The organism is Paenibacillus sp. 2RAB27 (assembly GCF_052115445.1).
Classification (GTDB): Bacteria; Bacillota; Bacilli; order Paenibacillales; family NBRC-103111; genus Paenibacillus_E.
The window spans coordinates 1-57,671 of sequence record NZ_JBFRGR010000028.1; the positions used below are offsets into that span (position 1 = coordinate 1).

The following is a 57,671-nucleotide window of genomic DNA, read 5'->3' on the forward strand; positions in this document are numbered from 1 at the left end:
ATTGAGGGTCATTCGGTTTAGAGCGAAGCATGAGGTTCACCACTTTCAAGAGTATACTTATATTATACCAAATTAACGCGGTAATGTGATGAACTAAAAAGAAAATAATAAAGACTGTCGAGACTTTCTCGACAGTCTGAGGTTTTCCAGTTAGTTAGGGGGTCGTTATCGTCAGCATTACACTTACGTCTTCAATGGCACGGCATCTGTGATTGTTGAGCGGTTGTGAGTTAGGGTTTGACCGCCGACATGCGTCAGCGCCTCAATGCGCATCAAGAATCCGTACAGGTGGTGGAGGTAAGGGGATGGCTACTTTACAATATAAAAAGCGGGAATATCCAAAAGGTTATAGCAAAAAGCAATGAATAAAGGCTTCTCCATATACAGTTGACGGCGTGTGGGTTTATATGCCATTCTTAAAGCGCTGAACAAGGCGTAGACGATTGACGGTCCTAAAGATACGTGTTAAAATAGCCGTACATTCTTTATTTTGGTAGTATGGTAGCACGTTAACGCAATAAAGTAACTGATCAACAATAGAATGAGAATAACTGATTATACTCCTACTTATAGAGGTGAGACGGTGTCGAAGCCAAAAGTATTTGAAAAACCGTTAGGCGCGAAAGATTATTTGCCTGATGCGGTTACGAAACTCAGAAATATAGAATTCCGTGTATTGGCCTGTATGGAACGCTGGGGCTACAACCAGATTATTACACCTACACTTGAATATTACGATACAGTTGGTGTAGCAAGCTCGACAGAGGATAAGAAGCTGTTCAAGCTGCTTGACCGCAAAGGGAAAACGCTCGTGCTGCGTTCGGAGTTAACAGCTCCAATCGCTCGTGTAGCTTCCTCGCTTTTAAAGGAACAGGAGTTTCCACTCCGTCTTTCTTATCATTCGAATGTTTTTCGTTCCATTGAAGAAGAGGCGGGTAGAGATTCAGAGTTCTATCAAACTGGTGTTGAGTTGATCGGTGATGCTACATCGGAAGCGGATGCCGAAGTTGTGGCGCTAGCGATTGCTTCTCTACAGGCGGCTGGTGTTGAGAAGTTTAAGATTGCGCTTGGTCACGTTGGTTTTCTTAATGGATTATTCCAAGAAACATTGGACGGACGCACCGATGCGCAGCTTTCTTTGAAAGAGCATTTACTCGGCCGTGATTACGTCGGATACCGGGAAGCGATTAAGACGCTTTCTCTGGCACCTGATGTAGAGAGAGAGCTGAACGGAGTATTGAGGCTTCGTGGCGGCGATGAAATCTGCGAACAAGCTCGTATGGTTTCCCAGCATCCAATCGCACAGGACGCGATCCGACATCTATGCGAAGTATGGGATGTGCTGAAAGCTTACGGTGTTAGCGAGCACGTGGTAATTGATTTAACGATGATTGGGGATTTCTCCTACTATACAGGTATGACGTTTGAAGGCTACGCTGCTGAACTAGGTTTCCCTGTCTGCAGTGGAGGCCGCTACGACAATTTATTGAGTCAGTTTGGACGGCCAGCTCCAGCTACAGGGTTTGCATTGAAAACGAATCGCATCCTTGAAGTAACGGGTAAAGAGCAGGTGGAACAACCGGTTCGTGTGCTTATCGCCTACGATGCGGAGCATCGTGAGGAAGCGTTGAAACAAGCGAAGCAAATGCGGAGCGATGAAATTAATAATGTGAGCATCGTTATCACACAGCTAGTGACGAAGGAACAAAGCGAAGATTTGGACAGAGCGGGATACCAAGTAGTGAAGTTGATAACGGAATAACCTCTCAGTAAAGATGAGGGAAGTTTGGAGGAGGTTGGAACGGTGGATGACATTCTTAAAGTAGCGATGCCGAAAGGCCGTATCTATAAACAAGCAGCGAAGCTGTTTACGAAAGCAGGATTGCCTATTCCTGAGGATCTGGAAGAAGGGCGCCGTTTGATCATTCCTGTACCAGGGGCGAAGATGGAATTTATTTTGGCAAAACCGGTCGATGTTCCTACTTATGTTGAGTATGGCGTTGCGGATATCGGGGTTGTGGGCAAGGATGTTCTAATGGAAGAAAATCGGAATGTTTACGAATTGCTTGATCTAGGGATCGCAAGGTGCCGCATGTCGGTGATTGGACTGCCGGATTGGAAACAGGTAATCAACCCACGCGTTGCGACTAAATATCCAAATGTGGCGTCCCAGTATTTCCGGGAAAAGGGACAACAAGTCGAAGTCATTAAGTTGAATGGTTCGATCGAGCTGGCGCCTTTAATTGGACTAGCTGACCGCATCGTAGATATGGTGGAGACAGGTCAAACTTTGAAGGAAAATGGCCTTGTCGAGCAAGAGGAAATCTTTCAAATCACGAGCCGCTTAATTGCGAATCGTGTGAGTTATCGGATGAAGAACGAATCCATCCAACGGTTATGTGATATGCTGCAGGACGTATTGCCGATAGTGAAGCTATAGCATTAGCTAGTAAAGATGAGAGGAAGATGAAGATGCGGATTATGCCCGCCTCCGAATTTCAATTAAACCGCGAGGTCGAATACGGCTCACCCGAGCAAAATGAGTCCGTCCGCCGCATCATCGATGAGGTGCGGCAGGACGGAGATACTGCGCTGCGCCGCCTAGCGCAGCAGTTCGACGGCGTACAAGTCGCTGAGCTTCGCGTCAGCGACGAAGAGATCCAAGCGGCGTACGCACAAGTCGACGCCGCGTTCCTAGCGGCGCTGCGTCAAGCCGCCGCTAACATTCGTGCGTTTCATGAGAAGCAGAAACGCAATTCGTGGATGGACCTGCAGCCGGACGGCAGTCTGCTGGGCCAAATCATCCGACCGCTGAAGCGGGTCGGATTGTACGTGCCTGGCGGGAAGGCGGCGTACCCGTCTTCCGTGCTCATGAACGCCATCCCTGCGATCGTCGCAGGGGTGCCAGAGATCGCGATGGTGACGCCACCGTCCACCGCGGGCGAAGAAGGCATTAACCCGCATATCCTTGTGGCTGCAGCCGAAGCGGGTGTGAAAGAGATCTACCGCGTAGGCGGGGCGCAGGCGATTGCCGCGCTGGCCTACGGGACAGAATCGATCGCGCCGGTCGACAAAATCGTCGGCCCGGGCAACATCTACGTCGCGCTGGCGAAGCGCTTCGTGTTCGGCGTCGTCGATATCGACATGATCGCCGGACCAACGGACATTGTCGTGCTCGCCGACGAGCACGCCGATCCTGAGTACGTCGCGGCCGATTTGCTGGCGCAGGCCGAGCATGATGAGATGTCACCGTCGATACTGGTGACACCTTCCCGCGAGCTAGCCGAAGAGGTTCGGCTAGAGCTATGGCGGCAGCTGGATGTGCTGCCGAAGAAAGCCATTGCTGCCGTTTCGACGGCGACGAAAGGCGCGATCCTGCTTGTCGACTCACTCGACGAAGGCGTCGACGTCATCAACCGCTTGGCGCCGGAGCACTGTGAGCTGCTGGTGCAGGATCCTTTCACATGGCTGCCGCGCATTGAAAATGCAGGTGCCATTTTCCTAGGCGCTTACAGCACAGAGCCTGTCGGCGATTATTTCGCCGGTCCGAACCACGTGCTGCCGACGAATGGCACAGCCAGATTCTCATCGCCACTGAATGTGGACGATTTCCTCAAAAAATCAAGCGTCATTCACTATAGCAAGGAAGCGTTACTCGCGAACGGCGACATGATCATGACTTTGGCCCGGAATGAAGGCTTGGAAGGCCATGCGCGTGCGGTAGAGATCAGACTTAAAAAGGAAGGGAAGTTGACCTAGATGGCGGAACAGGATCAAGTAAGAGCACGTTCAGCGAGTGTAGCCCGTAGGACGAATGAAACGGACATTAAACTTTCTTTTGAAGTAGACGGTACAGGAATTTCGGAGCTCCAAACAGATGTTCCATTTCTAAATCATATGCTTGATTTGTTCACGAAACACGGTATCTTCAATTTGAAAGTAGATGCCAAAGGCGATATCGAAATCGATGATCATCACACCGTAGAAGACATCGGGATTTGTCTAGGCCAGACCCTGCGCGAAGCGCTAGGCGACAAAAGAGGCATCAAACGCTATGCAAGTGTATTCGTCCCCATGGATGAAGCATTGGCACAAGTTGTGATTGATATCAGCAACCGTCCGCATTTTGAGTACCGCGCAGAATACCCTACAGCGAATGTTGGCAGCTTTGAAACACAACTGGTAAAAGAGTTCCTTTGGAAATTTGCGCTAGAAGCTCGTATTACTTTGCATGTTATTGTGCATTACGGTGAAAACACGCATCACATGATCGAAGGTGTGTTTAAAGCGTTGGGACGTGCGCTGGATGAAGCAACATCGATTGATCCTCGTGTGCAGGGGGTTCCTTCGACGAAGGGAGTGCTGTAGGCATGATCGCCATTATTGATTATGGAATGGGTAATTTACATAGCGTGAGCAAAGCTGTTGAGCGGCTCGGCTATGAAGCGGTTGTGACGGGAGATCCGGAACAAATTCTAGCTGCAGAAGGCGCGATCCTTCCCGGTGTCGGCGCATTCGGCGATGCGATGGAGCATCTGCGCGAATCGGGCTTGGACGAGGTTGTGAAGCAATATGCAGCGTCTGGCAAGCCATTGATAGGCATCTGCTTAGGCATGCAGTTGTTGTTCACTAGCAGTGAAGAACATGGTCAGCATGAGGGGCTAGGGCTTCTGCCTGGGTCGGTCGTACGTTTCCGCGGAGACTACAAGGTACCGCATATGGGCTGGAATCTTCTCAGTTACAAGCAGAGTGAGAGTCCTATTTTCAAAGGCATAGAGGAAGGGCACGTGTATTTCGTACACTCCTACCATGTGAAGCCTGAACGGGAGAGCGATCTGTTGGCAGTGACCGACTACTATCAACCTGTAACGGCGATTGTAGGCCGTGATAATGTCTACGGCATGCAGTTCCACCCCGAGAAAAGCGGTGATAACGGTATGCAGCTGTTGGGCAATTTTTTGACCCTGTGTAAATAAGGTGAGAATAGTCTCAAGGAGGTGCTGAGCATGTTAGCCAAAAGAATTATCCCTTGCCTCGACGTCAAGGATGGCCGAGTGGTGAAAGGCGTAAATTTCGTAAATTTACGTGATGCCGGTGATCCCGTAGAGCTTGCGGCGATTTATGATAAAGAAGGTGCGGATGAGCTCGTGTTTCTCGACATTTCCGCTTCCGTTGAAGGGCGCGCGACGATGGTCGAGGTAGTCCGTCAAACGGCTGGCGAGATTACGATTCCGTTCACAGTTGGCGGCGGGATCTCAAGTGTCGATGATATGAAACGTCTTCTTCGTGCGGGTGCGGACAAAATCGGAATCAACACGGCAGCGGTGCTTAATCCTCAGCTCGTATCCGATGGTGCACGGAAGTTCGGTTCCCAGTGTATTGTGGTAGCCATTGACGCGAAGTTCAATCCCGAGTGGGGCGAGTGGGAAGTGTATACCCATGGTGGACGCAAACCGACAGGCATCAAGACACTGGAATGGGCGAAGCGGGTAGAAGAGCTAGGTGCTGGCGAAATTTTGCTGACGAGCATGGATGCAGACGGGACGAAGGACGGCTTCGATCTGAAGCTGACACGCGCAGTATCCGAACTGCTGACAATCCCTGTGATTGCTTCTGGCGGAGCGGGAAAAGCTGAGCATTTCTACGATGTGTTTACCGAAGGCAAGGCTGATGCAGGGTTGGCGGCAACGATTTTTCACTATAAAGAATTAACGATAGACGGGGTCAAGGCAGACCTAAAAGGTAAAGGGGTTGAAATTCGATGACATTTTCAGTGGATCAAATTAAATATGACGCGCAGGGGCTTGTACCTGCCATCGTGCAAGATGCGGTAAGTAAAGAAGTTCTTATGCTGGCTTACATGAACAGTGAGTCCTTGCAGCGCACGATTCAAACGGGTGACACGTGGTTCTGGAGCCGTTCACGGAATGAGCTTTGGAATAAAGGGGCAACTTCCGGTCATACGCAAAAGGTCAAAGCACTTCGCTACGACTGTGATGCGGATACGTTATTGGTACTAGTTGAACAAGTAGGACCTGCTTGTCACAATGGTTCGTACACGTGTTTCACTTCAAACATCGCAGTGGAAGGTTCTATTGAGGAAGCTGCACCTGCTACTGGCGGCGACCGTTTCGCTATTTTAGCTGAACTAGAAGCGGTTATTGCTTCCCGTGATGCGGAGCGTCCAGAGGGTGCGTATACGACCTACCTTTTCGAAAAAGGGGTCGATAAAATCCTCAAAAAAGTGGGCGAAGAAACAGCAGAAGTCATTATTGCAGCTAAAAATAAAGACAATGAAGAGCTTCGCTATGAAGCGAGCGATCTTATTTTTCACTTAATGGTCCTTTTACGTAATAATAAATTGCCATTGGATGATATTATGAAAGAGCTGGCTAACAGACACGTCAAAAAATAAAGTAAACGACCTGGAGTGAATTCACGATGTTGATTGATTATCATACACATCATGTGCGCTGCGGTCATGCCTCTGGGGAACTGGAGGAATACGTCAAACGCGGCATCGAGATCGGGCTTACCCAATTGGGGCTTTCTGATCATATGCCGCTTTTGCATGTCGACCCGCAAACGTATTGGCCGGAAATGGCGATGCCGATGGAGGAGCTTCCTCGTTATGTGGAAGAATGCCTTCATCTCAAGGAGAAGTACAAGGACCAGATTGATATTCGCGTGGGCTTAGAAGGCGATTATGTGGAAGGTTTCGAAAACGAAATTGCGGCCATCATTAACGCCTACCCATGGGATTATGTGATCGGTTCGGTTCATTTTCTAGGCGAGTGGGATATTTCTGATTTTAGGCAGCTGGCAGGTTGGGAAGGTAAGGATATTTTTGCAGTTTATACCCAATACTACGAGGCAGTGAAGAAAGCAGTCCGAACCGGACTGTATGACTATATCGGTCACATCGATATGATCAAACGGTTTGGTTATGTGCCAGATCGTGATACGTGGGAATTGGAAAAAGCGGCGTTAGATACCGTTAAAGAGTATGGACTTGCGATTGAGTTGAATGCTTCAGGCCTGCGGCACCCTTGTAAAGAGATGTTCCCAAGCCATCGTATGCTGGAATATTGCCATAAGGTGGGAATTCCAGTGACGCTCGGATCTGATGCGCATCAGCCGGAACGGTTGTCTCAGTATTTGGATGAGGCTAGAGAGCTGTTAAAAGCGATTGGATTTAACGAAATAGCCACATTTTCTGCTCGAAAACGACAACTTGTGACTTTTTAATTCCGACACGTATCATGTATAATGAGTAGGACTCTATAATCTATTTAATGAACCTTCGGAGGTAACCATTAACCATGCATAGCGACAATGTTAAAATTTTTTCCGGATCTTCGAATCCGAAGCTTGCGGAAAGTATTTGTAAAGAGCTCGGCCAGCCGCTAGGACAAATTAAATTATCACGTTTCAAAAGCGGAGAAATTTATTGCCTTTACGAAGAAACGATTCGTAACTGCGACGTGTTTCTGGTACAAACCTTCTCCCATCCGATTAATGAGCATATGATGGAGCTTTTGGTCATGATGGATGCGGCGAAAAGAGCATCTGCAAAAACGATCAACCTTGTCATCCCTTACTATGGTTACTCTCGTCAAGAACGTAAAGCAGCTCCGCGTGAGCCGATTTCAGCTAAATTAGTCGCTGACTTGTTTGCTTCAGCAGGCGCAACTCGTGTTGTTACGATTGATCTCCATGCGCCAGCGATCCAAGGTTTCTTCAATATCCCTGTGGATCACCTGACAGCGCTTGATCTGATTAGTGATTGTATTAAAAGAAAAAATTTGCCGAACCCCATTATCGTTTCTCCAGATGCGGGTCGTGCGACAACAGCTGAGAAAATGGCTAACATTCTCGATGCGCCTTTCGCTATGATGATTAAGAAGCGCCCTGAGCACAATGAATCTGTGATTACACACGTCATTGGGGATGTTGCGGGACGCACGCCAATCATTATCGAGGATCTTATTGATACAGGTACAACGATCGTTAATGTTGTGGAAAGCCTGAAAGAACGCGGTGCGCTTGATGTCTACATCTGTGCGACACACCCTGTGTTCTCTGGCCCAGCACTGCAACGGTTGGATCACCCAAGCATTAAAGAAGTTATTATTACGGATTCGATCGCGATTCCAGAGGGCCATTCATCTAAGTTTAATGTCCTTTCTGTTGCGCCTTTGTTATCTGATGCGGTTCGCATCATTACAGAAGGCGGATCCCTATCCTCCCTATTTAAATACGGCGGCGTATAGGTCCAAATCTTACCTTCGGATAATGTTTTTGGCTTCTAGGAGATCTATGGTATAATTTGATGGTAATCAAATTGCCGGAGGTGTCTTGCTATGGAAAAGAAAAAGCGCAAATCCGAAGCGCCAAAACCAAAAGTTATCTCAATAAACATGGATGCCGCATTCTTTTTCGAGAGAGCGGTTCAATCTTTGGATCGGTTTCATTATGATAAGGCATTGAAATATTTCCGGCGGGCTGCAGAGTATGAGCAGGATAATCCTGTGAATCACTGCAATCTCGCAGGAGTTCTCTCCGAAGTGGGCAATTATGACGAGTCGAACCAAATTTTGCAGCATATCCTTGAAACCATTGATCCCGAGATGACAGAATGTCACTTTTATATGGCGAACAACTATGCCAACATGGAAAACTTCGAGCAGGCGGAACAGGCATTGGTTCGGTATTTGGAGAATGACCCAACAGGGCAATTCATGGACGAATCCGAAGAAATGATGGAAATGCTGAGCTACGAGCTTGATCGTCCCGCCCCTCTCACTAGCATCAAGAGTCGAGAAGGGCTGTTCGAGCATGATAAAGCCCGTGCGTTGCTCGAGGAAGGTAAGTTCGCAGAAGCCGTAAGGCAGTTGGAGAAGTTGGTGAAGAAGCAGCCTGACTTCACAGCGGCTCGCAACAATCTGGCACTGGCTTATTATTACATGGGCCAATTCGAGAAGGCGATGGAAACCATCCGCGAAGTGCTGGTTATTGATCCTGGTAATCTGCATGCACTTTGCAATATGGCGATTTTCCATCAGCATTTTGGCAACAAGAAGGAACTGGCTGAGCTGACTGCACTGCTAGGCAAGACCTTTCCGTTCCAGCAAGAACATGTGTTCAAGCTGGCTACGACGATGGGGATTCTTGCTCAGCATGAGAAAGCCTACCATCTGTTTAAACGTCTATTGAAGGCGGGGGACGGGGGAACAGATCCTTGTTTGTACCATTATGCGGCTGTTGCTGCCTGCCATATCGGTCGTTTCGCAGAAGCGTACCGCTTGTGGAAGCAGGTTCAGAAGCTAGATCCGGGTGCTGAAATTTCGAAGTTCTACTTAGAGCAATTGCGGGTCAGAGAGAAGTCGGCGCTTCCGCTTACTTGGAGCTACCACTATCATCTTCCGTTCGAGGAACAGTTCCGTGCGCTTGAGAAGTCGACGCAAGGAATTCCTGATCAGTTGAAGAAAGACCCGCTTGTGCGGTCATCCTTCTTCTGGGCTTTGCGACATGGCGACGTAGAAACGAAGCTTCAAGTCATTCAAGCCTTTGGCTTGATTGCGGACAACGAAGTGAGAGACGCGCTTCAGGATTTCATTCTGGATCACAAAGAGGATGACTATTTGAAGAAGGTTGCCATATTCGTTCTGCGAAGTATGGGCATCCGAGAGTCGCTTCCAGCTTATCTTGAAAATAAAGACATCATGGTAGAGGCTTCTCCGTACTCGCCTCATCTTCCCGTGTGGGATGTAACATGGCAGCGAGTGATGGAAACAGCGTTATCGCATATGCATAAGCGTTACGATATGGTTCAACAGTATGACTTAGAAATTCTGTGGGTTGAGTTTCTGACGAAGGTGTACCCGAACGTGCCGAAGATTCACAAATCAGCAGGCTGGGCAGCGGCGTTAGAATATTTGATTGCCAAAATGCATCGCCGTACGATTTCCTATCAGGAAGTAGCTACACGCTATGGCGTCACGGTTTCCACGGTCAGTCGGCATGTGAAGCATATCGATGATACCTGTGGCTTGCGTGAGAAAATGGATGCGATTTTCAATAAGTTTACGAGTCTTTGATAGCCGAGCTTGATGCATCATGAAAGCCTCGGCTTTCATACATATAGATGAACTGATTGTTCTTGCCCTAAACGGCGGTGAGCAATCGCTGATCAACCATGCTAATTAAAGAGAGCTTTCCTTAGGAAAGCACCTAGGAGGGAAATCATATGTATAAATCAGTCGTAGTAGGAACAGGACCATCCGGTCTAACAGCAGCCATTTACTTGGCGCGTGCGAACCTAAGCCCGCTTGTTATTGAAGGACCAGAGCCAGGCGGTCAGTTGACGACAACTACCGAAGTAGAGAACTTCCCAGGATTTCCCGAAGGGATTATGGGACCAGAATTAATGGAAAACATGCGCAAGCAGGCTGAACGCTTTGGCGCTGAATTCAAAACAGGTTGGGTTAATTCCGTTGAATTGACGAACCGTCCGTTTAAGCTTCAAGTAGAGGGGCTTGGAGAGATCGAAACAGAAACACTGATCATCTCAACAGGTGCGTCTGCAAGATTGCTTGGCATCACGAACGAGAAAGAAAACATCGGGCGCGGCGTAAGTACATGTGCAACATGTGATGGATTCTTCTTCCGCGGCAAAAAGATTATCGTCGTTGGTGGCGGTGACTCTGCTATGGAAGAGGCAAACTTCTTGACTCGTTTTGCTTCCGAAGTGCGTTTGGTTCATCGCCGCGATGAGCTTCGTGCATCCAAAATTATGCAAGACCGCGCTCGTGGAAACGAGAAGGTGAAGTGGTCACTGAATAACACGCCGTTAGAAGTTGTAGCGGGTGATAAAGGTGTTACTGGCCTTAAAGTAAAAAACAACCAAACAGGTGAAGATGAAGTCCTTGAAACAGACGGTATCTTCGTAGCGATCGGTCATACGCCGAATACGAAGTTCCTCGGTGGACAAATCGACACAGATGAGCATGGCTACATCGTCGTGAAGCCAGGAACAACAGAAACGAACATCCCAGGCGTATTCGCTTGTGGTGACGTGCAAGATACGAAGTATCGTCAGGCTATCACAGCAGCTGGAAGTGGATGTGCTGCAGCGTTGGAAGCTGAGAAGTTCCTTGAAGGCAACAGCGTACACGACTGGAGTATTTCTTTGTAAGTCATTTTGGCAATTCAGTTAACGTGGAGGGCTACGCTTTCCACGTTTTCTCATTTAGACAGGGTGTGGATGAATCTTGACCTCCCGGCAGTGTTGTCTTATAGTGGGAACAGGAGCACATGCCCGAAAATTTTATGATTATTCATGAGGTGACCTTGTAATGTCCAATCAAATTTATATCGGTGTAGATCTAGGCGGCACGAATATTAAAGTGGGTATTTGTGATGAGCAAGGCAAGCTTCTTAAAACGTTAGAAGGTCCTACTTCCCCTGAACTAGGTGCAGATTCGGTTCTTGAGCGTATTGCGCAATATGTACGTCAGGTTGTCGAAGAATCCGACTATTCGTGGGAGCAAGTAGCTGGAATTGGCGCGGGGTTGGCTGGATTTATGGATATTCCAGAAGGCTTCGTGAAATTCTCACCGAACTTGCAATGGCATAACGTACCAGCGAAGAAGACGCTTGAAGCACTTCTGGGTAAACAAGTTAAGATTGATAACGATGCGAACGTAGCTGCGCTTGGCGAAGCTTGGGCTGGAGCTGGAGCGGGTATCCCGAACGTTGTATGCTACACACTTGGAACAGGTGTTGGCGGCGGTATCATTATTAACAGTAAAATTTATCAAGGTTCTGCTGGTATGGCTGGCGAACTTGGACATATGTCCATCGTGCCTGACATTGAAGCGATTCAGTGCGGCTGTGGTCAAATGGGATGTCTTGAAACCGTTTCTTCCGCAACAGGTATTGTTCGCATGGCGAAGGAAGCGGTGGAACGCGGCGAGCGTACATCACTGGCTCTTCACGAGAAGATTGAAGCTAAGCATGTGTTTGATGATGCAAAAAGCGGAGATGAAGTAGCTTTGCGCATCGTGAATCGCGCTGCTTATTATATCGGACGTTCGATGGCAGCCCTGGCTGTTGTCATTAATCCTAAGCGCTTTATTATCGGCGGTGGTGTTTCGAAGGCAGGGGAAATTCTATTCCAACCAATTCGTGAAACGTTCATCAAATTTACACCAGAAGTTGCGGCTGAGGGTGTTGAGATTGTTGCTGCTACTCTTGGTAATGATGCTGGTGTTGTTGGAGCTGCAGGATTGAATTTACGATAGAAGGCTAGACCGGGTTCGCAGATGTAGTTAAGAAAAGCTGATCTGTGAAAGCACCCCAAAGGAAGGTGTCATGCATGGAAGAAAACCACCCTTTAGCGAAACTGGTCATTATTACAGGGATGTCGGGTGCAGGCAAGACAATAGCTGTTCAAAGCATGGAGGATCTTGGATTCTTCTGCGTTGATAACTTGCCTCCCGTCTTGATTCCGAAGTTTGCTGAATTGATTGTGCAATCGATGGGTAAAATCGGCAAAGTCGCCTTGGTTATTGATTTGCGCGGACGTGAATTTTTCACTGCGCTCCAAGAGTCTTTACGCTATATCCAAGAAAATTACACACTTAGCTATGAAATTTTATTCCTAGACGCAACGGATGGGACGCTCGTTCAGCGTTACAAAGAGAGCCGTCGCCGCCATCCATTGGCACCAGACGGGGCGCCGCTTGAGGGAATAGGTCTTGAGCGTAAGTTGCTTGAAGAGCTCAAGGGTCTGGCGACGCAGGTGATTGATACTAGCAGCCTGAAACCGGTGCAGTTGAAAGAAAGAATCATTTCCCGGTTCACCAATCTAGAAGCTAATCGCATATCTATAAATGTAATCTCTTTCGGGTTCAAGTATGGTGTCCCTATTGACGCTGATCTAATCTTTGATGTACGCTTCTTGCCTAATCCTCACTATGTGGAACAATTGCGTCCGCAGACGGGTCAGGATCCAGATGTTTATGACTATGTGATGAAGTGGTCAGAGACGCAAGAATTCCTGACGAAGCTGCTCGATATGCTGAACTTCTTAATGCCTCAGTATAAGAAGGAAGGCAAGAGCCAGGTTGTTGTTGGTATTGGCTGCACAGGAGGTAAACATAGATCGGTTGCCATTACGGAGTATCTAGGTAAAGTTATGGGGAACAGTGAGACTGAGACCGTGCGTCTAAGTCATCGAGATTCCGAGCGGGACCGTTTATAGACGGCTATGTGAGTAAGAGGGTGAAAGAAGTATGGAGCTTGGTCAATTACAACGTAAGCCCAGAATAGTCGTTATTGGCGGTGGAACAGGGCTCTCGGTTATGCTGAGAGGGTTGAAAGAAAAGCCGGTTGATATCACAGCTATCGTGACCGTTGCAGACGATGGAGGAAGCTCTGGTATCTTGCGAAGTGAATTGCAGATGCCGCCTCCAGGGGATATTCGAAATGTGTTAACATCGTTAGCTGACGTGGAGCCATTGTTGTCATTAATGCTTCAATATCGATTTCAGAACGGTACAGGTTTAGCCGGACATAGTCTGGGAAATCTAATACTAGCGGCATTGACAGATATTACAGGTGATTTTGTTACTGCCGTGCAAGAAATGAATCGCGTATTTGCTGTTCGTGGGAGAGTTCTCCCGGCTTCGAATCAAGCCATCGTGTTGAAAGCCATTATGGAGGACGGGACTTTAGTTGTTGGGGAGTCCAAAATTCCGAAGGCCGATGGACGGATCAAGAGAGTATTCATTGAACCGGCGGGGGTAACACCCCTCACAGAAGCCGTTCAAGCGATACGCGAAGCAGATGCCATCTTGTGCGGTCCTGGCAGTTTATATACAAGTTTGCTGCCGAATTTACTTGTTCCAGGGATTGCTAAGGAGATCGTGGCATCGAACGCAGTGAAATTGTTCATTTGTAATGTCATGACACAGCCAGGCGAAACCGATGATTATTCTGTGAGCGATCATCTGGATGCGATTTATGATCACTTAGGTCAGCATTTGTTTGATTATGTGATCGTGAATAATGGTGAAATTCCACCGCAGGTGCAAGCCAAGTATGCGGAAAAAGGTTCAAAAGCGGTTCATTTAGATTTGGATGAAGTGACAAAAAGAGGATATCGGGTAATTGCAGATCGACTTGTGCTATTCCGTACTTATCTTCGTCATGATGCAGAGAAATTGAGTGACCATATCTATCAGCTCGTCGAAAGCTGGCTGTTAAGGAAGAAGTGAGTCCCTTGTCCTTTGCGGCAACAACCAAAAAAGAATTAACATTAATTAATGATTCGGAGTCATGCTGTGAAAAAGCGGAGCTGTCCGCGCTCATTCGAATGAATGGCGCTGTTCAGTTAACAAGCCAGCGTGTCGTGTTGGATGTATCCACGGAGAACGCAGCGATTGCGCGGCGAATTTACTCGCTGATCAAGAAGACGTATAATACACACACGGAGTTGCTCGTGCGTAAGAAGATGCGTCTAAAGAAGAATAATGTGTACATTGTTAGGGTGCCTGGCCAAGTACAGGAACTGCTCAGTGATTTGAAGATCGTCTCGGAAGGTTTTATTTTTACGACGGGGATTAACAAGGACATTATTCGCGGCAATTGCTGCAAGCGTGCTTATCTTCGAGGAGCCTTCATGGCTGGCGGTTCTGTCAATAACCCGGAGGGATCTTCCTATCACTTGGAAATTGCTTCGATTTATGAAGAGCACTGCAAAGCTTTAACACAGCTTGCGAATAAGTTTGACTTAAACGCCCGATTCATTGAACGTAAGAAAGGGTTCGTGCTGTACATCAAGGAAGGCGAGAAAATTATCGAGTTTCTCAATATCATTGGGGCCCATCAGGCGCTGCTGCGCTTCGAGGATGTCCGGATTATGAAGGATATGAGGAATTCCGTTAATCGCATCGTAAACTGTGAAACGGCGAACTTGAACAAAACGATCGGGGCAGCCGTCAGACAAATCGAGAATATTCGATTGTTGCAGCGGGAGATCGGTCTAGACAGCTTACCTGAGAAGTTAAGAGAGGTTGCGGAGATTAGACTTGCGCATCCTGACTTGAATTTGAAGGAAGTTGGCGACATGCTTTCGGGCAGTGTCAGCAAGTCAGGTGTGAATCATCGCCTGCGGAAAATAGACGAATTAGCCGAAAAACACCGGAATTCGTAGGAAAGTCGGGGCTGTACAACGCTTGTATAAGTTTTTCGCATTTTTTCTAGTGTACTTGAAGGAAAAATGCTATAATATTAAAACATAAGGTAAACGCTGTTATTAATAGTAATCCATATAAGCTCCACACTAGGGGGAATTAGTTCCATGTCCAGACGTCCAGTCGTTGTGAAGTTGAGAACAGGACTTCATGCCAGACCTGCGGCATTGTTTGTTCAAGAGGCGAATAAGTTTTCATCGGAGATCTTTGTTGAGAAAGATGAGAAGAAAGTGAATGCGAAGAGCATCATGGGAATTATGAGTCTTGCGATCAGCACAGGGACCGAAGTCTTCATAAGTGCAGAAGGTTCGGATGCAGAGCAGGCTGTAAACGCTTTAGTCACATTAGTCAGTAAGGAAGAGTTGGAAAACCAATAATCCTTTAAAAGCCTACCTTTCGAGGGGGCTTTTTTGCATTGTAGAAGTAAAACGCTAACTTTCTAAAAGTGTCAAAATTGTTAACAAATAGTGGCATGGGGCAACCTTTTTCATTTGGCTACGTCTAATAAACGTGGTCGTGATGGATAAGGCTATTTGTATTTCCAAATAGCGCCCCTATCCCAAGCTTGAAGAAGGAGCCGAAGTGAAATGAATGTAGTAAAGAAAGAAATGATTGCCTTACTGGCTGTACTCGTATTTCTAGTTAGTACGATTACTGCACCAGCCGCGCATGCGGTATCAACAAGTTCGTCCTTTATTTTACTTTATATCGACAAGTCAGAAGCTTTCGTAAATCAAGAGCAAATCCATCTAGAATCCCCCTCTACCATCATTGATGGAAGCACCTTTGTTCCAGCCAAGTTCCTGGGTGATACATTAGGATTTCAAGTAGAATGGAATGATTTATCCCGTACCATTCAAATGGCGCCTCCAGGTTACAACATCGTGCTTGATCCCGATCATAAGACGGTGACAACGAATGGGGTGGATGTACCCTTTAAATCCGTAGCCGCTATCGTGAATGGCAAGTTGCTTGTGAAGCTGACATGGTTGGCTGATTACATGGGTGCAAAGTATACCTACAATAGCGAGCTAAGACGTGTAGAGATCGTGCATTTTAAAGCGCCAGAGGGCATCTACATCGATCAAGATAGTAATTCTCGCCCAGTTGCCAAATTCGCCACTGCGAAGCCTACCTACAGGCTTGGAGAGCCTGTTAAGTATTTGGATTTGAGTTATGATCCAGATGCAGAGGGTATCGTGTCTTTCGATTGGACAGGGAAACAAGAAGCATTCTTCAAAGCAGGCCAATATCCAGTAACTTTAACGGTTAAGGATGGCCATGGTCATGTGAGTAAGTTGTTCAAAAGCTTTGTTACTGTTGTAAATGAACCGTATTTGTCAGAAGTTGAATACCCGATATATATGAAACCAGTTGGCGGGTTCATCAAAACGAACTGGACGACGATTTGGTCCCATTTTAACGAGTTAGCGATGCTTCCGAAAGACGTGAAAGAAGTACAAGGACGTACGCTGCTTGTTAGCGACAGTCCAGAAGAATTCACGAGCAGCGGTATTTTGTATCAAGACAATATTAATGGTAAAGGGCGCTTATACGCGGATCATATCAATGGCACGCAACAGAAGATGACATTTGCCATCTTTGCAACAAATAACACAGATAAGCCGGTTACGATTAAAACAACAAATAAAGGCGAAGTCTACCCTTCCGTTTATGCGAATTTGATCGGCAGCGAAGCTTCGGTTGATTTCCTTCTAAACAACGTTTACACGGATACAATGACGGTTCCGCCTCATGCAAGTTATGTCTATGCGAAGCTACCTGATTTCTATCCAGGGCAAGGCGTGAATTTGTTCTATGATGTCGAAACAGACGGCGAGCTTCAAATGTCCTTTATCGCAACGGATAAAATGCTGACGCCAACGATAGTGAAGGAGTTGCCTTTACTCGCCTTTAACGGTCATGTTCGTGGTACTTTCCCTGTTTCCGAAATTGAATGGAAAATTGATGCCACGAGCTTTACGAAAGCCTCTAGATTAACGATCGGAGATAATAAGACGGATCCATTCGTCAAAGGCTACGACGTAATGCGTAAGCAAGTCGTAGAGAATGGTGGTAATTACGGCGTCGTCTACAAAATTCATGCGGATAAGCCTCGCAAAATGGCTGTGATGATCATGGCTAGAGGCGGCGTGTTTAAAGGGCCGTTTAAAATCAACGGTGAAATCATTCCTGTACCGTATTCCGGTGTCATTACGGCCTTCGATGGCTTGGTAGTACTGGCACGTACGACAGGTACGGAAGATGCGTTAGATATTGAGTTTACGCCTCCCGCGGGCTCAGCGTTCCCGATTGATTTGATTTTCTACCCATTGGATGAGAAGAAATGATGAATTAAAAAAACCAGCCGAACATCAAAGCTCATGTGAGCAATGAAGTTCAGGCTGGTTTTTTCATGTATGAAATGATTAGACGCGCTCGATGACTTTATCGATGAGTCCGTATTCGGCTGCTTCTTTAGCACTCATGAAGTTATCACGGTCCGTATCCTTCTCGATGCGCTCGAACGTTTGTCCCGTGCGCTCTGCTAGGATGGTGTTCAGGTTATCTCTCATTTTCAAAATACGCTTAGCCCGAATCTCGATATCAGAGGCTTGACCTTCTGCGCCGCCAAGTGGTTGGTGAATCATGACTTCGCTGTTCGGAAGCGCGTAACGCTTGCCTTTGGCACCAGCAGTGAGCAAGAATGCACCCATGGAAGCGGCCATACCTACACAGATCGTGGATACGTCTGGTTTGATGAACTGCATCGTGTCGAAGATCGCCATACCGGCTGTGATGGAGCCGCCTGGGCTGTTAATGTAAAGCGAGATATCTTTATCAGGATCTTGAGCGGCCAAGAAGAGCAACTGAGCAATGATGGAATTCGCCACAACATCGTTGACACCCGTGCCTAAGAATATAATGCGGTCTTTCAGCAAGCGAGAGTAGATGTCATATCCTCTTTCACCGCGCGCGTCCTGTTCGACGACCATAGGAATAAAACTCATGAGAATGACCTCCTTGGGGTTGGATTACCTACTATTGGGTACATACTATTTACAGTATCTACAAGTATGATAACGAAAAAACGTCTGAAGGTCAAGAAAGGTCAAACTAAACGCAAAAAAAATCAGCTTCAGAGCTGATTTGGCGATTAAACCGTAACTCTTGTAGCTGATTTGTTGGACGCGCCCGAAAGGAATCGAACCTTTATCTCAGGCTTCGGAGGCCTACGTCATATCCATTGGACCACGGGCGCATAGTAGTAGAAAAAGTGAAGCAAGGGTTATTATAAGTCAGCTTTCCATAAAAAGCAAGATGGTAAGCCCTTACAGGCCTATTTGGAGAAAAATGTTTGAACAAATGTTGAATGTTGCGAAGGAAATGGTTATAATAAGAACTGTAAACGAGAAACGAAATACGGAATTGTGCAAGGAACTTTTTTTTCACCCGGGTGGGACATAAAATGTATACCTGGGACAAAAAACGTCCTACATTGGATCGGGAGCGTTGGAAGTCGTCCTATGAGAGAGATTCTAGACATTCAGAAACAGCTCATGCCTGATCTTATGGACATCATGAAGAAACGCTACTCGATTCTGCAACACATCTTGGTCTCCGGTGTTGTCGGACGAAGGACGTTAGCGTCCTCACTCGACATGACGGAGCGCGTACTGCGCGGTGAAGTCGATTTCCTGAAGGAGCTAGGGCTTCTGGAGTCGGACGCAAGCGGCATGAAGATCAGCGAGTCTGGTCGTCAACTGCTGGAAGACATGCAGCCGATCATTAAGATGGCGTTTGGCTTAACAGATCTGGAAGATAGCATTGCCAAAGCTTTTCACATCTCCAATGTGATTATCGTACCTGGGGATTCCGACACTTCCGTATTTACGAAGAAAGAGCTTGGACGCGCTGGCGCGGCCGCCTTGCGTAAATATGTCGCCAAAGATGATATCATCGCGGTAACAGGTGGGTCGACCATGGCTCAGATCGCTAATAACCTAGCTATCTCGTCTTCGATGAAAGGTAGTTGGTTCGTTCCTGCACGTGGAGGACTTGGTGAAAGTGTGGATATGCAAGCGAACACGATTGCTTCCATCATGGCCAAGAAAACTGGCGGGAAATACAGGTTGCTGCATGTGCCAGATCATCTTGGGGAAGAAGCGTATCAATCGCTGATTCAAGATCCACAGATTCAGGAAGTTGTAAACGCGGTGCGCAGTTGTCGCATTGTTGTACATGGTATCGGAGATGCTATGGTCATGGCACGCAGACGTAAAGTAGATAATGATACTACGAGCAGTCTGAGAGCTGATGGTGCACTTGCTGAGGCGCTTGGTTATTATTTTGACCGCCAAGGAAATGTGGTTCATAAGATGCCGACAGTCGGACTTCGACTGGAAGATCTGCAGCGTGTTGAGGTTGTGATTGGTGTTGCTGGCGGGAAGAGCAAGGGGGAAGCGATCGCTTCTGTACTACGACATGGGCAAGAAGATGTACTTGTTACAGATGAAGCAGCTGCCTTAGAAATCATGAAGCATGTATAGCTGAAAGTTGCCATCATAACGTAAGCCATTCATGGCTGCGTTTTGAAATATAATATTTATGTAATCTTAGGAGGAAATGACGATGACAACAAAAGTAGGTATTAACGGTTTCGGACGTATTGGTCGTAACGTATTCCGCGCAGCATTGAACAACCCAGATGTACAAATCGTAGCAGTTAACGATTTGACAGACGTTAAAACATTGGCTCACTTGCTTAAATATGACACTACTCACGGTAAACTAGACGCTACAGTTGAAGCTGGCGAAGGCGAATTGATCGTTAACGGTCGTTCCATCAAAGTTTTTGCTGAGCGTAACCCTGGGGATCTGCCATGGGCTTCTGTAGGCGCTGAAATCGTAATCGAATCCACTGGTATTTTCACAGCGAAAGAAAAAGCAGAACTTCACTTGAAAGGTGGAGCTAAGAAAGTTATCATTTCCGCTCCAGCTTCTGACGAAGATATCACAATCGTACTTGGTGTTAACGAAGACAAATACGATCCAGCTGCACACACAATCATCTCCAACGCTTCTTGTACAACAAACTGTCTAGCTCCTTTCGCGAAAGTTATCAACGATAGCTTCGGAATCGTAAAAGGTATGATGACAACTGTTCACTCGTACACAAATGACCAATCCGTTCTAGACGTTCCACATAAAGACCTTCGTCGTGCTCGTGCAGCAGCTGAGAACATCATTCCTTCCAGCACTGGCGCAGCAAAAGCAATCGGTCTAGTACTTCCTGAGCTTAAAGGCAAATTGAACGGTATGGCAATGCGTGTTCCTACACCTAACGTATCCGTAACTGATTTGGTTGTTGAGCTTAAAGTTAACGTAACTGTTGACGAAGTAAACGCAGCTTTGAAAGCAGCTTCCGAAGGCCCTCTTAAAGGCATTCTTAACTACACAGAAGATGCACTTGTATCCAGCGACTTCAATGGTGACCCAGCTTCCTCGACAATCGATGCATTGTCCACAATGGTAGTTGGCGACAACATGTTGAAAGTTGTTTCCTGGTACGATAACGAGTGGGGTTACTCCAACCGCGTTGTTGACTTGGTAGCTTTCATCGCGAAAAAAGGTCTGTAATTTCATAATTCATCAACTGGAAAACCACATGAAGGGGAGAAGAGATTCTCCTCTTTATGTGCGATTTACACATGGAAAAAGATAGAACCGGTAGATAACCATACATGCCAGAGCTAATGCTTACGAAGTCAGTTTTCTGACGAAAACTTTTAGGAGGCCTTTACGATGAATAAGAAAAGTGTTCGCGATGTTGAAGTAGCTGGTAAAAGAGTATTTGTTCGCGTTGATTTCAACGTGCCTGTAGAAAACGGACAAATCACTGACGATACACGTATCAGAGAAACGCTTCCTACGATTAAATTCTTAGTTGAGCAAGGCGCTAAAGTAATTCTTGCTGCGCATTTTGGTCGTCCAAACGGTCAAGTGGTTGAAGAGCTTCGTTTAACACCAGTTGCTGCGAAATTGGCTGAGCTTCTGGGGCAAAACGTGATCAAAGCGGATCAATCCGTTGGTGAAATCGTGAAAGCACAAGTTGATGCGCTTGAAAATGGCGACGTTCTTTTGCTTGAAAACGTTCGTTTCAACGAAGGTGAAGAGAAGAATGATCCTGAATTGGCAAAAGCTTTTGCTGATCTAGCTGATCTATTCGTGAATGATGCTTTCGGTGCTGCTCACCGTGCACATGCTTCGACTTCAGGCATTGCTGCTTATATCCCAGCTGTTTCCGGTCTTTTGATGGAGAAAGAGCTTGATGTTCTTGGTAAAGCATTGAACAACCCAGAGCGTCCTTTCACAGCGATCGTTGGTGGATCCAAAGTAAAAGACAAAATTGCAGTCATTGAGAACCTTCTGAACATTGCAGACAACGTCTTGATTGGCGGCGGTCTTTCCTATACATTCTTGAAAGCACAAGGCTATGAAATCGGTAAATCACTTCTGGACAATTCGAAGCTTGATTTAGCGCTTAGCTTTATTGCGAAAGCCAAAGAAAAAGGCGTTAACTTCTTGCTTCCAGTGGATATCGTTGTTGCTGATAAATTTGGCGCAGATGCGAACACGCAAATCGTTGGCATTGACAGCATTCCTGCAGATTGGGAAGGCATTGACATCGGACCGAAAACACGTGAAATGTATGCAGACGTTATCGCAAAATCCAAACTTGTTGTTTGGAACGGACCGATGGGCGTATTCGAAATTGAGCCTTTCTCCCACGGTACACGTGCAGTAGCACAAGCATGTGCAGACACGGAAGGTTACACAGTTATCGGTGGTGGCGATTCCGCTGCTGCAACTGAGAAATTCCACTTGGCTGAGCAAATGAACCACATGTCCACAGGCGGCGGCGCTTCCTTGGAATTCATGGAAGGTAAAGCATTGCCAGGTGTAGTAGCACTTAACGACAAATAAGAAATTATTTTTCATACACAAGCGTATGCTTTCGACGTCAGTTATTCTGACGAATAACTTTAAGGAGCCTTAACTCATGAGTAGAACACCGATTATCGCGGGTAACTGGAAAATGTTCAAAACCGTTTCCGAAGCAATCAGCTTCGTGAACGAAGTAAAAGGCAGCACAGTAGAAGGCGTGGAGAGCGTTATTTGCTCCCCTTTCACAAACCTTCCTGCGCTTGTTGAAGCTACAAAAGGTACTAACGTTCATGTTGGCGCACAAAACCTTCACTTTGAAGATAACGGTGCATTCACTGGTGAAATCAGCGGCGTAATGCTGAAAGACCTTGGCGTTGAGTATGTCATCATCGGTCACTCCGAGCGTAGAGCTTACTTCGCTGAGTCTGACGAAATCGTGAACAAGAAAGTCGTTGCGGCTTTCAAACACGGCTTGAAACCAATTCTTTGTGTAGGCGAGAAGTTGGAAGAGCGTGAAGCGGGTCAAACGAAAGACGTTTGTAAAGTACAAACAGAAGCAGCTTTCGCTGGTCTGAGTGCAGAGCAAGCAGCACAAGTCGTTATCGCTTATGAGCCAATTTGGGCGATCGGTACAGGTAAATCTTCCACTGCGGAAGATGCACAAGACGTAATTGGCTATATCCGTACTTTGGTTAGCGGTCTTTATGGCCCAGCAGTTGCAGATGCAGTTCGCATCCAATATGGCGGCAGCGTGAAGCCGAACAACATCGCTGAGTATATGGCACAGCCTGACATTGACGGCGCACTTGTAGGCGGAGCGAGCCTTGAGTCCACTTCCTACATCCAACTCGTCCAGGGGGCGAAGTAACATGTCCAGACCGAAACCGGTAGCACTCATCATTCTCGATGGCTTCGGACTCCGCTCGGAAGAGCAGGGGAATGCGGTTGCTCATGCCAAAAAGCCTAACTATGACCGTTACTGGTCTACGTTCCCTCATACAACCCTCACGGCTTGTGGTGAGGCTGTAGGTTTGCCAGAAGGCCAGATGGGAAATTCTGAAGTAGGACACCTGAACATCGGCGCTGGCCGTGTGGTTTATCAGGATCTGACGCGGATTTCGAAATCGATTCGTGATGGTGAATTTTACGATAATGAAACGATTGTCGGCGCACTTCGTCATGCCAAAGAGAACGGCAAGAAGCTGCACCTGTACGGTTTACTTTCTGATGGCGGCGTACACAGTCACATTCAACATTTGTTTGCTCTATTGGAATTAGCGAAAAAAGAAGAGTTCAATGACGTTTACATCCACGCATTCCTGGACGGCCGCGACGTGGCTCCAGACTCTGCGAAGGGGTATATGGCGAGTCTTTTGAGCAAAATCGAAGAAGTCGGCGTAGGCAAAATTGCGACTGTACAAGGCCGCTATTATGCGATGGACCGCGACAAACGCTGGGAGCGTACGGAGAAATCCTACCGCGCCATGGTGTATGGCGATGGCCCAACCTACACGGATCCGATGAAAGCGATCGAGGAGTCTTACGAGAAATCCGTCTATGACGAGTTCGTTATGCCAACGGTTATCGTTGGTGATGATGGTCAGCCGGTAGGACTTGTAGAGTCAGGCGATGCCGTGATCTTCTTTAACTTCCGTCCTGACCGCGCGATTCAGCTTTCGCAGGTCTTTACGAATGAAGACTTCCGCGGCTTTGATCGTGGTCCTAAAGTCGCTAAAAACCTCTACTACGTCTGTCTTACGCTGTTCAGCGAGTCTGTAGACGGTTTCGTAGCGTACAAACCGAAAAATCTCGATAACACGCTTGGTGAGGTGTTGGCTCAGAACGGTTTGAAACAGCTTCGCGCAGCAGAAACTGAAAAGTATCCGCACGTGACGTTCTTCTTCAGCGGTGGTCGTGATGCTGAATTGCCAGGCGAGACTCGCTTGTTGATTCCTTCACCGAAGGTTGCTACCTATGACTTGCAACCGGAAATGAGCGCTTATGAATTGGCAGACGCAGTGGTTAAAGAAGTAGAAGCGGAGCGTCATGATGTGATCATCTTGAACTTTGCCAACCCTGACATGGTAGGTCACTCTGGATTGCTGGAGCCAACGGTCAAAGCAATTGAAGCGACAGACGAGTGTCTTGGTAAAGTAGTCGAAGCTATTCTAGCTAAAGGCGGCGTAGTCTGCATCACAGCGGATCACGGAAATGCCGATGTCGTTACGAATGCAGACGGCTCACGCAACACAGCACATACAACGAATCCGGTGCCTTTTATTGTGACAGACAAATCTGTTACACTAAGAGATGGCGGAATTCTGGCAGATATTGCACCAACGATGCTAGACTTCTTAGAAGTAAAGCTTCCGGAAGAAATGACCGGCACAACAATTGTAAACAAGTAAAACTAAACTTATTTTATTGAAGGAGTGTTTTATCACAATGACAATTATTTCTGATGTTTACGCACGCGAAGTATTGGATTCCCGCGGTAACCCAACGGTTGAAGTAGAAGTATACCTAGAGTCCGGCGCTTTCGGCCGTGCTATCGTCCCTTCAGGCGCTTCCACAGGCGCATACGAGGCTGTTGAGCTTCGTGATGGTGACAAAGGTCGTTACCTTGGTAAAGGCGTTCTGAAAGCTGTTGAGAACGTAAATGAAATCATCGCTCCTGAAATCATCGGTCTAGACGCTCTTGATCAAGTTGGCATCGACAACAAAATGATCGAGCTTGACGGTACTCCTAACAAAGCTAAATTGGGAGCTAACGCAATTCTAGCTGTTTCCATGGCTGTTGCTCGCGCAGCTGCTGACGCTTTGGACGTGCCATTGTACGTTTACCTTGGTGGATTCAATGCCAAAACACTTCCAGTTCCAATGATGAACATCATCAACGGTGGGGCACATGCTGACAACAACGTTGACGTTCAAGAGTTCATGGTTCTGCCAGTTGGCGCTCCAACTTTCAAAGAAGCTCTTCGCATTGGCGCTGAGATTTTCCATAGCTTGAAATCCGTATTGAAAGAAAAAGGCCTTAACACAGCAGTTGGCGACGAAGGCGGATTCGCTCCTAACTTCAAATCCAACGAAGAAGCCATCACGACAATCCTTACAGCTATCGAAAACGCTGGTTACAAACCAGGTGTTGACGTATTCTTGGGTATGGACGTTGCTTCCACGGAGTTCTTCAAAGATGGTAAATACCACCTTGAAGGCGAAGGCAAATCCTTCACATCCGCTGAGTGGGTTGACTTCTTGGCTGCATGGGTTGATAAATACCCAATCATCACTGTTGAAGATGGTTGCTCCGAAGACGATTGGGAAGGTTGGAAATTGCTTACTGAGAAATTGGGTAACAAAATTCAACTCGTTGGTGACGATCTGTTCGTTACGAACACTGAGCGTCTTTCCAGAGGGATCGAAGAAAACATCGGTAACTCCATCTTGGTTAAAGTTAACCAAATTGGTACGCTTACTGAGACTTTTGATGCGATCGAAATGGCAAAACGCGCTGGTTACACAGCTGTTATCTCCCACCGTTCCGGTGAGAGCGAAGACAGCACAATCGCTGACATCGCGGTTGCTACAAACGCTGGTCAAATCAAAACAGGTGCTCCGTCCCGTACGGACCGCGTAGCGAAATACAACCAACTTCTTCGTATCGAAGACGAGTTGTTCACTGTTGCTCAATACGCTGGTAAAAAAGCATTCTACAACTTGAGAAACTTCAAGTAATACATCCGTATGTAATGATATGGCGGGCAGGTGGCTTACACCTGCCCGTTTTGGCGTATAATGAGGGTAAAGTCGTCCAATGCAAGGGAGGTTATGCTTTTGAGCAACTGGGTAAAAACGATCCTGTTCCTAATAGGCTCCGCGGTGCTGACGCACTGGATTCCTTCCTCATTTTTTCGGAACCTGGACACGATGGTACATGAGTTCGGGCATGCAGTTGCGACACTTGCGCTGTCCGGCAAGGTCATGTACATCGAGCTGTACAGGGATCACAGCGGCGTCACCTACTCGTCCATGACCAAGTCATGGGCGGTCATCCCAGTCTCGCTGGCGGGATATATGACCGCCTCGCTGTTTGCTTGGTTTTTGTTCTCGGCGTACGCTAGAGGCAAGCAGAAGCTGGGATTGCAAGTGATGACGGCGCTGTCTGCGTTGTCACTGGTGCTGTTCGTACGGAATAGCTTCGGCGTTTCGTTCCTGCTCGGTTTTATTCTTATGACCGTGCTGGCTTTGGCGCTCGCGCCGAAGTGGCTGCGCGATTTTTACTACCTGCTGCTGGCGTTCTTATGCTTGGAGGAGTCGGTGTTCGGCCCGGGCTCGCTGATCGTATATGCGTTGCAAAACAGCCGGAGTGCTGGTGATGCGAGTAATTTGGCCAACCACACAGGGATACCTGCCATTGTTTGGGCGATCGGGTTTACGCTGTTCGCGCTGTGGTGTGCGAAGCAAGCGGTTGGTGCCTTCTTAGGGCGAAGCAAGAGAGCTAGAAATGCAAGTAGTAGGCCTACTGCGATGGGGTCATATCGCGACTAGGTGCTGATGCTTCGTTTAGGCCGTTTTGTTGTGTTCCTGGACGAACTATGTTAAAATACTTATGCTAGTTGTATAAGGCAAAGAATCGGCAATTGGGGTGCTAATATGTTAATCTTTATGAAAATTTTGTTAATCATAGCTTCGGTTGGATTAATTGCGATTGTCCTTTTACAAAAAGGGAAAAGCGCAGGCTTGTCCGGTGCCATTTCCGGTGGCGCTGAGCACTTATTTGGTAAACAAAAAGCTCGTGGTTTGGAACTATTTTTGTCCCGTGCAACAATGGGTCTTGCTGCTGCATTCTTTATTCTTTCTATTGTCGTAGCATACGTAGTGAAAAGCTAACACACATAAAACGATAACAGCAGGGGAACTATACTCCTGCTGTTTTTTCATTTTTGTATAAGTGTTGGTGAAAGGATGAGTCATCATTAAGGAAGAGCGGATTTATAGGTCGACAGAGCCCTTCTACTGGAAAGGGCATGGCGAGAAGCAGGGAACAGGCATTTTGATGATTCATGGCTTCACAGGATCACCTTCGGAATTCAGAAGAATTGGCTATATCTTGCGAGACGAAGGGTACACGATTCAAGCGCTCAGATTGCCAGGGCATGGCACTTCGCCTGAGGATATGAGGCGCACCGGATGGACGGATTGGTATGGGCATGTGCTGGAGAGTTACGATGAGCTAGCCGCTCGCTGCAAGCGAGTTGTGATCATGGGACATTCGATGGGCGGACTCCTTGCTTTGAAATTGGGGGGAGAACGCGCTGCTGCGGGCATTATCTCACTGGCTACACCGTTTTTCTTTACGACAAGGAAATTGGCGCTAGCTGGAGTTATGCAGTATGTATTGCCTTACATAGAGAAAAAACCCAAGAAGATCTCCACATTGTTGGACGAGTCATGTGCATATACCAAAACGCCGATTCGCTGTGTCGTCAGCTTAAGAAAGTTAGTCAAGGAAGTAAAGAAATTGCTACCGCGGGTAGATGCTCCGATCTGGATCGGGCAAGGAAATAAGGATGGAATCGTCCATCCTAACAGCGCAGTGTATCTACGGAATAGCGTCGGGTCACAGGTATCGGAATTGCATTTTTATAAGGAATCCTCCCATGGTTTATTGCTAGATCAAGAGCGGGAGCAGATATATGCGGATATTTCTGCGTTTATCCTTTCGCTGCAAACGGCATACTATGGATTAAGGGACATGAGAACGGCGGACTAGAACAACAACAAGAAGGTGAAGAGTGTATATGATAAAAGAGAACGAGATCGTAAGTTTGATGCAAGAAGAGGCTTATAAGCCTATGTCCTATAAAGAACTTGAGAAACACTTCGGAATTGGCAGTGCGAATGAGTTTAAGGATTTTATAAAAATGCTCAATCAATTAGAAGAAAGCGGCCATATCGTAAGGAGCCCCAATGATCGTTATGGCGTTCCTGAACGGATGAATTTGGTGCGAGGCAAGCTGCAGGCCCATGCGAAGGGTTTTGCATTCTTAATTCCTGAAGACCGTGAACACCCGGACGTATACATTAATGCACACGACCTAAATACAGCGATGAACGGCGATATCGTATTCGTGAAAGTCACATCGCGCAGCCAAGGCGGCGGCCGTCTAGAAGGCGAAGTTGTACGTGTGATTACACGGGCGAACTCGCAGATCGTTGGCGTTTTTCAAAGCCAAGATACGTATGCCTTCGTCATTGCAGATGATAAACGGGTGACAAGAGATATTTTCATCCCGCAGCATGCTTTTATGGGAGCAGTCTCTGGACAAAAGGTCGTCGTGAAAATTGTGAATTATCCAGAAGGCCGTTCCGCGGCTGAGGGTGAAGTGATTGAGATTCTGGGTCATAAGGATGATCCAGGTGTCGATATTTTGGCGATCATACGCAAACATCAATTGCCGGAGGCGTTCCAACCAGAAGTTTTGGCGGAAGCAGAAGCGGCGCCAGATTCGATTACAGAAGAAGAAATCATCGGGCAAGGTCGTCGTGATCTTCGTGCGAAAACCATTGTAACGATTGATGGTGAAGATGCCAAGGATTTGGATGATGCTGTGAATGTGGAGCTTTTGGACAATGGGAACGTTCGACTTGGCGTGCATATTGCCGATGTGAGTTACTATGTGCGAGAAGGTACGGCACTTGATATTGAAGCTTACAATCGCGGATGCTCCGTGTATTTGACCGATCGTGTGATTCCGATGCTGCCTCACCGTTTATCGAACGGGATTTGTTCGTTGAACCCGCAAGTAGACCGGTTGACCATGTCGTGTGAAATGGAATTTGACGCGGATTTGAAGGTCGTTAATCATGAGATTTTCACCAGTGTCATCAAAACAAAAGAACGAATGACCTATACGAATGTACGCAAGCTGCTGACAGGTGAGGCAGAGCCAGAAATCGTGGAGAAATATGCGTATTTAATGGAAGACTTCAAACGGATGGAAGAACTAGCAGCTAGATTGCGTTCCAGACGGATGAAGCGCGGTGCGATTGATTTCGACTTTGAAGAGTCTAAGATCCTCGTAGATGCGGATGGTAAGCCAACTGATATTGTCAAAAGAGAGCGCTCTGTCGCTGAAATGATGATCGAGGAGTTCATGCTAGCCGCCAATGAGACGGTTGCTGAGCATTTCTCATGGTTGAAAGTGCCGTTCTTGTATCGCGTGCATGAGGATCCGGATTCCGAGAAATTGATGAACTTCATGGAGTTCGTTACAACCTTTGGCTATGCGATGCGTGGCGGTAAAGGTGGGGCAATTCATGCGCGTTCCTTGCAGGCTTTGTTAGAAGATATTAAGGGAACACCGGAAGAAACCGTGATTAGTAAAGTGATGCTGCGCTCAATGAAGCAGGCTAAGTATGATGCACAGAGTTTGGGCCATTTTGGCCTAGCTGCGGAGTTTTATTCCCATTTCACCTCACCGATTCGTCGTTATCCGGATTTGGTTATCCATCGGGTTATTCGTGAAGTGTTGGAGAATGGTGGCACCCTTCCAGATAAACGACATGATTATTTAGCTTCGCGTATGAACGATATTGCCCAGCAGTCCTCCGAGCGTGAGCGTGTTGCTGTTGATGCAGAACGTGATACAGAAGCTTTGAAGAAAGCACAGTACATGCTGGATAAAGTTGGTGAGGAGTTCGAGGGTATTATCTCGAGCGTGACGGGCTTCGGTATGTTCATTGAGTTAGACAACACAGTTGAAGGCTTAATTCGATTGAGTGATTTGACGGATGATTACTACAATCATCATGAGAAGCAACATGCTCTAATTGGTGAGCGTACCTCCAAAATTTATCGACTTGGCGACAGCATTAAGGTGCGCGTTGCGCGCGTGAGTATGGAAGATCATACGATTGATTTTGAATTGTTGGATATGAAGCCTCGCAAAGAGGGGGCATTTAACCGCGGCGGCGGTGGTGGAGGCAAGTTCAAAGGTGCAGGCGGGTTTAAAGGTTTCCGTGGTAAGTCGGATAACGGCAGATCTGGTCGGCCAGAAAAGGGCAAGGGTGGAACGAACGGTAGACCTGAGAAGGGCAAAGGCGGGTACAAAGGTAAAGGTGGCTTTGCGAAGGCGCAACCTGTGGTTGGGCAAGGTGGGACTGCGAACCAAACAACCGGGAATCCAGGGACACGTGGAGACTCAGGGACAGGTCAAGGGAAGAAGCGTGGGCGTGGCGATAATGGTGCTGCTCGTCGGATCGAGATGGCTGCTCCCGGGGCTGCCGAAGGCGCTGTTGGTACAGAGGGCGCGGCAGGAACAGAGAGAGGTCGTAGAAGATCTAGGGGTAAGGGCGGCCAGGGGCAGGGCCAAAAAAGAGCTGAGGGCTTTGCTGGAAGTGGAGATGGCAAAGCAGAGAACATTGCTGGTATTGGAACTGGTGAAGGTCAAGGTGGAGCCTTCCAAGGTAATTCAGCAGGTCAAGGGAAATCACGCCGCGGCAAGGGTGGTAGTAAGCCTTGGAGCGACAAGCGCGAAAAAGGCGGAAAGATTGGCGAAGGCGGCAGCTTGCGCCAACGATTGCAGTCAGTCGGCGCAGGGCGGACTGATAGCGGGGTTGGCCAAGGCGGCGAGCGTGGCCGTGGGGTTTCGCTTGGGGGCGAAGCCCAAGCGGGCGGTGGCGGTAGCGCTGCATCGGAGCGCAGCGGCATGGATTGGGCGAGCGGCGTGAACGCGCTCGCCAAGGGCGGTCGTCGCCGGAGCGACGACGGCGATGGTAGCAAGAAGCGGCGGAGATAGTCGCCGCTTCTTGCTTTTCGGGCTTGATCTTGCTACAATAGGTTGCACATTGTAGCAAGATTTACCTGCATTTTAGCGTGCGGGAGGAGGATCTCACGTGGCAACTAAAAAGGCTGATGGCAAACTACTCGCTCAGAATAAAAAGGCTTCACACGATTATTTCATTGAAGATACGTATGAATGCGGTCTTGTCCTGACTGGCACGGAGATCAAATCCTTACGGGCAGGTAAAGCCAACATTGGCGACAGCTTTTCGACGATTCGGAATGGCGAAGCATTTGTACATAATATGCACATTAGCCCTTTCGAACAAGGGAACCGCAGCAATCCGGAAGATCCTACACGGACGCGGAAGCTATTGTTGAAGAAAGTACAAATCGCCAAAATACTAGGCCAGGCTAAGCAAGAAGGCTATACGGTCGTTCCATTGAAAGTGTACATCCGGAATGGCTACGCGAAGCTTCTTATTGGCATTGGTAAAGGGAAGAAACAATACGACAAGCGTGAGTCTGCTGCCAAGAAAGATGCACAGCGCGATATTCAACGCGCATTGCGTGAGAAGCAGAAGATTGCCAGATAGCTTGGGTGTATTGGAAGGTAACACCTTGTCTTCCATGAACCTAGTGTTCATATTTCATCAGCTTAATGGTATACTAGTAAATGTAACGAAGAGATTTCAAGTGTAACTTGGCTCTACAGCTTGTCCTTTTAACCTTCACCGTCTCTGACGGTTACGAAGGCAATCCGGGGGTGTTCTTGGATTCGACGGGGATAGTTTGAGCGCGGGTTGCGGGTAGTGGGGCCGCGTCCACTATAAAACGCTAAAGCCTATTAAATGGCAAAACACAAAACAACTACGCTTTAGCAGCTTAATAACCTGTTAGCGTGCTTCTACTCAGCATCGCCCATGTGACTGGGATAGGGGCTCAACTATAGTGGGATACGACGTTTGGTCTCCGCCTGGGGTCGGACGTAGGAAGACAATCAGGCTGACCCAACGCATAGCCGGTTACGGGGCGATGCTCGGGTGACATCAAAACTGTGACTACACCCGTAGATGCCTGTGTGGCAATATTTTCGGACAGGGGTTCGACTCCCCTCACCTCCATACAAAGAAGAACGCACCCATTGAGGGTGCTTTTTCTTTTGTATGGGTGATTAGGAGTTGAACCCCTCGAGGGTTCGCCCGCACGGACTGGAGCGTGAGCGGAGGGAGCACGGCATTGAAATGTACCACTAGGGTAGTCATCGGTGAGCAGATGGACATTTCAATACTCCCATTACTTCCACATGCAAAATCCACAACCGAATGAGGTTGTGGATTTTTGCTATTGAGAAGCTGGATGTACTACAAAAGTAAATGTAATCAATATATTCGAAAGTAATATATACAAAATATAGAAACTAAATAATTGTTCGGGATGAGCAACTGGAATTTCCACCCCACAAGAAATTGCATCCACAAAACGAAATAAGCCAGAATCCGAATAAATTCAGACTGGCTCATTTTAGTTTACAAGACGTTTAATCTGGTCTCAAAGAACTCTTCTATCTCTTTAATAATTTTTTGAGATTCAGTGATTTTTTTAAAGGTTAATTTATTGACTATTCTAATTAACTAAGTTATCTTAGTTGTATATTGAATGATTGGAGAAACCATAGTGAAAAAACCAGCTTCTGAGATTATTCGTAAAGCTGCATTGAAAATACTGGTAAAATTTCCAAAAGGGCTAAGCTTGGCTGATTTAAAATTTAAAACAGAGGAAGAATTAAAAGCATCAATTCCACCAGATGGTCAAGGGCACGGGAAATATAGATCATCGTTATGGGATCTAGAAAAGCGATATCCTGAATTTATTATTAAAGATAATAGTGGAAGGGCTGCGAAATTTGTACCTACCGACAAACTACAAGAGGAAGCAGTCAACATTAAAGTACCTGTATATGCTCCTACAGCAAGGGAGGTTTTTGAAGAAGAGAAGCGGGCAAGTAGAAGTACTCCATATATGGATTACTTAGCATTTAAATCCAAGGTAATGGAGGTAATAGATCTCGTGGAGCGGTTAGAGCTTGGTCATTTTAATATTAGAGCTATTGGAGGCACAAATGACCTAGAGGAAATAAAAAACATTACAAAAGCAATGATTTACCTTGAGGGCCTTAGTAATTTGAAGTACACTATGCAGCATGTTCATAAGGATAAATGGTATTAAAATAATCGTGATTCGAAAACGATTATTTTTATAAGGAGATTATAACAGTATATGAGATATGCAGTTGTCATAGGTGTTGAAGCATATAAACATAGCAATATTAATTCCGTTGCATTTGCTACAAATGATGCGATTTCTTTTCAACAAGCAATGCAGCAGAATGGATGCGAAGAAAAAAATATTCATTTATTGGTCAATGAACAAGCCACAACTTCCTTTATAATGTCGACACTACAACGATTAGTTTATGAAGTAGAAGAGAATGATGAATTGATTTTCTTTTTTGCAGGCCATGGTGAAATTTGCTCCGGGCAACAATTTCTGATTACTTATGATACTGCATATTCAAATATTACAAATACGGCTTTAGCACTTGATGAATTATTCGTTCAAATTCGAAACTTCAAAAGAGTAACAATATTTCTAGATAGTTGCCACAGCGGAATGCCAATAAGTTCACTTCAGCGAGGTAAGGAAACTGTAAAACGTGATCCATTCGAATTATTAAAAGATTTAGAATATCAAGTTGCTTTTGCTTCTTGTAAAAATGGAGAGAAGTCATACGGAAGCGATATTTTATCACATGGGACATGGACTTATCATGTTGTACAAGCTCTTACAGGGAATGCTCCTTCTACAATATACAGGGCTAATGGCGAACTAACTTCATCCTCTCTGCAAGAATATTTATATGAAAATGTACCTTATTTTGTAAAAAAAGAACACGGTGAAGATAAATCTCAAACACCTTGGTTTTTCGGTGGTTTAACTAGAGAGTTCTTGGTAAGACAGTCAGCTGAGGCCTTAACCAAAGCTTCGCAATCTAAAGTAAAGAAAAAAGTAGCTAAACACACAAATACCAGTAAAGTCAAGGTACCTACACTATCAGAATCAATGACAGTAGCACCAGTTGTATTCAAAGATGATGCAAATATAAACTTAAATATACAATATTTTTATAGTTTGAAGAGAGGTTTTGTTAAAAATTTATCCGGATATAGAGGGGGACGAGGAGGACATAATGAACCTACTACTCACAGTAAATCATCTAAAGATTTTTTGGTTAGAATAGCTAAAAATGATATTGAAGAAGAAATCCAGGATTATTTAAAGCAGATACAAGAAGTGGATATCTATAGAGCCTCTCAAATTTCTGTTGAGCTAACAACTGAATGGGGAAATATTGATTGTAATGAAGATTTTTATATACAAGTACTTGTGGAACAAGATGAAATTAATCCCAAAAAATATATCATGAAAAATGAGCTTGTTATCCATTATGGTAAGATCAAAGAATTCCGGGAGGTCTTAACGAGTTTGTCATTTAGTATTTTTGATAGAGTTGTTTATGCAGTCCCATATAAAAATAATATACGTGAAACACTTCTTTTTTTAGAACAAGAGGCAGCAGTAAATGACAATGTAATTTACTATTATACTCCTGGTAGTAATAACATTGAAATAACACTGGAAGGATTAGGTGGAAAGCTTATTCTAAGCGAAAGTTCAAATAACATAGAATTCTATTCCAACAAATCTAAACTTAATGATGTATACGGTGAGTTGCAAATTTTCTTAAGTTCAATACAAAACGCCAAAGTAAAATCTCTTGTTACAGGAACTTGGAAATGATGATTTAAAAATTGGGAATATCTTATAGAAATAACCACGCGATGTTTTCTCGCATACCCAGAGTCAATGGGATACTTTGTCCGGTAGCATAGGTATTGGGTCCCTTTTGTTCAGTTATCAGAGAATTGTGGATTTGCTGATCCTCAGCTCACTTCCGTAAAGACACTCATTCGGGTGTCTTTGTTTTTATGGTGATCGGAGCCTTGAGCAGCTTTTCCCACGAATTCAACCTGTAGCCTCACGAGCAAAAAATAAAGGATTCACCTCACTTTTTGTCGAAATTTCTTATAAGGAAATGCTTGCAATAAGTAAGGAGACCAAGGTCGATGATTCGTGTAATGCTCATTGATGATGAAGAAGATGCGCTGGATTTATTGGAAATTTTGCTTGGACAAATAGGAAATATCCATATAGTAGGAACGTATATGAATCCGATTCAAGCGATTGAAGCGTTAGCTAACTCTCCTGTGGATGCAGTGTTTCTGGATAATCAAATGCCGGGAATGAAGGGCACTGAAGTTGCCAGAAAAATAAGAAGCAGGTTACCTCGCATGCCGATCGTTTTCACCACGGCCTATGCGGAATATGCGGTCGAGGCATTTGAAATTCAATCGACGGATTATCTGCTGAAGCCTTTTACGATAGACAGATTGCAGAATACGGTTGCGCGGATTAAACAATCTTTATCCGAGTCCGTCATTCAGGTGCGCCAGAGCGGAAGCATGGCCCCGACCGTCAACTGCCTAGGAGGCTTCCATATCGGGTTGCCGAGTGACGAGAACAAGGTGCTGACATGGAAAACGAAGAAGGAAAAGGAGCTTTGCGCGTTTCTGATCCATTATGCAGGAAAGTCTGTGAATACCGCTTCGATCATTGAGGCGTTATGGCTAGGGTACGATTTGAACAAGGCGAAAACGTATTTATATACATGTCTGTCCTATTTAAGGAGAAGTTTGGCGGAACATCAGATTCCAATCCATATACGCAAAGCGGATCAAGGATTCGTCGCTGTTGTGGATGGGATCACGGTCGATGTAACCGAATTTGAGCAGTTACTTAGCAACACATGGGCCGAAGCGGAGATGGATGAACGGTCATATGACAAAATGAACCAGATGTACACAGGCGAGTATATGGAAGCTTGCGATTTCAGTTGGGCTACCGCCAAACAGTTGGAGATCAAAGCCACGTATGTTCGTGTGCTGCGTAAATGGTACGGGTATTTTCAAAGTCAGGGTAATCGTACGCTAGCGGTGGACAGTATGCAAAAAATACTGTCACTTGCCCCTGATTCCGAGATCGACGGACGTGAGTTGATCAAGCTGCATCTGAAGATGGGCAATCGAAATGAAGCGTATCGTATCTGTTTGCAATTGGAACAATCGGTGCGCCTTCAATTGGGAGCTGAGCTGGAGGAAGAGACATTGCGGCTGGTCCAACAAATGAAAGACATGATGGAGCAAGCTCGATGAGAAAAAAAGTTGCGGCAGCGCTTATCACTTTAACTCTGTTGATTGCAACCTATGGGCTGTTGTGGGCTTACTTCTCTACTCATATAAATCCAATGCCTGTAGCGGTAAAAGGGGTCATGGACTTATCCGCTTGGAAGTTTGAGGAGGAAGGAGTCGTTCGGCTGGATGGGCAGTGGGAGCTTTATCCAGATCAACTATTCACCAGTCAGCCTTCTCCATCTTCTGCCATTGCAGGGGGATTAACACCTGAGATGATTCAGGTTCCTGGATCATGGTCAAAAAAGATGGGTACGCTTGGCATGGCGACTTATCGATTACAGATTCGGATCGACGATGCAAGCGTGGTGTATGGATTGAAAACAGCGTCTATTCTGATCTCGAATCGGCTCATCGTCAATGGCCAAATCGTTGGAACAAGCGGCAATCCGGCCGAGAGGCAGCAGTACAAAGCGCTTAATAAACCGTATGTCAGCTACTTCACGTTGCAGCCKGGCTGGAATGACATTCTGGTTCAGGTAGCTAATTATGAATTTCGTGTAAGCAGCGGGATCGGTGAATCTCTTCTCTTGGGCAAGGCTGAGCAAATCACCGGGATTCGTGATCGTGCGACAGCTCATGATTGGATCGTATTAACCGCCTTCTTGATCATGGGATTATATTTTATTGGATTATTTTCCCAGCGTAGGGATGATTTATCACTTGTGGTACTTGGCATCGTTTGTGTATGCATTGCTGCATTTACAAGCGTCAGCGGCGAGAGAGTATTATTTGATACGGTCGGCCCGATTCCGTTCTGGCTGTATTTCCGAATCCAGATGGTTTTGACAGTTGGCGTAGGTGTTGGATTTTTCCTTTATGTATATACCGCTTTTCGGCCTTACTGTTATAAATGGCTCACTCGAGGCGGGCTGGCTGTGGGGGGGATACTTGCGGTGCTGCATGTCGGCTTCGCCTCCGAGCTTACAACAGGGCCGTTTCGTCAATTAACGTCGTTTTACGTGACTTTCTCGTTGTTGTATGCAACGTATGTATTCGTTTATACGGCTCTGCACCGAGTAGCGGGAAGCGGGTATTTGGCTGTGGCCGCTATGGCTTTGAATGTGCTGGTGCTGAACCAGAATGTGAACGTGTACTTCGGCGTGCCGATCTATTCGCTTGCGCCGGTTGAACCTTTTCTTGTTCTGCTGATGCTTGCGTTACTGATGTCGCTCCGGTTTTCTAACGCTTTCCGTAAAATCGAAGAGCTGTCCGGGCAATTGCTGCAAGCCGACAAGTTAAAGGATGATTTTCTAGCTCGAACCTCGCATGAATTCAAGACGCCGCTTCACGGTGTGATGAATATTTCTCGGTCCATGCTGGACGATACTGCACATCCGCCAACTGCGGAACAACGGGAAAAGCTTCAGTTGATTACCGACATTACGAGGAAGCTTTCGCAGCTCGTATACGATATTTTAGACTTATCCAAGCTGAAACTAGGTGAACTGAGAATCGTTCCGGCGTCAATCGATGTTCGTTCGGTCGCGGAGGTGCAAGTGCGCTTCTATTCCTATTTGTGCACGGAAAACCATATTCAACTGGTGAACCATGTGCCTGCGCAGTTGCCTTCCGCTTTGGCCGATGAAATACGTCTGAGTCAAGTTATCGGGAATTTGCTGGATAATGCGATCAAGCATACGGCGAACGGAAGGATTGTCATTACCGGCAGAGAGCTTGGAGGCAGACTTGAAATCGCGGTACACGACACAGGAAAAGGTATCGAGCCCCAGGAGATTCCCTTCATTTTTGAACCGTTTAAATCACTCGAGGGAGATCAGCACCGTGGTTTTGGATTAGGGCTGCCGATTGCGAAACAACTAGTTGAACTGCAAGGAGGTACGCTTTCGGCTACTTCCACGCCTGGAGTTGGTTCGACCTTTACATTCACGCTTCCGATCGCCGATGAGCAAAGTGAAGCCATATTGTCTTTGTCCAATTTAAGTCCACAGTTCATACCCAAGGAAGCCGAATATTCCTTCGCTACGCCTTATCATACGAATCAGAGCGGCAAGCATACGGTTCTGATCGTTGACGATCAGTTTGTTAACTTAAAAGTCTTATTGGACGCGCTTCAAGCCCTCGACTATCGCGTGATCGCGGTCAAGAACGGGTATGAGGCGCTGGAGCAGCTCGATCAAACGGGCAGGATCGATCTTGTCATTCTCGATTTGATGATGCCAGGGATGTCAGGCTATGAAGTGTGTCAAGAGATTCGCAAACGATACTCGTTGCTGGAGCTGCCCGTTCTGATGGTGACGGCGGCGATTCAACCCCAGGATAAGGTGGCAGCACTCCAAGCAGGGGCGAATGACTACTTGTCGAAACCGTTCGATCTGGAAGAGCTTAAGGCAAGAATCGGCAGCTTGCTCGCGATGAAGGAATCTCTAGGCCGAGCGATTCATATGGAAGTGGCATTTTTGCAATCACAGATCAAACCTCATTTCTTGTATAACGTACTGAATAGTATTGTGGCATCAAGCTATAAGGATGTGGAACGAGCGAGAAAGATGATTGCCGATCTAGCCGATTATTTGCGAGGAAGCTTTCGGTTTAGCAATGCGGAGGAGCGCATCGGGTTTGCAGAAGAATTCAGTCTGATTCGAACGTATGTAGAAATTGAGCGTGCCCGATTCAAAGATCGTATTCGCTTCGAATATGATATTGCAGAAGCTGCCTATGGTTTGCGTATGCCGCCGCTTTTGATGCAGCCGCTGGTCGAAAATGCGATTCGTCACGGGATCGGTGATCGCATTGAAGGCGGTACGGTAACATTGACAGCGGAAGAGTCGGATGGGAAGTGGCGATTTGTCGTAGCCGACGACGGCGTAGGGATCGCGCCTGAACGTTTGAAGACGCTGCTAGAAAGGCCCGATGCGGACGAGTCGCAGGGGGTAGGCCTACGTAATATTAACAAGCGGTTGAAATATGAATATGGAATTTCACTGGAACTGGAAAGCGAACTAGGACGCGGTACGAAAATCACCATATGCATCCCTGCTTAGTCGGTTTAACTGAACTATGCGGATTCACCTGACAGGTTCTCATCGATTTAAGGATGGGGCCTGTTTTATTTTTGGAGAAATTGTCGGTTTTTAAGGTTTCTTTAAGGTGTCGTCAGATATGCTCTACTCAAATAAGCGTGACTTGAGGAAGAACGACGATCAAGAAAGGAAGATGCACATTGATCCCGAAAATAAGGCTAGGAATAAATAACAGACAGCGGAGAATCCGCAAAAGCGTGCACGTTTTACTTGCCATTATGCTGATGATTCCTCTATTATTCAGCGGAGGTGGCGCGGCTAACGCAGCAAACGGTTGGTCGATGATCGACGGCGGCGGGCCTAACGGCCTTAACGTGAATGCAGCCAATCGGGCGGAATCCCCTGCCATGGTCGTATGGAACGGCGAAGTTTATGTCACCTGGCAAGAAAAAGTCGTTCCGGGCGTAACCGCCGCTCAAATCAGAGTCAAGAAATATAACGGCACGGGCTGGACGAGCGTCGACGGCAACGGCCCGAACGGATTAAACATGAACTCGGGCAAAGAAGGAACGATGCCGACTTTGGCCGTATTTAACGGTTCTTTATATCTCGCATGGGTCGAAGCGGTTACATCGTCCTATGGTCAAATTCGGGTCAAGAAGTATAACGGCACAGGCTGGACAAGCGCCGAAGGGGAAAGCACGACGGGAATTAACGTGGATGCGGCAAAGGGCGCTAACTTTCCTACTTTGGTTGAATACAATAATGCTCTGTATGCTTCGTGGTCAGAACTGGGTAAAATTTACGTGAAGAGGTATAACGGCACGGAGTGGATGAGTGTCGACGGAGGTACGAACGGATTAAATATAGATCCAGCCAAAGCAGCAGCTTTTCCTGCTTTGGCCGTATTGGGAAATGAATTAATCGCGGTTTGGTCCGAATTATCCGGGTCCATTTATCAGCTCCGGGCGAAAAAGTATGATGGCACAAGCTGGACGACGATCGACGGCGGAGCGACGGGATTAAATATAGCGACTGGAAAAAGTGCGTACTACCCGACGTTAGCCGCGGTCGACGGCGTCTTGTACGCAGCTTGGCATGAACCGGCTGATTCGACGACGGACGATCAAATTCGGGTAAAGAAATACGACGGTAACGCTTGGTCGAGTGTTGACGGCGGCGGGAAGTATGGGATCAACGTGAGTACCGCATTCCGAGCTAATTATGTGAAATTAGCAGTTGCTAATCATGATTTATATGCGGTGTGGTCAGAACATTCCGGAATGGCAGGATCAACCCCTGTATTTAAAATTCGCGCGAAGATGTATAACGGAACGGTTTGGACGAGCGCCGAATACGGCTTAAATGGTTTTATCGTTGATAATACGAAAGCCGCTTTTAATCCTGCCATAACCGTACTGAACAATGGTTTATTCGTAGCATGGGAGGAACAAAACAGTAGTGGTATGGAACAACTTCGGGTGGCTAACTTACCGGCTCCAGCTGTAAATAGCGTAGCCGTCACTCCAGGCACGGCAATCATCGCGCAAGGAGGAAGCAAGAATCTCACAGCTGCGGTAGATGCGGTGGGAGGAGCGGCGACGACGGTCACGTGGACGAGCAGCGACGCTAAGGTGGTGGTGGATAGCGCGGGGGAAGTAACCGTAGCGGCAGATGCCACGCCGGGGGATTATATGATCACAGCAACCTCGACGGTAAATAACAGCAAAACAGGAACAGCGACGATTACCGTCATACCTCCAACCATCAATAGCGTGCTCGTCAGCCCGATTAGAGCTACCGTCGTGCAAGGTGGAAGTAGGCAGTTCGCTGCAGTKGTAGACGCAGTGGGAGGATCAGCGACGACGGTCACTTGGACAAGCAGCGACGTTGCTGATAAGGTGACGGTGAGCAGCACGGGTAACGTAACCGTCGCGGCAGATGCCGTGCCGGGCGTTTATACGATCACGGCCACATCGACGGTGGATATTAGTAAAAAAGGGACAGCTCCGGTCACCGTCACGGCAACGCCGGCCATTAATAGCGTAACCGTCAGCCCGATTACCGCAAACGTGGTGCAAGGAGGAAGCAAGAATCTCACAGCTACGGTGGATGCGGTGGGAGGAGCAGCGACGACGGTCACGTGGACGAGCAGCGACGCTAAGGTGGTAGTGGACAGCGCGGGGAAAGTAACCGTAGCGACAGATGCCGCGCTGGGTGATTATACGATCACGGCCACTTCGACGGCGAATAACAGTAAAAAGGGGACGGCGACAATCACTGTCACGACAGCGCCGGCCATCAACAGCGTAAGCGTGAGCCCGAGCACTGCAAGCGTGGTGCAAGGAGGAACCGAGCAGCTCACCGCTACGGTAGATGCAGTGGGAGGAGCAGCGACGACGGTTACGTGGACGAGCAGTGACGCTAAAGTGGTAGTGGACAGCGCGGGGAAAGTAACCGTAGCTACTGGTGCGCCTCCAGGGAATTATACGATTACAGCGACCTCGACGTTCAATAACAGTAAAAAAGGGACAGCGACGATCACCGTCACGGCCATACCTCCGGCTGTGAACAGCGTTACCGTCACTCCAAGCACGGCAAGCGTAGTGCAAGGAGGAAGCAAGCAGCTCACAGCTACGGTGGATGCGGTGGGTGGAGCGGCGACGACGGTCACTTGGACGAGCAGTGACGCTAAAGTGGTAGTGGACAGCGCGGGGGAAGTAACCGTAGCGGCAGACGCCACGCCTGGCGATTATACAATCATGGCGACTTCGACGGTGAATAGCAGTAAAAAAGGAACCGCGACGATTACCGTCACGGCAGCACCAGCGATCAATAGCGTAACCGTTAGTCCGAGCACGGCAAGCGTGGTGCAAGGAGGAAGCAAGCAGCTCACAGCTACGGTGGATGCGGTGGGCGGAGCGGCGACGACGGTCACGTGGACGAGCAGCGACGCTAAGGTGGTGGTGGATAGCGCGGGGGAAGTAACCGTAGCGGCAGATGCCACGCCTGGCGATTATACAATCACGGCGACTTCGACGGTGAATAGCAGCAAAAAAGGGACAGCGACGATAACTGTGACGGCAGCACCAGCGATCAATAGCGTAACCGTAAGTCCGAGCACGGGAAGCGTGGTGCAAGGAGGAAGCAAGCAGCTCACAGCTTCGGTAGATGTGGTGGGCGGAGCGGCGACGACGGTCACGTGGACGAGCAGTGATGCGAAGGTGGCGGTGGACAGCGCGGGGAAAGTAACCGTAGCGGCAGACGCCACGCCTGGCGATTATACAATCACGGCCACGTCGACGGTGAATATCGGCAAAAAAGTGACAGCGACGATAACGGTGACGGCAGCGCCAGCGATCACTAGCGTTACCGTCACTCCAAGCACGGCAAGCGTGGTGCAAGGAGGAAGCAAGCAGCTCACAGCTACGGTAGATGCGGTGGGAGGAGCAGCAATGACAGTCACGTGGACGAGCAACGACGCGAAGGTGGCGGTGGATAGCGCGGGGGAAGTAACCGTAGCGGCAGATGCCACGCCGGGGGATTATACAATTACGGCGACTTCGACGGTGAATAGCAGTAAAAAAGGAACCGCGACGGTTACCGTCACAGCAGCGCCAGCGATCACTAGCGTTACCGTCACTCCAATCACGGCAAGCGTAGTGCAACGAGGAAGCAAGCAACTCACAGCTACGGTGGATGCGGTGGGAGGATCAGCGACGACGGTCACGTGGACGAGCAGCGATGCGAAGGTGGCGGTGGACAATACTGGGAAAGTAACCGTAGCAACGGACGCCACGCCAGGAAATTATACAATCACGGCCACGTCGACGGTGAATATCGGCAAAAAAGGGACAGCGACGATTACCGTGACGGCAGCACTTACCTATACAATCGCTGCAATCACGGATCAAACGTTAACAGCCCTTACTCAAGGATATGTATCGGGTACCCAAGAAACGAGACCCGTTATCATCGTGAATACCGGTACTGGCGATTTATTGAACCTGACGGTCACGCTTAGCGACACAAGCGCTAACGATTATGTAATTACACAGCCAGATTCTACGTTAACTAGCGGCGAATCAACAAGTTTTGACATTCATACCAAGGATGGTTTGCTGGCAAACACCTACACGGCAACGGTCACCATATCCGCTGATCACTTGACTCCTGTAACGTTTGACGCCACGCAAGCCGTGAACTTGCCGAATGCTCCCGCAAATCCGCAAAACCTTGCGGCTGACGTCGGCGACCGTCAAATTACGCTGAGCTGGAATACAGTATCGGATGCGACGAAGTACCATATTTATATGGCAACGGATGCAGATCTAACTAATATTGTCGAAGAAGCGACGGTCACATCTTCTACCTACAGCATACAAGATCTGGTTAACGGCACCGCCTATTACTTTGTGGTAAAATCAGAAAACTTGGGCGGCTTGAGCGCGGCATCGAACCAAATAAGCGCGACTCCGGCAACGATCCCGGGAGCGCCATCCGATGTGACGGCGGTCGCGGGAAACGGACAAGCTGTGGTTACGTTTACGGCTCCGAGCGATAACGGTGGAAGTACGATTACAGAATATGAAGTGACTGCTTCACCGGGAAATATAGTCATTATCGGGGGAGCAAGTCCGATAACCTTCACAGGATTGACGAATGAAACGAGCTATACTTTTACGGTAAAAGCGATCAACGGTGCGGGGAAAAGTGCAGCTTCCGCAGAATCGAACACCGCCATTCCGAGAGCATCAACTACGCCATCTGAGCCCTCTGAGCCATCTCAGCCTTCCGCTCCAACGACACCGGTCAATACGAGCACGGGCGTTGATATTCTTGTTAACGGGAAGGTCGAGAATGCGGGGACCGCTGCGATCGGGACGCGAGACAATCAGACCGAAATGACGGTGGTTGTGGATCAGAAAAAGCTGGATGCGAAGCTTGCAGCAGAAGGGCAACATGCCGTAGTCACGATTCCAATCAGCCGAAAATTCGATATCGTCGTTGGCGAACTGAACGGTCAAATGGTGAAGAACATGGAGGACAAGCAAGCCGTTCTGGCGTTCAAAACCGATTATGCGACTTACACGCTTCCAGCGCGACAAATCAATATAGGCGCTATATCCGAGCAGGTTGGTGCGTTAATAGCCTTACAAGACATTAAAGTGCGAATTGAAATCGCCGTTCCGACAACGGATACGTTGAAGGTTGTCGAGAGCACTGCAGCCTATGGGCAACTCGCGCTTGTCTCCCAACCGCTAAATTTTACGGTGAGAGCCGTCTATGACGATAAAATCGTTGAAGTAACGAAATTCGACGCCTATGTGGAAAGAACGATTGCCATTCCGGATGAGGTTGATCCGAACAAGATTACTACAGGCGTTGTAGTTGAAGAGGATGGGTCAGTGCGTCATGTACCGACAAAAGTCCGACATATCAACGGGATGTATGAGGCCCAAATCAACAGTTTGACCAACAGTACGTATGCGGTCGTATGGCATCCGCTCGAATTTAGCGATATGGCGAATCACTGGGCGAAAAATGCCGTTAATGACATGGGTTCTCGAATGGTTGTAGACGGAACGGGTAGCGGTATGTTCTCTCCTGACCGAGAAATCACCCGCGCTGAATTTACAGCCATCATCGTTCGCGGATTAGGCCTTAAGTTGGAGAATGGAGCAACGCCATTCTCGGATGTGAAATTGGCGGATTGGTACAGTAGCGCTGTCAAAACGGCTTATTCCTATCAGTTGATCAGCGGCTTGGATGACGTTACATTCCGACCGAATGACACGATTACGAGAGAACAGGCCATGGTTATTCTGTCCAATGCGATGGTGATAACCGGTTTGAAAGACAAGGTGTTCGAACAATCAGCCGCCGCCGAACTTCTTCCGTTTGAAGATACATCGGAAGTGTCCTCATGGGCACAAAGCAGTGTTGCGGACAATGTGATGGCTGGTATTATTTTTGGAAGAAACGGGGCTATACTTGCGCCCAAAGGTTACATCACCCGAGCCGAGGTTGCAACTATGGTTCAGAGATTATTGCAAAAATCGGGTCTGATTTAAGCGTTGTTTTCCATTCCAATCTTTGTTTCACCACCTCTCCTAAAGGGTAAAAAGTACAAACAAGCATCATATCCTTCAGGAGGTGTTCGACTATGGAAGCAAACAATACGTTTCACGAGGCTGAGGAGGAGATTGTTCTACAAAAGCAAGGCAACGCCTTCATCCTCAGCACGCTGTCAGGTACGGTCGGCGAGATTACTTACAGGCTGGTCGATACCGATACCTGGGTAATTGAACATACCTACGTGGACCCGCGCTACCGTGGTCGTCAACTGGGTAAACAGCTGCTGGACATGGTCGTCCATGAAGCCCGTGACAAAGGGCGCAAGATTATCCCTTCCTGCTCCTTCGCGTTGGAGGAATTCAAGAAAAACGCCACGTATGCCGATGTTTGGGATAATGATAAAACGGCGAGCGAGTTCTCCGACACGTATAGCTCAGGCAGCGCCATAATGAAGCGATAGGAATTCACCGCAAGCAGGCTAGCGTCCGACAGGATGCGGGCCTGTTTGTGTTTTATGGCTGCCAATTCGTGTTTAGATGTATAAACTGCAGCTAATTTGCTCGAGTTAGACGTACTTTCGTGATTAAATGGAAAAAGTGCATTTAATTTGGATGGAATTTGAAGAATCGAGCAAATCGAAGGGATTTAACGACAGGAAATACAGTTAATCTTTCGAATTCGAGAAATCCGCTTCAAATAGATGGAGAAAATCCAGTTAGATTGTGGGAAGCAGGTTTATTCCTTATTTATTCCATATCGGTCATTGACGAAAAAGAGGCTGTTTCCAAAAGTCTAAATAGACTTTTGAGACAGCCTCTTGTCGGTCTTAGCTATGCACAGGTTATGCTGTCGGCATGCCATATGTCATGCGGTCGGCATGGCACATCGCCGGCTTTACAAGTTATTGCGATAGCGGTTGTTGGCGCCGCCTGTGTTGCTTACGTACCCGTAGTCCGGACTGTATGTATCCGCATTGAGCGACTTGTGGGCGCGGAAAATCCGATAAGCCAGATTAGCGCGTTCGGCATCGCCGTCTACGAGAACGAGCACTTTGCCATTTTGAACATATTCGTCATAAAGCATCGCGTCCTTCTCGGGGATACCGAGTCCGATCAAGCCGCCGACCAGTCCGCCTGCACCTGCCCCGACAGCTGCACCTGTTAAGGTCGCCACGATCGGACCTGCTACAAGGATGGGACCCAGCCCGGGAATCGCCAAAGCGCCGATGCTCACGAGCAGCCCCGTCACCCCGCCTAGTACGCCGCCTGTCGCCGCGCCTGTTGCCAGACCTTCTTCCGCTTTGGTCGCGGTCGCTTCTTCGATGTGGTCCAGATCACCGCGGTTGCGGCCCACTACGGAGAGTTCCTCCGAGCGATATCCCTCTGCCTTCAATTGGTTGATAACGCGAATCGCTTCTTCTTCCGTGTTGAATACGCCGATAATATGTTTGCTCATGGTAATCCCTCCTGGAAAGTTGAGTATTAGCAAGCCGCTTCAGGCGACTGCGGCATAGGGTTACTTACCCCAAATCCCCTGATATTAAACAACTTTCAATGGAGCGGGGTGAAAAACTTAATTTTCGACCGTTGGGTGTTTTTTTACCTCTTTAGGTGATTTATAGACGTGCAATCATTGCGATCCCTATACACAAACCTATATACTAGTTTTAGGAACCGATATATCAATACCCATTATTTGATCTGAAAGGTGAGATAACCATGTCGATTGATTTATCCAAAGGTCAACGCATTGACCTAACCAAAACCAACCCAGGTCTTACCAAAATCATTGTAGGACTTGGCTGGGATACCAATAGATATAATGGCGGTGGAGATTTCGATCTCGATGCTTCTGCGTTTCTTCTTCATGAAGATGGCAAAGCCAAGTCAGCTGCAGATTTCGTTTTTTATAACAACCTTAAAGCTTATGATGGTGCTGTTGTTCATACAGGAGACAATCGTACGGGTGAAGGCGATGGCGATGATGAGCAGATTTTGATCGATTTTGCCAAAGTCCCTGCCGCGATCTCTCGTATCGGTATTACCGTTACGATTCATGATGCGCAGCAACGTTCTCAAAATTTTGGACAAGTGAGCCACGCTTTCGTAAGGGTAGTAAATGAAGCGAATCAGAATGAGATTCTCCGTTATGATTTAGGTGAAGACTTCTCCATTGAAACAGCGGTCGTCTTCTGTGAGTTTTATCGTCATGGAAGTGATTGGAAATTCCAAGCGGTAGGTAGTGGTTTCTCAGGCGGTTTGGCTGCGCTAGTTACGAACTATGGCTTGAGCTAGAGGTTGGCTTGTAAAGGGTGGTTGCCTTCTGGTTGCCACCTTTCTGTTTACATCTTTTACAAAGAAGGGTGAAGTCAACATGAGCGTTGTTGCTGTAATCAAAGGACAAAAGGTAGATGTAACGAAAGTGCATGCATCGCTTACCAATCTAACTGTCTTTATCGGTTGGCAGGCTCCCAATCACATTGAGCTCGATACTTCGGCCTTTTTACTTGCGCAGAACAGTAAGGTTCGTGGTGATGAAGATCTTATCTTTTACGGAAATCCGAGCAATAGCTTTATAACATACATCGAGAAGCAGGCAAATGAAAGACAGCTGAATATCGATCTGAAACGAGTATTGACTGACGTTGAACGAATTGCTTTTACACTTACGATCTATGAAAGTGAAGCGAGGCGTCAAAATTTTAGTGCGGTCAGCAGCGTCTATCTCCGTTTCGTGAATCAAGCAACAGGGCAAGAAATACTTCGTTATGACTTGGGTAATCAGTTCTCCGTAGAATCGGCCATTGTTATAGGAGAATTATATAGATACAACGGTGAGTGGAAGTTCAGTGCAATCGGTGCTGGATACGCTGGAGGGCTTAAAGCGCTATGTGCGAGTTATGGTGTTGTTGTAGATAATGAGCAGCCAACGTTGAAAGCTCCAGAAATTCAGATCGCGCCGCCGGAACCGAAATCGATACCAGAAAAGGGACCACAGATTAATCTTTCCAAAATTGTATTAACGAAAAAKGGAGATAAAATCAACCTCGAGAAGAAGTCGGGCGGTCTAGGGGAAATCTTAATCAACCTGAATTGGAATCAACAACCGGCAAGCAACCGTGGCTTCTGGGGGGAATCATCTAGCGGGATCGATCTTGATTTAGCTTGTCTGTATGAACTTAATGATGGCAGAAAAGGGTTAATTCAGGCGCTAGGCAATTCATTTGGATCGCTTACGCGTGAACCTTATATCGCTCTTGATGGTGATGATCGAACAGGCTCGGTTAAAACCGGAGAGAACATTCGCATTAATGGAACCAAGCTGGCCAATTTCAAGCGGATTCTGATTTTCACCTTCATTTACGAGGGTGTGTCGAAATGGTCTGAAGCGGATGGCATCGTCACAATTAAGCAAAATGGCGGACCTGACATCATTGTTAATCTCGATGAGCATGATAACGATCTCCGGATGTGTGCCATCGCTATGATTCAGAATGTGAAGGATGAAACGTTAAGTATTGAGCGAATCGTGAGGCATTTTCAGGGGCATCAAGAGCTGGATAAGGCCTATAACTGGGGTTTAAGTTGGGTCAGAGCGAGCAAGTAGCTCAATTAGGTTGTCGTTGCAGGAGGTTAGGCTATGTTAGAATTTTCTTTTGAAATCATGTCAGATTCTAATATTAACATCGAATATATCTATGGCAGCGAGCTGTTCAAGTTAAATCTTTTTCTGAAAAATGGTTCTTGGACCATCCACCCCTTCGACGGAATGCTCCTTCAAAATCGAGAATTATGCAAACTCGTCATCATTGACTTATTCAAAAATAAATATTTTCAAATCATGCTGGCGAAAGAAAATATTGCTTTGTCGAGTCTACGAACATCGATTGAATTGGAGCCCTCGAGAGAAGCTGAGGCATCTAATCCTGCTGAGCGCAGAGGGGGCAGATGGGAAGATCCGATTGATCAAACAGAAGAATTCATTGGCAATCATTCCATTGAAGAAATTATCCAAATCGAGCATGATTTACTTGAGCAAAGAGTTACCTTTTACGGAGATTTGTTGAAGAAAATGTTCATGGATAACTATGGTCCTGGAGATTATGAGTTTGATAAGGTGCAGTCCCTGGTACGTATATTCAAGGAGTCACAAGGTAAGATGATCGAGCTTACGAATACCAAGTAGTCGATAGGGATTACTGAGCAATAGACCTCACCTGCCAACGAAATGGCCAGGGAGGTCTATTTTTTCGTGTTTTTATTACCTTTTTACATGCGAGATCAAGAAAAGAGAAGTGGAGTCAAAAATGTCATATATCTGCCAAATGGCTTCCTGCAAGCGAATTTCATTGTTGAAAAAATGTCTAATAGACGGCGTAGCCCGTCAAGTCCTACAGTTAGTACACGGGCCAATCGTACCAACTGGTATGAGCTGTATGGGTCATCGTTATGGATTCTGGTTGGCGAGGAGGGAAGAAGGAGCAGTTCTGACCGAAGGCAGAAAGTGATTCTTAGGATATGCAAAACCTTGCACGATGAGGAATTACCGAGAGCATGCACAATCCTCTCATAGCTCGAACAGAAGGAGTGAAAATAACAATGCGAACTAACAGACCATGGAAAAAAGTCGTTTCGTTACTTTTTGCAAGCGCTCTCTTACTACCGAACGGGTTGGTGGCATCCGCCGCTGTTGGTAACAATGGAGCCGAACTCGATAGTGTTTATTATAGTGATTTCGGTGATACGATCGCGCCAGACCCCGTTAATTGGGGATTCGTAACAGCGAATGCTACGGTATCGATTAATACATATGAAGTGATGGGGAATAACACCCCGATGCTGCAGTTCACTCAGACGAACCAAAGTGGGGGGCGCGTAGCGACCAAGACCTTCGGTACTTCGGTTAAAGGCAGCCAAATTCTCGTTGAATTTGATTGGTACCCTGGCAAGGTGAATAATAAAGCCGCTAGCAATCCTAGTGAAAACGGTGGCGAGTTCAGGATTCTCGATAGCACTGGCAATACGGTATTTACGGTAAACAATACGAACAATGCACCTTTGCAATATTTTGCAGGAAAGCAGCCTGCAGCGAGTACGGGTATTACGAATCCGCAAGCGTGGTATAAGGTAGGGATTAATCTTGATGTGGAAAATGAGGTCGTCAAATTCAAGTTAACCGACAAAGCTGCGGGTACAAGTCAGGAATTCACGTCCTCGCTGAATGGTGTAGCTTTTGATGGTTCAGTTGCTTCGGTTAAATTGGTAGGCATGCGGACATCTGGCAATAATATTGCTTGGACGACGTACCTGGATAACTTTGGTGTGTATCACATGCCTATTCCGGAAAATCGAATTACGAAAGTGGATAAATTATCCTATCATACGGTGTATGTAGATCAAACTACGTCGGATATCCACTCCATTGGTCTACCGCAATCCGTTAGCGTCACCCTAGCCAATAATAGTAAGGTAAATGTGCCTGTAAGTGCGTGGGTTAACGTGGGCAAGGCTTGGAATCCCCATGAAGCCGGCGTATACACGTTTAAGGGTGAACTAACGGTTCCTGCGAGTCTGGAGAACGGTTTTGGCCGATATGCAACCCAATATGTATACAACCGTCTTACACCGCCAGATACGGCAAGACAGACAGAGTGGCTGGACAGAGGCGTTATCGCTTTACAATCAAATGAGGGTATATTCGTAAGCTGGCGCCTGCTTGCAGATGAGTATGACCGTGATGTGAAGTTCAATCTTTACCGCAATGGGCAAAAGCTGAATACGTCGCCGTTGTCTGTGACCAACTTTGCGGACTCGGCTGGTGTTGCCGGAGATACCTATGAAGTAGAGACAGTTGTCAATGGAAAGCAAGCAAAGGATAGAGAGGGAACATCAGCAGCTGCCAACGATTATCTTTCAATCCCGATGCAAAAGCCTGAAGGAGGAACTACGTCCACAGGCAGCTACACATATAGTGTCAATGACGCTGGTGTAGGGGATTTGGATGGAGACGGCGAGTATGAGGTCGTTGTGAAATGGTACCCATCTAACGCTATCGACAGTTCACAGAACGCGATGACGGGGCCGACAATTTTTGATGCTTATAAAATGGACGGCACACTATTGTGGCGCATGAATATGGGGCTTAACCTCACATCAGGCGCGCATTATCATCAATTTATTATCGCGGATTATGATGGGGATGGCAAAAGCGAATTCCTCATTAAAACGGCAGATGCAACGACCGTCTATGGGGTTGCAAATGGCAAATTTGATAGCAGCAAGGTGATCAGTGTCATTGGTAATGCGGCGGATAATGGCAAATGGGTAAATGAGTTTGGCCATATTTTCGGGGGGCCGGAGTACATTTCCGTATTCAAGGGTGAAACGGGCAAGGAGATCGATACCATTGATTATGCATTCCCGCTGGGAGATGTGGCCTCATGGGGAGATACCTGGCATAACCGTTCGGACCGTTTCCTTGCAGGATTAGCTTATTTGGATGGTAAGAAGCCAAGTGCCATCTACGGTAGAGGCTACTATGAACGGACTACGTATGTGGCCTATAGCTTAGTGCATGGCAAGCTCAAAGAAGAGTGGACCTTCGACTCCGCTCAAGCGGGTAGAGGGGCAGGTTTAGGCTTCCACAATCTGGCCACGGCAGATGTTGATAATGATGGTTTTGACGAAATTATCGCAGGATCATTGACCCTGGATCAGGACGGCACCATTCTCTATGAAATGGATGGCGAGATGCAGCGTGAACAGGGTTCACATGGCGATGCGCTTCATGTAGGGGCATTTGATCCAGCACGTGAAGGTTTGCAGGTCATGGCGGTACATGAAGTTCCTTCTGTAGCATCGGTAGAGCTCCATGATGCTGCTACAGGGGAAACACTGATGTCCTACAATGGTTATGTGGATACTGGACGTGGCTTGGCGGCTAATATTACGGCTAGCCCAGGCTTTGAGTTCTGGGGCACAGGAGGTACAACGCCAGCTTCGGGCGGAGCTATTTACAACGTTCAGGGACAGGTTGAAGCTGATAGCTTTAGAACGGCAGGCGTATCGGTAAACTTCGCGCTTCACTGGGATGGGGATTTATTAAGTGAATTACTGGATAATACATCCATCTCGAAGTTTAATCCAGTGACGAAGAAAGCTGAGCCTATCAAAAGCTTTGCAGACGTAGTCAGCAACAATGGAACGAAGGCTACTCCGACCTTACAGGCTGATATCCTAGGAGATTGGCGTGAAGAAGTTCTTTTGCCAACAACAGACAGCTCAGAACTGAGAATCTTCAGTACGACGATTCCTACGGAATATCGGATTTATACGCTCATGCATGACCCGGTATACAGAAACGGAATAGCATGGCAGAACACGGCGTACAATCAGCCACCGCATTTAAGCTTCTACCTCGGAGAAGACATCAGAGAGACGGTTCTGGCAGGTGGACTGCAAGCGCCTAAAATGGATTATACGGACAAGCACCACGATAAGAAGCCGAAGGACCCTAAGGACCCGAAGGACCCTAAAGACCCTAAAGACTCAAAGGACCCAAAGGACCCTAAAGATCCAAAAGATTATAAGTAATGGGAAAACCCGCTCATGGAGCGGGTTTTTTGCCGAATAGGCATGACGATGAGTTTGTGGCAGGCTGTCTCGCAAATATACGGTGGTCCAGGCAAATAGATGGATTTTATCCAGTTATATTTCACGATTTTACGATCAAAAGCTCAATAGATGGAAAACCTACAGGTAATTTTAACCATTTTATCCAATGTGAATAAAAAAGTGATTATTAACTACATATTTTACAGTTAAATCGAGTTTTCGAAGAAATTTCTCGTAAATAGCTGTACATTTTCCAGTTAACACAAATGTGTAGCATACGTGTCTTTCCAAACTTACCAGCACCACCAGCAGTAGCATCAGCACCACCAGCTCCAATCCTACCAAACGATTGTTTCTTAGTGTCCGTCCTCTACCTTCACAAACAGAAACTCAACACGACCGTAATATCATTCTCCGTTAAATCGATATGTCCGTGTTCATTTCGGTTTAATTGATATCCGTTCTCCTCGATCCCCTTACATATACGAAATAGCCGATGTTCATCCATTTGGATTAGCTTTGCGAAATGTGCTAGATACATGGGCTTATCATTTAGAGAAATCATTTTACCTACCTACTCTCTGTGAGGTTATTTTGCGACTTAGCATTAAATTAACAAGAATGGGTTAAAAAGTATCAGGAAAATTGTCGGCGATACATCCCAAATAGGGATTGTTTGGTAGTTTGTCACAAAGCGTGGTCAGGCAGTCAGAGGTGAACGAGAAAACAACAAAAGGCCGCCGCATCATAGCGACAGCCTAAGCATGTACGAATTGTTTATCTACAGAACCACGATATACACCGTTTCGACCGTTTCTTTTGGCTTGGTAAAGCGCTTTATCACAAGTGGAGTAAAGCTCTTCGAGATGTGTCTGCTCATCAGGGATGACTGTGAGAACTCCTAAACTAATGGTATAGGAAAGCTGTAGTCCAGGAACTAGCGCGCCTTCTGCGGCCTGCCTAAGCTTCTCCGAATAAAGCGAGGAATCTCGTTCACCCATGCCAGGTACCATGATGGCAAATTCGTCTCCGCCGTATCTAGCGAAAAGATCATCAGCGCCGAGCTGCTCTTTCATTCGTGTCGTGAGATCGACGAGCACTTGATCGCCCTTATCATGACCGAATGTATCATTGATGGATTTGAAATTATCAATATCAAACAGCAGCAAGGTGATTGGCTTCTGCATTTTCGCGTAAGCAGAAATGTATTGATTGGTACGTGTGATGAATGTCCTGCGGTTCAGTGTACCGGTCAAATCGTCATAGTTGGCCATGCGAATAAGAGCTTGGTCAGTTTGTTCTTTCATTAAGAGAATGAATCCCGTATTTCCCGCAATCATGACGAAGTATTGGCCTAGCAGCACCATGGTCTGATTACCGTTCATATGATAAAAGCTTATCAATGTTTCGAAGAATACGGCACTAACGGCACGAATCAGAAGAAATACCAAGACTGTAAGATACAGATAGCCTAGCACATGGGTCACCATGGAGGCGGCCCGTTTTTGAATCATTTTGTATGCGGGTATGAGGAGGCTCATAGCAACACCCATGGAAACAAAGGAAATTCTGAGCTTCTCTACATTGTCGAAAAGAAGGATGAAATGGAAGCCGACAATGTTGAAAATTGTCAAAGCAATATACAGGTTACGCGTCAGCTTGCTCAGGATATTCTGAATTTTCAGCACGGAGATGGTTTCAAAGGCATAACCGATAAAAAGTAATGAGTTCACAAGAGAGATTGTAAGTGAATCCGGTAGGCCATCACGGAGGATAAAGATCACCCACGCAGTGGCTTGTAGGCATTTTGCATAGAAAAAGTATCTGATTGTACTTTCGTTCTTATGTTGACGCCAGTAGGCGATGATAAACACGGCTGTGAATAGGTGGCCGATGACTAGTGTCAACAGGATGGTTTTCATATCTAAAAGTAGATCCATTTTGAACCTCATCTGACTGTTAGAAGTTTTTGGGATGATCTCAAAAAAATGTCGAATACCATTACTTTACCATAAAATTGAAGTGGTTTGCTTCGAATTTTTGTTAACGATCATTTTCGAGTCGATTCGACTGCATGAACCAAATACTCCTTGAAATGTATGGAACAAGTGTGTCACTATAGAACTATATAGACACAATTTGGATGATGGTGATGTGGGATGAATTACTCAGGACGACTCGTTATAGTGTCTGTTGTTTTAATCACGATCGTGGGTTTAAGAACCTATGGTACGCTTTATTATAACTTTCCCTGGCTTCAGTTTCCTATCTTTGGCATGTGCATCTTATTTGCAAGTTGGGTGCTAGGTACACAGTATGACCGGTTGAAATTCCTCTCCGAAAAAGATCATCTGACGACGCTCTATAACAGAAGGTTCATCATGGACGCTTTCCCTAAGCTCATCACCTCAGTGGAGCGCAGACAAGGGCAGTTGATTTTATATTTCATCGATGTCGATAACTTCAAATTAATTAACGACTCTCGCGGGCACAAGATCGGTGATCAAGTTCTGCAGCGCATCGCGAATGTCTTACTGCTTGATTTACAGAAGAAAGATTTAGCTGCACGGTGGGCGGGTGATGAATTTTTGATCCTATCGACGTCCACGGATGCATCCAAGAAAGAAGTATTGATCAATCATATTCAGAATGAATTAAAGCTAGCTTCGCGAGAGTTCAATTTGGAAATAACCGTATCGATTGGAACGGCTGTGTATCCTGACGAGGCGCGAACCTTAGATGATTTACTGCATGCAGCGGATCTCGATATGTACTCTTTGAAGACAGATAGGAAAAATACGAACATTATAGTTGAAAGTCACTAAATCATTAGAAAGAGCCTGTCACTTGTAGTATAGTGAGAGGCTCTTTTCTTCATGTCCGTATGTTATAACGCCCGCATCCGATTATTTCTTGGATTGTGTTCAACTTCTGCAAGACCAAGTACCTCCATTAATGGGGGGACATACATGCCGAATCTGCCGCGGAAACCTTTCTTCAAACCATACCAACCGCCAATTGGGTTTTCAGGAGAGCGGCCCCAAGCTTCAACCGTGCCATCTTTGGCTGGCTTCTGCTCATCAGCGCTGCCGAGCTCGATCCAATCTCCATGCTGCTTGAGCATCTCGTGCAAGTCATGAATGCAACGGTAGTCGTAGTGCAAAACGGTTTTGCCAACCGTGCAAACAAGGATGGCTTTGCCATCTTTCTCGTCTTTATACATCTCATATTCGGAGGTTTGTGGAGGTGTTTTTAATGGCCATGGATTTTCTTTCGTACCCATCACTGTCGACATTGGAATGACTCCTCTGATTTCATATTTGTACTTATGTACAGAATATATCAAATGAGGAAACAGTACAACAATATTAATTAAGTTGACACTTAATTAAGTGTGCGCTAAATTAACGACATGATAGATAAAGCCATTCAAGCGATAACGGAGCCTAGGCGCAGAGATATATTACATCTTGTCCGTGATGGAGAGCTGACCTCCAGCGCGATTGCGTCACATTTTGACGTATCAGCACCAGCCATATCACAGCACCTGAAGGTGCTCGAAGAAGCAGGACTCGTTGTAGTTAGACGAGACGGAACTAAACGATTTTATGGCATAAGGAGGGAAGGGTTTGCTGAGTTGATGCAGTACTTTGAGAGCTTCTGGGATGACAGCTTGATGCGATTGAAAGAAGCCGCAGAAGAGGAGGAAAGGAGAAAACATGACGCAAATCAGTAGCAGTGACACGATTAAAAAAGAAATTTTTATTGAATGCCGACCGGAGACGTTGTTTTCATTCTTTACGGATCCTGAGAAATTAGTTCGTTGGATGGGGCGCCACGTGTTGCTTGATCCAAGTATCGGGGGCAAGTACCGCATTGACGTGAATGGCAGCGACATTGCGATGGGGGAATATAAGGAATTGATTCCGAATGAGAAAATCGTGATGACATGGGGCTGGGAGAAATCGAAGGTGGTTCCGCCGGGGGCCAGTACGGTTGAATTTAAACTGACGCCGAAAGATAACGGGACGCTTTTGGAATTGACGCATTATGATTTGCCAGCAAACGAAGTTGCTTCGCATGTACAAGGATGGACGCATTATATGCCTCGTATTCAAGCAATCGCACAAGGCCAAGATCCGGGTGTCGATCCGTGGTCAGAGCAAGCTATGCATTAATTGGCATGGGAATATCATAAAAATGACTTCACTAATTTGAAATTGCGGAGTGCGTAATAATGAGTGGAACGATTCGTCAAGAAGTAACATTTACAACTGACCCTGCACGTATTTACGAAATCCTTACGAGCAGCGAGCAGTTCAGCAGAGCTAGCGGCGGTGCTCCCACGGAGATTAGCACAGATGAAGGTGGGACTTTCTCATGCTTCGGCGGCATGATTCTCGGCCGTAACATTGAGCTTGTACCGAACAAACGTGTTGTACAAGCATGGCGAGTGGCGAATTGGCCGGAAGGTGTGTATTCTCTAGTTAAGTTCGAGCTTCAGGAGAAAGGTTCCGAAACGTTGCTGGTATTTGAGCATTCTGCTTTCCCGGAAGAGCATGGTGAGCATCTTGCAGCAGGTTGGCATACGAATTATTGGGAGCCGATAGCGAAACTATTGGCTTAACGAA

General features: G+C 46.9%; 46 protein-coding genes, 1 tRNA gene and 1 other RNA gene. 43 read left to right on the forward strand and 5 right to left on the reverse strand.

The window, feature by feature from the left end:
• The first annotated feature begins 583 nt into the window (after positions 1-583).
• From AB4114_RS27185 to AB4114_RS27265, 17 genes are all read left to right on the forward strand, one after another.
• Positions 584-1,762 (forward strand): ATP phosphoribosyltransferase regulatory subunit, encoded by a 1,179-nt coding sequence (locus tag AB4114_RS27185; RefSeq protein WP_441991279.1) that lies wholly within the window; start codon positions 584-586, stop codon positions 1,760-1,762.
• Positions 1,763-1,804: 42 nt separating this feature from the next.
• Positions 1,805-2,440, forward strand: coding sequence for an ATP phosphoribosyltransferase (gene hisG / locus AB4114_RS27190; RefSeq protein WP_171629322.1), 636 nt, complete (start codon positions 1,805-1,807; stop codon positions 2,438-2,440).
• Between the two features lie 32 nt (positions 2,441-2,472).
• On the forward strand, positions 2,473-3,759 hold the full coding sequence (gene hisD / locus AB4114_RS27195; RefSeq protein ID WP_441991328.1) for a histidinol dehydrogenase: 1,287 nt from the start codon (positions 2,473-2,475) through the stop codon (positions 3,757-3,759).
• Positions 3,760-4,368 carry an imidazoleglycerol-phosphate dehydratase HisB gene (gene hisB / locus AB4114_RS27200; protein WP_171629323.1) on the forward strand — a complete coding sequence of 203 codons (609 nt, stop codon included), beginning with the start codon at positions 3,760-3,762 and terminating at the stop codon, positions 4,366-4,368.
• Positions 4,369-4,370: 2 nt separating this feature from the next.
• Complete coding sequence (gene hisH, locus AB4114_RS27205; RefSeq protein WP_441991280.1) at positions 4,371-4,976, forward strand: imidazole glycerol phosphate synthase subunit HisH; 606 nt, start codon at positions 4,371-4,373, stop codon at positions 4,974-4,976.
• Between the two features lie 30 nt (positions 4,977-5,006).
• Positions 5,007-5,765, forward strand: coding sequence for an imidazole glycerol phosphate synthase subunit HisF (hisF, locus tag AB4114_RS27210; protein WP_056611288.1), 759 nt, complete (start codon positions 5,007-5,009; stop codon positions 5,763-5,765).
• Positions 5,762-6,415 carry a bifunctional phosphoribosyl-AMP cyclohydrolase/phosphoribosyl-ATP diphosphatase HisIE gene (gene hisIE / locus AB4114_RS27215; protein ID WP_441991281.1) on the forward strand — a complete coding sequence of 218 codons (654 nt, stop codon included), beginning with the start codon at positions 5,762-5,764 and terminating at the stop codon, positions 6,413-6,415. The genes hisF and hisIE overlap by 4 nt, the downstream gene beginning before the upstream one ends.
• A 26-nt stretch (positions 6,416-6,441) precedes the next feature.
• Positions 6,442-7,248 carry a histidinol-phosphatase HisJ gene (hisJ, locus tag AB4114_RS27220; protein ID WP_441991282.1) on the forward strand — a complete coding sequence of 269 codons (807 nt, stop codon included), beginning with the start codon at positions 6,442-6,444 and terminating at the stop codon, positions 7,246-7,248.
• A 74-nt stretch (positions 7,249-7,322) separates the two neighbouring features.
• Positions 7,323-8,273, forward strand: a complete 951-nt coding sequence (locus AB4114_RS27225; protein ID WP_441991283.1) for a ribose-phosphate diphosphokinase — start codon at positions 7,323-7,325, stop codon at positions 8,271-8,273.
• 90 nt (positions 8,274-8,363) lie between these two features.
• A complete protein-coding gene (locus AB4114_RS27230; RefSeq protein ID WP_441991284.1) occupies positions 8,364-10,100 on the forward strand; it encodes a tetratricopeptide repeat protein in 1,737 nt (578 codons plus the stop codon).
• Between the two features lie 149 nt (positions 10,101-10,249).
• Complete coding sequence (gene trxB, locus AB4114_RS27235) at positions 10,250-11,197, forward strand: thioredoxin-disulfide reductase (RefSeq protein ID WP_436233562.1); 948 nt, start codon at positions 10,250-10,252, stop codon at positions 11,195-11,197.
• A gap of 160 nt (positions 11,198-11,357) precedes the next feature.
• On the forward strand, positions 11,358-12,305 hold the full coding sequence (locus AB4114_RS27240) for an ROK family glucokinase (protein ID WP_171629329.1): 948 nt from the start codon (positions 11,358-11,360) through the stop codon (positions 12,303-12,305).
• A 74-nt stretch (positions 12,306-12,379) separates the two neighbouring features.
• Entirely contained in the window at positions 12,380-13,267 is an 888-nt protein-coding gene (gene rapZ, locus AB4114_RS27245) for an RNase adapter RapZ (protein WP_057310218.1), read from the forward strand.
• A gap of 31 nt (positions 13,268-13,298) precedes the next feature.
• Positions 13,299-14,282, forward strand: coding sequence for a gluconeogenesis factor YvcK family protein (locus tag AB4114_RS27250; protein WP_056611262.1), 984 nt, complete (start codon positions 13,299-13,301; stop codon positions 14,280-14,282).
• A 5-nt stretch (positions 14,283-14,287) separates the two neighbouring features.
• The gene (gene whiA / locus AB4114_RS27255) at positions 14,288-15,220 is read left to right on the forward strand and encodes a DNA-binding protein WhiA (RefSeq protein ID WP_056611259.1); all 933 of its coding nucleotides are present in this window, start codon (positions 14,288-14,290) and stop codon (positions 15,218-15,220) included.
• Positions 15,221-15,367: 147 nt separating this feature from the next.
• Entirely contained in the window at positions 15,368-15,637 is a 270-nt protein-coding gene (locus AB4114_RS27260) for an HPr family phosphocarrier protein (protein WP_028555561.1), read from the forward strand.
• Positions 15,638-15,847: 210 nt separating this feature from the next.
• Complete coding sequence (locus AB4114_RS27265; protein ID WP_441991285.1) at positions 15,848-17,611, forward strand: stalk domain-containing protein; 1,764 nt, start codon at positions 15,848-15,850, stop codon at positions 17,609-17,611.
• A 78-nt stretch (positions 17,612-17,689) separates the two neighbouring features.
• Here AB4114_RS27265 and clpP read toward each other — a convergent pair whose 3' ends face one another.
• Together clpP and AB4114_RS27275 are read right to left on the reverse strand one after the other, a co-directional pair.
• On the reverse strand, positions 17,690-18,271 hold the full coding sequence (clpP, locus tag AB4114_RS27270; RefSeq protein ID WP_028555559.1) for an ATP-dependent Clp endopeptidase proteolytic subunit ClpP: 582 nt from the start codon (positions 18,269-18,271) through the stop codon (positions 17,690-17,692).
• A 179-nt stretch (positions 18,272-18,450) separates the two neighbouring features.
• A tRNA-Arg gene (locus AB4114_RS27275) sits at positions 18,451-18,522 on the reverse strand.
• A 265-nt stretch (positions 18,523-18,787) separates the two neighbouring features.
• On the opposite strand from AB4114_RS27275, the gene AB4114_RS27280 reads away from it, so the two are divergent.
• From AB4114_RS27280 to AB4114_RS27365, 18 genes are all read left to right on the forward strand, one after another.
• Positions 18,788-19,810 (forward strand): sugar-binding transcriptional regulator, encoded by a 1,023-nt coding sequence (locus tag AB4114_RS27280; protein WP_171629332.1) that lies wholly within the window; start codon positions 18,788-18,790, stop codon positions 19,808-19,810.
• 82 nt (positions 19,811-19,892) lie between these two features.
• On the forward strand, positions 19,893-20,900 hold the full coding sequence (gap, locus tag AB4114_RS27285; protein ID WP_065851307.1) for a type I glyceraldehyde-3-phosphate dehydrogenase: 1,008 nt from the start codon (positions 19,893-19,895) through the stop codon (positions 20,898-20,900).
• Positions 20,901-21,065: 165 nt separating this feature from the next.
• Positions 21,066-22,247 (forward strand): phosphoglycerate kinase, encoded by a 1,182-nt coding sequence (locus AB4114_RS27290; RefSeq protein ID WP_441991286.1) that lies wholly within the window; start codon positions 21,066-21,068, stop codon positions 22,245-22,247.
• Between the two features lie 76 nt (positions 22,248-22,323).
• Positions 22,324-23,076 carry a triose-phosphate isomerase gene (gene tpiA, locus AB4114_RS27295; protein WP_441991287.1) on the forward strand — a complete coding sequence of 251 codons (753 nt, stop codon included), beginning with the start codon at positions 22,324-22,326 and terminating at the stop codon, positions 23,074-23,076.
• A gap of 1 nt (position 23,077) precedes the next feature.
• The gene (gene gpmI, locus AB4114_RS27300) at positions 23,078-24,616 is read left to right on the forward strand and encodes a 2,3-bisphosphoglycerate-independent phosphoglycerate mutase (protein WP_441991288.1); all 1,539 of its coding nucleotides are present in this window, start codon (positions 23,078-23,080) and stop codon (positions 24,614-24,616) included.
• A gap of 37 nt (positions 24,617-24,653) precedes the next feature.
• Positions 24,654-25,946 (forward strand): phosphopyruvate hydratase, encoded by a 1,293-nt coding sequence (eno, locus tag AB4114_RS27305; protein ID WP_056611239.1) that lies wholly within the window; start codon positions 24,654-24,656, stop codon positions 25,944-25,946.
• Between the two features lie 99 nt (positions 25,947-26,045).
• Complete coding sequence (locus AB4114_RS27310; protein ID WP_441991289.1) at positions 26,046-26,759, forward strand: M50 family metallopeptidase; 714 nt, start codon at positions 26,046-26,048, stop codon at positions 26,757-26,759.
• Positions 26,760-26,864: 105 nt separating this feature from the next.
• Positions 26,865-27,101 carry a preprotein translocase subunit SecG gene (secG, locus tag AB4114_RS27315; RefSeq protein WP_056611230.1) on the forward strand — a complete coding sequence of 79 codons (237 nt, stop codon included), beginning with the start codon at positions 26,865-26,867 and terminating at the stop codon, positions 27,099-27,101.
• Positions 27,102-27,267: 166 nt separating this feature from the next.
• The gene (locus AB4114_RS27320; protein ID WP_441991329.1) at positions 27,268-27,984 is read left to right on the forward strand and encodes an alpha/beta hydrolase; all 717 of its coding nucleotides are present in this window, start codon (positions 27,268-27,270) and stop codon (positions 27,982-27,984) included.
• Positions 27,985-28,012: 28 nt separating this feature from the next.
• On the forward strand, positions 28,013-31,012 hold the full coding sequence (rnr, locus tag AB4114_RS27325) for a ribonuclease R (RefSeq protein ID WP_441991290.1): 3,000 nt from the start codon (positions 28,013-28,015) through the stop codon (positions 31,010-31,012).
• A 97-nt stretch (positions 31,013-31,109) separates the two neighbouring features.
• A complete protein-coding gene (gene smpB / locus AB4114_RS27330; protein ID WP_028555549.1) occupies positions 31,110-31,592 on the forward strand; it encodes an SsrA-binding protein SmpB in 483 nt (160 codons plus the stop codon).
• 166 nt (positions 31,593-31,758) lie between these two features.
• Positions 31,759-32,123, forward strand: a transfer-messenger RNA (tmRNA) gene (ssrA, locus tag AB4114_RS27335).
• Between the two features lie 550 nt (positions 32,124-32,673).
• The gene (locus AB4114_RS27340; protein ID WP_441991291.1) at positions 32,674-33,225 is read left to right on the forward strand and encodes a hypothetical protein; all 552 of its coding nucleotides are present in this window, start codon (positions 32,674-32,676) and stop codon (positions 33,223-33,225) included.
• Positions 33,226-33,276: 51 nt separating this feature from the next.
• A complete protein-coding gene (locus AB4114_RS27345) occupies positions 33,277-34,857 on the forward strand; it encodes a caspase family protein (protein WP_441991292.1) in 1,581 nt (526 codons plus the stop codon).
• A gap of 326 nt (positions 34,858-35,183) precedes the next feature.
• A complete protein-coding gene (locus AB4114_RS27350; protein ID WP_441991293.1) occupies positions 35,184-36,329 on the forward strand; it encodes a response regulator in 1,146 nt (381 codons plus the stop codon).
• Positions 36,326-39,370 carry an ATP-binding protein gene (locus AB4114_RS27355; RefSeq protein WP_441991294.1) on the forward strand — a complete coding sequence of 1,015 codons (3,045 nt, stop codon included), beginning with the start codon at positions 36,326-36,328 and terminating at the stop codon, positions 39,368-39,370. The genes AB4114_RS27350 and AB4114_RS27355 overlap by 4 nt, the downstream gene beginning before the upstream one ends.
• 179 nt (positions 39,371-39,549) lie before the next feature.
• The gene (locus AB4114_RS27360; RefSeq protein WP_441991295.1) at positions 39,550-45,423 is read left to right on the forward strand and encodes an Ig-like domain-containing protein; all 5,874 of its coding nucleotides are present in this window, start codon (positions 39,550-39,552) and stop codon (positions 45,421-45,423) included.
• 92 nt (positions 45,424-45,515) lie between these two features.
• The gene (locus tag AB4114_RS27365) at positions 45,516-45,887 is read left to right on the forward strand and encodes a GNAT family N-acetyltransferase (protein WP_441991296.1); all 372 of its coding nucleotides are present in this window, start codon (positions 45,516-45,518) and stop codon (positions 45,885-45,887) included.
• 434 nt (positions 45,888-46,321) lie between these two features.
• Here AB4114_RS27365 and AB4114_RS27370 read toward each other — a convergent pair whose 3' ends face one another.
• On the reverse strand, positions 46,322-46,882 hold the full coding sequence (locus AB4114_RS27370; RefSeq protein WP_441991297.1) for a general stress protein: 561 nt from the start codon (positions 46,880-46,882) through the stop codon (positions 46,322-46,324).
• Between the two features lie 263 nt (positions 46,883-47,145).
• Here AB4114_RS27370 and AB4114_RS27375 point away from each other — a divergent pair, with 263 nt between their 5' ends.
• The 4 genes from AB4114_RS27375 (at position 47,146) to AB4114_RS27390 (ending at position 53,019) form a co-directional block, all read left to right on the forward strand.
• Positions 47,146-47,721: a TerD family protein gene (locus AB4114_RS27375; RefSeq protein ID WP_171629346.1), complete on the forward strand. Its 576-nt coding sequence runs from the start codon at positions 47,146-47,148 to the stop codon at positions 47,719-47,721.
• Between the two features lie 79 nt (positions 47,722-47,800).
• Positions 47,801-49,033 (forward strand): TerD family protein, encoded by a 1,233-nt coding sequence (locus AB4114_RS27380; protein WP_441991298.1) that lies wholly within the window; start codon positions 47,801-47,803, stop codon positions 49,031-49,033.
• Positions 49,034-49,066: 33 nt separating this feature from the next.
• The gene (locus AB4114_RS27385) at positions 49,067-49,612 is read left to right on the forward strand and encodes a hypothetical protein (protein ID WP_441991299.1); all 546 of its coding nucleotides are present in this window, start codon (positions 49,067-49,069) and stop codon (positions 49,610-49,612) included.
• 413 nt (positions 49,613-50,025) lie between these two features.
• On the forward strand, positions 50,026-53,019 hold the full coding sequence (locus AB4114_RS27390; protein ID WP_441991300.1) for a rhamnogalacturonan lyase: 2,994 nt from the start codon (positions 50,026-50,028) through the stop codon (positions 53,017-53,019).
• 779 nt (positions 53,020-53,798) lie between these two features.
• Here AB4114_RS27390 and AB4114_RS27395 read toward each other — a convergent pair.
• Positions 53,799-54,980, reverse strand: coding sequence for a diguanylate cyclase (locus AB4114_RS27395; RefSeq protein WP_441991301.1), 1,182 nt, complete (start codon positions 54,978-54,980; stop codon positions 53,799-53,801).
• A gap of 246 nt (positions 54,981-55,226) precedes the next feature.
• On the opposite strand from AB4114_RS27395, the gene AB4114_RS27400 reads away from it, so the two are divergent.
• Complete coding sequence (locus tag AB4114_RS27400) at positions 55,227-55,865, forward strand: GGDEF domain-containing protein (protein ID WP_441991302.1); 639 nt, start codon at positions 55,227-55,229, stop codon at positions 55,863-55,865.
• Positions 55,866-55,927: 62 nt separating this feature from the next.
• Here AB4114_RS27400 and AB4114_RS27405 read toward each other — a convergent pair whose 3' ends face one another.
• Entirely contained in the window at positions 55,928-56,335 is a 408-nt protein-coding gene (locus tag AB4114_RS27405; protein ID WP_441991303.1) for a DUF6855 family protein, read from the reverse strand.
• Between the two features lie 117 nt (positions 56,336-56,452).
• Here AB4114_RS27405 and AB4114_RS27410 point away from each other — a divergent pair, with 117 nt between their 5' ends.
• From AB4114_RS27410 to AB4114_RS27420, 3 genes are read left to right on the forward strand one after another with little or no spacing between them, the layout of a single operon-like run.
• Positions 56,453-56,776 (forward strand): ArsR/SmtB family transcription factor, encoded by a 324-nt coding sequence (locus tag AB4114_RS27410; RefSeq protein WP_441991304.1) that lies wholly within the window; start codon positions 56,453-56,455, stop codon positions 56,774-56,776.
• Positions 56,760-57,218, forward strand: coding sequence for an SRPBCC family protein (locus AB4114_RS27415; RefSeq protein WP_441991305.1), 459 nt, complete (start codon positions 56,760-56,762; stop codon positions 57,216-57,218). The genes AB4114_RS27410 and AB4114_RS27415 overlap by 17 nt, the downstream gene beginning before the upstream one ends.
• Before the next feature lie 59 nt (positions 57,219-57,277).
• A complete protein-coding gene (locus tag AB4114_RS27420; RefSeq protein WP_441991306.1) occupies positions 57,278-57,667 on the forward strand; it encodes an SRPBCC domain-containing protein in 390 nt (129 codons plus the stop codon).
• The last annotated feature ends 4 nt before the right edge of the window (positions 57,668-57,671 follow it).

What these genes read in the sequence shown, in the direction of transcription:
- trxB (WP_436233562.1), top strand. Translation starts at nt 10,250, where the DNA reads ATGTATAAATCAGTCGTAGTAGGAACAGGACCATCCGGTCTAACAGCA.
- hisH (WP_441991280.1), top strand. Translation starts at nt 4,371, where the DNA reads ATGATCGCCATTATTGATTATGGAATGGGTAATTTACATAGCGTGAGC.
- tpiA (WP_441991287.1), top strand. Translation starts at nt 22,324, where the DNA reads ATGAGTAGAACACCGATTATCGCGGGTAACTGGAAAATGTTCAAAACC.
- AB4114_RS27365 (WP_441991296.1), top strand. Translation starts at nt 45,516, where the DNA reads ATGGAAGCAAACAATACGTTTCACGAGGCTGAGGAGGAGATTGTTCTA.
- AB4114_RS27395 (WP_441991301.1), bottom strand. Translation starts at nt 54,980, where the DNA reads ATGGATCTACTTTTAGATATGAAAACCATCCTGTTGACACTAGTCATC.
- AB4114_RS27230 (WP_441991284.1), top strand. Translation starts at nt 8,364, where the DNA reads ATGGAAAAGAAAAAGCGCAAATCCGAAGCGCCAAAACCAAAAGTTATC.
- eno (WP_056611239.1), top strand. Translation starts at nt 24,654, where the DNA reads ATGACAATTATTTCTGATGTTTACGCACGCGAAGTATTGGATTCCCGC.
- AB4114_RS27390 (WP_441991300.1), top strand. Translation starts at nt 50,026, where the DNA reads ATGCGAACTAACAGACCATGGAAAAAAGTCGTTTCGTTACTTTTTGCA.
- AB4114_RS27250 (WP_056611262.1), top strand. Translation starts at nt 13,299, where the DNA reads ATGGAGCTTGGTCAATTACAACGTAAGCCCAGAATAGTCGTTATTGGC.
- AB4114_RS27385 (WP_441991299.1), top strand. Translation starts at nt 49,067, where the DNA reads ATGTTAGAATTTTCTTTTGAAATCATGTCAGATTCTAATATTAACATC.
- hisB (WP_171629323.1), top strand. Translation starts at nt 3,760, where the DNA reads ATGGCGGAACAGGATCAAGTAAGAGCACGTTCAGCGAGTGTAGCCCGT.
- AB4114_RS27375 (WP_171629346.1), top strand. Translation starts at nt 47,146, where the DNA reads ATGTCGATTGATTTATCCAAAGGTCAACGCATTGACCTAACCAAAACC.
- hisD (WP_441991328.1), top strand. Translation starts at nt 2,473, where the DNA reads ATGCGGATTATGCCCGCCTCCGAATTTCAATTAAACCGCGAGGTCGAA.
- hisF (WP_056611288.1), top strand. Translation starts at nt 5,007, where the DNA reads ATGTTAGCCAAAAGAATTATCCCTTGCCTCGACGTCAAGGATGGCCGA.
- gpmI (WP_441991288.1), top strand. Translation starts at nt 23,078, where the DNA reads ATGTCCAGACCGAAACCGGTAGCACTCATCATTCTCGATGGCTTCGGA.
- gap (WP_065851307.1), top strand. Translation starts at nt 19,893, where the DNA reads ATGACAACAAAAGTAGGTATTAACGGTTTCGGACGTATTGGTCGTAAC.
- hisJ (WP_441991282.1), top strand. Translation starts at nt 6,442, where the DNA reads ATGTTGATTGATTATCATACACATCATGTGCGCTGCGGTCATGCCTCT.
- rapZ (WP_057310218.1), top strand. Translation starts at nt 12,380, where the DNA reads ATGGAAGAAAACCACCCTTTAGCGAAACTGGTCATTATTACAGGGATG.
- AB4114_RS27345 (WP_441991292.1), top strand. Translation starts at nt 33,277, where the DNA reads ATGAGATATGCAGTTGTCATAGGTGTTGAAGCATATAAACATAGCAAT.
- AB4114_RS27260 (WP_028555561.1), top strand. Translation starts at nt 15,368, where the DNA reads ATGTCCAGACGTCCAGTCGTTGTGAAGTTGAGAACAGGACTTCATGCC.
- AB4114_RS27320 (WP_441991329.1), top strand. Translation starts at nt 27,268, where the DNA reads ATGATTCATGGCTTCACAGGATCACCTTCGGAATTCAGAAGAATTGGC.
- rnr (WP_441991290.1), top strand. Translation starts at nt 28,013, where the DNA reads ATGATAAAAGAGAACGAGATCGTAAGTTTGATGCAAGAAGAGGCTTAT.
- AB4114_RS27410 (WP_441991304.1), top strand. Translation starts at nt 56,453, where the DNA reads ATGATAGATAAAGCCATTCAAGCGATAACGGAGCCTAGGCGCAGAGAT.
- clpP (WP_028555559.1), bottom strand. Translation starts at nt 18,271, where the DNA reads ATGAGTTTTATTCCTATGGTCGTCGAACAGGACGCGCGCGGTGAAAGA.
- AB4114_RS27370 (WP_441991297.1), bottom strand. Translation starts at nt 46,882, where the DNA reads ATGAGCAAACATATTATCGGCGTATTCAACACGGAAGAAGAAGCGATT.
- AB4114_RS27225 (WP_441991283.1), top strand. Translation starts at nt 7,323, where the DNA reads ATGCATAGCGACAATGTTAAAATTTTTTCCGGATCTTCGAATCCGAAG.
- AB4114_RS27265 (WP_441991285.1), top strand. Translation starts at nt 15,848, where the DNA reads ATGAATGTAGTAAAGAAAGAAATGATTGCCTTACTGGCTGTACTCGTA.
- AB4114_RS27240 (WP_171629329.1), top strand. Translation starts at nt 11,358, where the DNA reads ATGTCCAATCAAATTTATATCGGTGTAGATCTAGGCGGCACGAATATT.
- secG (WP_056611230.1), top strand. Translation starts at nt 26,865, where the DNA reads ATGTTAATCTTTATGAAAATTTTGTTAATCATAGCTTCGGTTGGATTA.
- AB4114_RS27405 (WP_441991303.1), bottom strand. Translation starts at nt 56,335, where the DNA reads ATGTCGACAGTGATGGGTACGAAAGAAAATCCATGGCCATTAAAAACA.
- AB4114_RS27290 (WP_441991286.1), top strand. Translation starts at nt 21,066, where the DNA reads ATGAATAAGAAAAGTGTTCGCGATGTTGAAGTAGCTGGTAAAAGAGTA.
- AB4114_RS27420 (WP_441991306.1), top strand. Translation starts at nt 57,278, where the DNA reads ATGAGTGGAACGATTCGTCAAGAAGTAACATTTACAACTGACCCTGCA.
- hisIE (WP_441991281.1), top strand. Translation starts at nt 5,762, where the DNA reads ATGACATTTTCAGTGGATCAAATTAAATATGACGCGCAGGGGCTTGTA.
- AB4114_RS27415 (WP_441991305.1), top strand. Translation starts at nt 56,760, where the DNA reads ATGACGCAAATCAGTAGCAGTGACACGATTAAAAAAGAAATTTTTATT.
- AB4114_RS27350 (WP_441991293.1), top strand. Translation starts at nt 35,184, where the DNA reads ATGATTCGTGTAATGCTCATTGATGATGAAGAAGATGCGCTGGATTTA.
- AB4114_RS27280 (WP_171629332.1), top strand. Translation starts at nt 18,788, where the DNA reads ATGAGAGAGATTCTAGACATTCAGAAACAGCTCATGCCTGATCTTATG.